Annotated in this window: 48 protein-coding genes (2 of these 48 cut by a window edge); 27 read left to right on the forward strand and 21 right to left on the reverse strand. The window is 44.1% G+C overall.

What is annotated here, in order from left to right; all coding sequences use genetic code 11:
- On the forward strand, positions 1 to 560 hold the 3' portion of the coding sequence (locus tag QWY86_RS05275; protein ID WP_290239515.1) for a nucleotidyl transferase AbiEii/AbiGii toxin family protein. Its footprint begins 412 nt before the window's first position; only the last 560 of its 972 coding nucleotides appear in the window; the start codon falls outside the window, past its left edge; its stop codon occupies positions 558 to 560.
- Between the two features lie 714 nt (positions 561 to 1274).
- The gene (locus QWY86_RS05280; protein WP_290239517.1) at positions 1275 to 1508 is read left to right on the forward strand and encodes a hypothetical protein; all 234 of its coding nucleotides are present in this window, start codon (positions 1275 to 1277) and stop codon (positions 1506 to 1508) included.
- A gap of 112 nt (positions 1509 to 1620) precedes the next feature.
- On the opposite strand, the gene QWY86_RS05285 is transcribed toward QWY86_RS05280, so the two are convergent.
- From QWY86_RS05285 to QWY86_RS05295, 3 genes are all read right to left on the reverse strand, one after another.
- Positions 1621 to 2628, reverse strand: a complete 1008-nt coding sequence (locus QWY86_RS05285) for an LLM class flavin-dependent oxidoreductase (protein ID WP_290239519.1) — start codon at positions 2626 to 2628, stop codon at positions 1621 to 1623.
- 21 nt (positions 2629 to 2649) lie between these two features.
- Positions 2650 to 3678, reverse strand: coding sequence for a zinc-dependent alcohol dehydrogenase family protein (locus tag QWY86_RS05290; RefSeq protein ID WP_290239520.1), 1029 nt, complete (start codon positions 3676 to 3678; stop codon positions 2650 to 2652).
- Between the two features lie 97 nt (positions 3679 to 3775).
- The gene (locus QWY86_RS05295) at positions 3776 to 4312 is read right to left on the reverse strand and encodes a YfiT family bacillithiol transferase (RefSeq protein ID WP_290239522.1); all 537 of its coding nucleotides are present in this window, start codon (positions 4310 to 4312) and stop codon (positions 3776 to 3778) included.
- A gap of 180 nt (positions 4313 to 4492) precedes the next feature.
- Between QWY86_RS05295 and QWY86_RS05300 the strand changes: the two genes are divergently transcribed.
- Positions 4493 to 4882 (forward strand): winged helix-turn-helix transcriptional regulator, encoded by a 390-nt coding sequence (locus QWY86_RS05300; RefSeq protein ID WP_290239524.1) that lies wholly within the window; start codon positions 4493 to 4495, stop codon positions 4880 to 4882.
- 127 nt (positions 4883 to 5009) lie between these two features.
- Here the strand turns inward: QWY86_RS05300 and QWY86_RS05305 are convergent, their stop codons facing one another.
- Positions 5010 to 5801 carry a hypothetical protein gene (locus QWY86_RS05305; RefSeq protein WP_290239525.1) on the reverse strand — a complete coding sequence of 264 codons (792 nt, stop codon included), beginning with the start codon at positions 5799 to 5801 and terminating at the stop codon, positions 5010 to 5012.
- 371 nt (positions 5802 to 6172) lie between these two features.
- On the opposite strand from QWY86_RS05305, the gene QWY86_RS05310 reads away from it, so the two are divergent.
- Positions 6173 to 6547 (forward strand): recombinase family protein, encoded by a 375-nt coding sequence (locus QWY86_RS05310; protein ID WP_290239527.1) that lies wholly within the window; start codon positions 6173 to 6175, stop codon positions 6545 to 6547.
- A gap of 239 nt (positions 6548 to 6786) precedes the next feature.
- Positions 6787 to 8283: a recombinase family protein gene (locus tag QWY86_RS05315; RefSeq protein WP_290239529.1), complete on the forward strand. Its 1497-nt coding sequence runs from the start codon at positions 6787 to 6789 to the stop codon at positions 8281 to 8283.
- Positions 8284 to 8651: 368 nt separating this feature from the next.
- Here QWY86_RS05315 and QWY86_RS05320 read toward each other — a convergent pair whose 3' ends face one another.
- A complete protein-coding gene (locus QWY86_RS05320; RefSeq protein ID WP_290239530.1) occupies positions 8652 to 9158 on the reverse strand; it encodes a hypothetical protein in 507 nt (168 codons plus the stop codon).
- Between the two features lie 272 nt (positions 9159 to 9430).
- Here QWY86_RS05320 and QWY86_RS05325 point away from each other — a divergent pair, with 272 nt between their 5' ends.
- Together QWY86_RS05325 and QWY86_RS20085 are read left to right on the forward strand one after the other, a co-directional pair.
- Positions 9431 to 10966 (forward strand): IS1182 family transposase, encoded by a 1536-nt coding sequence (locus tag QWY86_RS05325; RefSeq protein ID WP_290239532.1) that lies wholly within the window; start codon positions 9431 to 9433, stop codon positions 10964 to 10966.
- A 318-nt stretch (positions 10967 to 11284) separates the two neighbouring features.
- Entirely contained in the window at positions 11285 to 11629 is a 345-nt protein-coding gene (locus QWY86_RS20085) for a GNAT family N-acetyltransferase (RefSeq protein ID WP_353958895.1), read from the forward strand.
- A 63-nt stretch (positions 11630 to 11692) separates the two neighbouring features.
- On the opposite strand, the gene QWY86_RS05335 is transcribed toward QWY86_RS20085, so the two are convergent.
- Both QWY86_RS05335 and QWY86_RS05340 read right to left on the reverse strand, forming a co-directional pair.
- A complete protein-coding gene (locus QWY86_RS05335; protein ID WP_290239536.1) occupies positions 11693 to 12205 on the reverse strand; it encodes a PIN domain-containing protein in 513 nt (170 codons plus the stop codon).
- Positions 12202 to 13263 (reverse strand): helix-turn-helix domain-containing protein, encoded by a 1062-nt coding sequence (locus tag QWY86_RS05340; RefSeq protein WP_290239537.1) that lies wholly within the window; start codon positions 13261 to 13263, stop codon positions 12202 to 12204. Before QWY86_RS05340 ends, QWY86_RS05335 begins: the two co-directional genes overlap by 4 nt.
- 216 nt (positions 13264 to 13479) lie before the next feature.
- On the opposite strand from QWY86_RS05340, the gene QWY86_RS05345 reads away from it, so the two are divergent.
- The 5 genes from QWY86_RS05345 (at position 13480) to QWY86_RS05365 (ending at position 17759) form a co-directional block, all read left to right on the forward strand.
- Positions 13480 to 14451: a CBASS oligonucleotide cyclase gene (locus QWY86_RS05345; RefSeq protein WP_290239539.1), complete on the forward strand. Its 972-nt coding sequence runs from the start codon at positions 13480 to 13482 to the stop codon at positions 14449 to 14451.
- A complete protein-coding gene (locus tag QWY86_RS05350) occupies positions 14451 to 14966 on the forward strand; it encodes an HORMA-1 domain-containing protein (protein ID WP_290239541.1) in 516 nt (171 codons plus the stop codon). The genes QWY86_RS05345 and QWY86_RS05350 overlap by 1 nt, the downstream gene beginning before the upstream one ends.
- 12 nt (positions 14967 to 14978) lie before the next feature.
- Entirely contained in the window at positions 14979 to 15860 is an 882-nt protein-coding gene (locus tag QWY86_RS05355; RefSeq protein ID WP_290239542.1) for an ATP-binding protein, read from the forward strand.
- 1 nt (position 15861) lies between these two features.
- Complete coding sequence (locus QWY86_RS05360) at positions 15862 to 16710, forward strand: SMODS-associated NUDIX domain-containing protein (RefSeq protein ID WP_290239544.1); 849 nt, start codon at positions 15862 to 15864, stop codon at positions 16708 to 16710.
- Positions 16711 to 17168: 458 nt separating this feature from the next.
- Positions 17169 to 17759 carry a hypothetical protein gene (locus QWY86_RS05365; RefSeq protein ID WP_290239546.1) on the forward strand — a complete coding sequence of 197 codons (591 nt, stop codon included), beginning with the start codon at positions 17169 to 17171 and terminating at the stop codon, positions 17757 to 17759.
- A gap of 81 nt (positions 17760 to 17840) precedes the next feature.
- On the opposite strand, the gene QWY86_RS05370 is transcribed toward QWY86_RS05365, so the two are convergent.
- The 8 genes from QWY86_RS05370 to QWY86_RS05405 form a co-directional block, all read right to left on the reverse strand.
- A complete protein-coding gene (locus tag QWY86_RS05370) occupies positions 17841 to 18119 on the reverse strand; it encodes a hypothetical protein (RefSeq protein WP_290239548.1) in 279 nt (92 codons plus the stop codon).
- 37 nt (positions 18120 to 18156) lie between these two features.
- Positions 18157 to 18528 (reverse strand): hypothetical protein, encoded by a 372-nt coding sequence (locus QWY86_RS05375; protein WP_290239550.1) that lies wholly within the window; start codon positions 18526 to 18528, stop codon positions 18157 to 18159.
- A 217-nt stretch (positions 18529 to 18745) separates the two neighbouring features.
- Complete coding sequence (locus QWY86_RS05380; RefSeq protein ID WP_290239553.1) at positions 18746 to 20233, reverse strand: restriction endonuclease; 1488 nt, start codon at positions 20231 to 20233, stop codon at positions 18746 to 18748.
- Between the two features lie 110 nt (positions 20234 to 20343).
- Positions 20344 to 20874 carry a hypothetical protein gene (locus QWY86_RS05385; protein ID WP_290239554.1) on the reverse strand — a complete coding sequence of 177 codons (531 nt, stop codon included), beginning with the start codon at positions 20872 to 20874 and terminating at the stop codon, positions 20344 to 20346.
- Positions 20823 to 21113, reverse strand: a complete 291-nt coding sequence (locus QWY86_RS05390; RefSeq protein ID WP_290239555.1) for a hypothetical protein — start codon at positions 21111 to 21113, stop codon at positions 20823 to 20825. Before QWY86_RS05390 ends, QWY86_RS05385 begins: the two co-directional genes overlap by 52 nt.
- Before the next feature lie 23 nt (positions 21114 to 21136).
- Positions 21137 to 22141 (reverse strand): hypothetical protein, encoded by a 1005-nt coding sequence (locus tag QWY86_RS05395; RefSeq protein WP_290239556.1) that lies wholly within the window; start codon positions 22139 to 22141, stop codon positions 21137 to 21139.
- A 122-nt stretch (positions 22142 to 22263) separates the two neighbouring features.
- A complete protein-coding gene (locus tag QWY86_RS05400; RefSeq protein WP_290239557.1) occupies positions 22264 to 23046 on the reverse strand; it encodes a DNA-deoxyinosine glycosylase in 783 nt (260 codons plus the stop codon).
- A gap of 129 nt (positions 23047 to 23175) precedes the next feature.
- Positions 23176 to 24087, reverse strand: a complete 912-nt coding sequence (locus QWY86_RS05405) for a DUF6615 family protein (RefSeq protein ID WP_290239558.1) — start codon at positions 24085 to 24087, stop codon at positions 23176 to 23178.
- Between the two features lie 280 nt (positions 24088 to 24367).
- On the opposite strand from QWY86_RS05405, the gene QWY86_RS05410 reads away from it, so the two are divergent.
- From QWY86_RS05410 to QWY86_RS05440, 7 genes are all read left to right on the forward strand, one after another.
- On the forward strand, positions 24368 to 26767 hold the full coding sequence (locus tag QWY86_RS05410) for a DNA/RNA helicase domain-containing protein (protein WP_290239560.1): 2400 nt from the start codon (positions 24368 to 24370) through the stop codon (positions 26765 to 26767).
- A gap of 70 nt (positions 26768 to 26837) precedes the next feature.
- Positions 26838 to 28235: an ATP-binding domain-containing protein gene (locus QWY86_RS05415; RefSeq protein ID WP_290239562.1), complete on the forward strand. Its 1398-nt coding sequence runs from the start codon at positions 26838 to 26840 to the stop codon at positions 28233 to 28235.
- 2 nt (positions 28236 to 28237) lie between these two features.
- Positions 28238 to 30103 carry a hypothetical protein gene (locus QWY86_RS05420; protein WP_290239565.1) on the forward strand — a complete coding sequence of 622 codons (1866 nt, stop codon included), beginning with the start codon at positions 28238 to 28240 and terminating at the stop codon, positions 30101 to 30103.
- A gap of 313 nt (positions 30104 to 30416) precedes the next feature.
- Positions 30417 to 31565, forward strand: a complete 1149-nt coding sequence (locus QWY86_RS05425) for a cysteine desulfurase family protein (RefSeq protein WP_290239566.1) — start codon at positions 30417 to 30419, stop codon at positions 31563 to 31565.
- 42 nt (positions 31566 to 31607) lie between these two features.
- Positions 31608 to 32486, forward strand: a complete 879-nt coding sequence (locus QWY86_RS05430; protein ID WP_290239568.1) for a DUF4007 family protein — start codon at positions 31608 to 31610, stop codon at positions 32484 to 32486.
- Positions 32461 to 35694 carry a hypothetical protein gene (locus tag QWY86_RS05435; RefSeq protein WP_290239570.1) on the forward strand — a complete coding sequence of 1078 codons (3234 nt, stop codon included), beginning with the start codon at positions 32461 to 32463 and terminating at the stop codon, positions 35692 to 35694. The genes QWY86_RS05430 and QWY86_RS05435 overlap by 26 nt, the downstream gene beginning before the upstream one ends.
- Before the next feature lie 2 nt (positions 35695 to 35696).
- The gene (locus tag QWY86_RS05440; protein ID WP_290239572.1) at positions 35697 to 36812 is read left to right on the forward strand and encodes an adenine nucleotide alpha hydrolase family protein; all 1116 of its coding nucleotides are present in this window, start codon (positions 35697 to 35699) and stop codon (positions 36810 to 36812) included.
- A gap of 16 nt (positions 36813 to 36828) precedes the next feature.
- On the opposite strand, the gene QWY86_RS05445 is transcribed toward QWY86_RS05440, so the two are convergent.
- Genes QWY86_RS05445 through dptF form a run of 4 tightly spaced genes read right to left on the reverse strand, consistent with a single transcriptional unit; the run spans position 36829 to position 46219 of the window.
- The gene (locus tag QWY86_RS05445) at positions 36829 to 37650 is read right to left on the reverse strand and encodes a hypothetical protein (RefSeq protein WP_290239573.1); all 822 of its coding nucleotides are present in this window, start codon (positions 37648 to 37650) and stop codon (positions 36829 to 36831) included.
- A 48-nt stretch (positions 37651 to 37698) separates the two neighbouring features.
- Complete coding sequence (locus QWY86_RS05450) at positions 37699 to 43050, reverse strand: helicase HerA domain-containing protein (protein WP_290239575.1); 5352 nt, start codon at positions 43048 to 43050, stop codon at positions 37699 to 37701.
- Positions 43051 to 43055: 5 nt separating this feature from the next.
- Positions 43056 to 44507: a DNA phosphorothioation-dependent restriction protein DptG gene (gene dptG, locus QWY86_RS05455; RefSeq protein WP_290239577.1), complete on the reverse strand. Its 1452-nt coding sequence runs from the start codon at positions 44505 to 44507 to the stop codon at positions 43056 to 43058.
- 2 nt (positions 44508 to 44509) lie between these two features.
- Positions 44510 to 46219 (reverse strand): DNA phosphorothioation-dependent restriction protein DptF, encoded by a 1710-nt coding sequence (dptF, locus tag QWY86_RS05460; protein ID WP_290239579.1) that lies wholly within the window; start codon positions 46217 to 46219, stop codon positions 44510 to 44512.
- 966 nt (positions 46220 to 47185) lie between these two features.
- On the opposite strand from dptF, the gene QWY86_RS05465 reads away from it, so the two are divergent.
- The 7 genes from QWY86_RS05465 (at position 47186) to QWY86_RS05495 (ending at position 54804) form a co-directional block, all read left to right on the forward strand.
- On the forward strand, positions 47186 to 48253 hold the full coding sequence (locus QWY86_RS05465) for a hypothetical protein (RefSeq protein ID WP_290239581.1): 1068 nt from the start codon (positions 47186 to 47188) through the stop codon (positions 48251 to 48253).
- Positions 48250 to 49467, forward strand: a complete 1218-nt coding sequence (locus tag QWY86_RS05470) for a hypothetical protein (protein ID WP_290239582.1) — start codon at positions 48250 to 48252, stop codon at positions 49465 to 49467. The genes QWY86_RS05465 and QWY86_RS05470 overlap by 4 nt, the downstream gene beginning before the upstream one ends.
- A 2-nt stretch (positions 49468 to 49469) precedes the next feature.
- Positions 49470 to 51698: a hypothetical protein gene (locus QWY86_RS05475; protein WP_290239584.1), complete on the forward strand. Its 2229-nt coding sequence runs from the start codon at positions 49470 to 49472 to the stop codon at positions 51696 to 51698.
- 3 nt (positions 51699 to 51701) lie between these two features.
- Positions 51702 to 52382: a hypothetical protein gene (locus tag QWY86_RS05480; RefSeq protein ID WP_290239585.1), complete on the forward strand. Its 681-nt coding sequence runs from the start codon at positions 51702 to 51704 to the stop codon at positions 52380 to 52382.
- A gap of 950 nt (positions 52383 to 53332) precedes the next feature.
- Positions 53333 to 53617, forward strand: a complete 285-nt coding sequence (locus QWY86_RS05485) for a hypothetical protein (RefSeq protein WP_290239587.1) — start codon at positions 53333 to 53335, stop codon at positions 53615 to 53617.
- A 39-nt stretch (positions 53618 to 53656) separates the two neighbouring features.
- Positions 53657 to 53932: a hypothetical protein gene (locus QWY86_RS05490; protein WP_290239589.1), complete on the forward strand. Its 276-nt coding sequence runs from the start codon at positions 53657 to 53659 to the stop codon at positions 53930 to 53932.
- A 233-nt stretch (positions 53933 to 54165) separates the two neighbouring features.
- Positions 54166 to 54804 (forward strand): S41 family peptidase, encoded by a 639-nt coding sequence (locus QWY86_RS05495; RefSeq protein WP_290239591.1) that lies wholly within the window; start codon positions 54166 to 54168, stop codon positions 54802 to 54804.
- A gap of 163 nt (positions 54805 to 54967) precedes the next feature.
- Here the strand turns inward: QWY86_RS05495 and QWY86_RS05500 are convergent, their stop codons facing one another.
- Positions 54968 to 56086 (reverse strand): recombinase family protein, encoded by a 1119-nt coding sequence (locus QWY86_RS05500; RefSeq protein WP_290239592.1) that lies wholly within the window; start codon positions 56084 to 56086, stop codon positions 54968 to 54970.
- Positions 56087 to 56170: 84 nt separating this feature from the next.
- A complete protein-coding gene (locus QWY86_RS05505; protein WP_290239594.1) occupies positions 56171 to 56629 on the reverse strand; it encodes a recombinase family protein in 459 nt (152 codons plus the stop codon).
- Between the two features lie 133 nt (positions 56630 to 56762).
- Between QWY86_RS05505 and QWY86_RS05510 the strand changes: the two genes are divergently transcribed.
- On the forward strand, positions 56763 to 57671 hold the start of the coding sequence (locus QWY86_RS05510) for an AAA family ATPase (RefSeq protein WP_290239596.1). Its footprint extends 1983 nt past the window's final position; only the first 909 of its 2892 coding nucleotides appear in the window; its start codon is at positions 56763 to 56765; its stop codon lies beyond the right edge, outside the window.

A 57671-nucleotide genomic window follows, 5' to 3' on the forward strand; every position in this document is an offset into this window, starting at 1 on the left:
GTATTCGGTTGAAATACAATGGCTATTTTGGTTCTGTGCCAGGAATTAAGGATGGCATATTGCTTGAGGTCGGCTTTGCAAAGGTTACCCCTAACCAAAATGTTGATATTAGTTCATGGATGTACGATAGAGCATTGGAAGCTGGTCTTGATGTGCTTGACAATAGGGCTTTAAATATCGCGTGCTACCATCCCGGCTATACATTAGTGGAAAAACTCCAGACAATCGTAACCAAGTTCCGTGGAGAACAAACTGTGGGTCGTGGTGGGCCAAAGGTCAATTTTATGCGGCAATATTATGATGTCTGTAAGCTTTTAAAGAGAGATGATATCCAGCAGTTTATTTTAACAAGAGAATATCAGGACCATAAATCGCACTGGTTCCCGGAGGTCGATCTTGATACTCCATTAGTGGAAAAGCAGGCTTTCCTTTTAACTGACGAGAAAATAAGGGAAGATTTTAGGAACCGATATAGCGGAACATCAGGACTTTATTACTTAGGGCAGCCTGATTTCGATGAAATACTAACGCTTATTCAAGCGAACCTATTAAAATTATAGTTATAACTTTTTTTGAAATAAAAGGCTAAAATCTCTTAGTTAATTGGGCCATCATTTGTTCGGAATAATCATATAACATTTAATTAAAAATCATTTCATATCAGATATTACATTTTACATGATCCCTTTGAAGCCTGTGTAGGATGCTCCTAATCACATCAGTAGTATCAATACAAGAAAAGTCGGTTGGAAAAAATATCTTTCCGCGCTCACCCCTAATCACCTTGTTAACTACCTCATTGTATGGTAATTAACTCATGTTAAAATGAATTATTTTGTCACAAATTCATGAAATATTTGTGACACTTTATAATATTTTTTTTTGCCCAATAAACAAAAATAAAATGATGTAAAGCGATAACTCATAGCCCATCGATGACGGGCAAAATGTCCCCTAGCAAGGTTACACTATAAATTATATTTTAATGATTTTGCCAGACTAAGATGAATAAGGAATCTAAATAACATTGCTTCAATCTTCAAACCCTATAACTGCTACATAGCTAACAATCTATCTAAAAAGCTTCATAACTTTCACACCATCATCCTCTTTATTCCCTTCCAGAAGTTTCTCCTTTAATGCAGACATCTCTGTACTAGTTTAAAAAAGCATAAAAAGTAATACTATTAGTATTATAAGTTACCATTCAGTCTGACCTAATTGTCCACACTAGAGGAAGGATTGTCGATGGAGATAATTTCATTGCTATTGAAATGAAAAAATCCACTAGACCAGAAGAGGAAAAAATAGCTGATAGGGAAAGGCTGGTTGCGATGACTTTGAAAAGTTATGATGGTGTCTGGTCTTCTGGTGATGGCACGCAACCAGAGCATGTTTGTAATTACAAGTTGGGCGTTTTTATAATTTTAAATCTCAAAGCAGAAAGCTATATACTGGAGTTTTACCAACTTGGAGAACTAACAGAAATAACGGAAGCCGAATTCTGAAAAACTTTAGTCGTTAATCTACCTGATTCTACATCGTTAAAAAACTCGGCAGCTAAGTGAACTGTATGAGTACATCAATTATTGAAAGCTAGGTGGGCAAGAACATTATCTTCTAGTTATCGTTGATCTCCCTCATTACTTGGGCGAATAACCTGGTTGATCTGGTGCGGTCTTCAGACCTGAAAATATTTGTTGAAACCATCAGTTCATCTGCCGCAGTGGCTTCCAGAAAGCGTTGTATCGCTCCTTTAACTGTTGCCTTACTGCCTACAAACGAATATTTTAGGGTTTGCTGCACGGTCGGATGATGAAACATTCCTATCAAATCATCATCCATATCTACCGGGGGCTGCAAGGGTCTGGATGCACCGGAAAATATGCCATAGAACATCTTTATCAGAGAGGTGAACAGTATTTGCGCTTCCGCATCGGTATCTGCAATGATGACGTTGACACCTGCAATGGTGTATGGTCGGTTCAAAACGCTGGATGGCTGAAACTCCCTTTTATAAATATCCAATGCATGATACAATTGTGCGGGTGCAAAATGGCTACCAAAGACATATGGAAGTCCTCTGGCAGCCGCCAGATGGGCACTGTCCGTACTGGAACCCAGAATATACAGTGGTACGTCAACACCTTCAGCGATAGCGACCCTTACTTTGGCAGAGCTATTCTCCAAGTCAAAATATTGTTCAATCTTATTGATTTCCTCCGGAAACGAACGTGCCGCCTGCATAAAATCTGAACGGATAGCCATTGCAGTTGCCGTATCGGTTCCGGTAGCCCTGCCCAAACCCAGATCTATACGGCCAGGGTATAATTGTGCCAAAGTACCAAACTGTTCGGCAACGATCAGAGGCGAATGGTTGGGAAGCATAATGCCACCAGATCCGACTCTGATATGTTCAGTATTGCCCGCAACATAACCGATGAGAACGGAAGTAGCATTGCTGGCAACGGTATCTGTATTGTGATGCTCGGCAAACCAAAATCTTGTATAACCGCATTCGTCGGCCGCTTTGGCCAGTTCAAGCGAATTGTTCAAGGTTTGTTTGAAACCAATACCCTCTGATACAGATGCTATCTCTAATATCGAATATTTGATATGATTTTTCATTTTTTAAAAGGGTAATGGGTTTTATACCTCAATTACCACTTTGCCCGTCACATTACCACTTTGTAAGCGGTCATAGGCTTTTTGGTAGTCATCAAAGGCAAAAACACTATCAATCACAGGTTTCATTTGTACGCTTGCCATTGCTGACAACAATGCTTCAAAATCACTGCGGGAACCCATAGTTGTAGCACCCAGTTGTATGCCACGTGTCATAATTTCCAAAGGCGATACGCCTCCACCCATACCGCTGGCAAATCCTACCAACGCCACATTGCCACCGGCTCTGGTACTGGCAACCGATTTGTTGATCGTTTTTTCGCCTGCCACTTCTACCACTTTATCTACACCTAAACCATTGGTTAATTTTAAAATTTCTTTGTCCCAATCAGGATTTTTACCGTAGGCGACAACCGTTTCTGCACCCAATTCTTTTAATAGTTGGGCTTTGTCATCATCATCACGGCTGGCAATAGCCAAAACCCTTGCACCACTTAATTTGGCTAACTGCAAAGCAAACACCGACACACCACCTGCACCTTGTACCAATACGGTCTGGCCTGCTATTAATGTGCCATGTTGGTGAATGGCATTCCAGGCCGTTACCGCACCACAGGCCAGCGTCGCAGCTTCTACATAACTTAAATAATGAGGCAATTGCACCAGCGACATTTCGTGCAACACAATGTATTCGGCGAGCCAACCATCCATATTAAACCCGATGCTAGCAACATAATATTCAGGTTTCAGCACTTTGCCATCCACCCAGTTTGCCCAGCAGTTTGCCGACACCCGTGAGCCAACTGTTACACGGGTTACATTTTCTCCCACTGCCACCACTTCGCCAGCACCGTCTGATAACGGCACAACTGAATTGACTACTCCAGGATAGTTCCCACTTAAGGCCGCATGGTCACGAAAGTTTAAGGATGCAGCTTTGACTTTTATCAAAACTTCATTTTTACCTATCGTGGGAATGGCTTGTTTGGTTTGGATTAACTGCGTTAGGTTACCATTTTTGGTTAAACGGATGGTTGTCTGAAAATCTGACATTGAAATATATGTTATTAAGGTCTTAGATAAGATGTTTTTTATGTAAAATTATGACTATCAGCTAAATTGAGATGTCATCCTATTCTTGAAATCAGAATTACCATTCCATTCGGTCTTTCAGGCTTTTTATGTGAGCAAAATGGTGTTGGCTATGCCACGCAAATATTGCTAAGAATTGGGGAAGTGACATTTGTCTGCCTGCATCAGGATAAAAAAATGTGAGATTAAGTAGTTCCCCAGACAGCGATTTTAGGTCTAAGACCCAACTTTCATGCACATCATAAATTGTTTTTAGAGCAGTTTGAACAACACTATTGTTGCTTCCAACAAAATCTGCCAACTTCTTTTCATTGTGAGGCTTAACAACTATTTTGTTTTCTTGCAATCCTTGTTTAAACCTGCCATAAGCTCTCGAATGAGCATCTGCAACGTGGGTTATAACCTGCTGAACAGTCCAACCATTTGTCCGATATTGCGTTGCGAACTTTTCATCATCAAAATTTTCAACAGTTTTAATCAATTCGGCAGAAAGATTTTCAAGTATTCTAATGTAGCTCTGTACATCTTCTTTAGATATTTTGGCAGGCATTTCAAATCGTCCAACCGGATATTTCAATAATTCTAAATCGTTCATTTTGAAATCATATTTTTAGACTACAAAGGTATTTTAAAAACACTATCCTTTTGATAGTACTTACCTGTAGGATAGTAAACTTATATGAAAATGGACCAATCTAGAACTTCACGTTTTGGCTGATCTAATATTTATGCTTTCTTTTGTATAGTTGTTTACAAATAGATAGCGTTCGTTTATATGGAAGATATTGTAGGAAAACAAAAAAAGAAGCCAATCTACCGTGATTGTGCAGAAACGATTATACCGTTACGCGATGCATTGGATGTGTTCAGCGGAAAATGGAAAATACCCATATTGTTTTCGATGATGTCGGGAAATGAACGATATACCGACATTCAGAGCAGTATGCCGTGTATATCACCAAAGGTTTTGGTCAAGGAACTGAAAGACCTTGAGGAGCATCAATTGATCAAACGGGTAATTATTGACGATTATCCAGTTAAGATTTTGTATAAACTTGAGCCTTACGCCCAAACCGTTATCCCAATTATAGAAACGCTCAAAGCTTGGGGCCTAAATCATAGAAATCAACTATTTCGATCAAAAGTTGGGGTCGCAGAATTGTGATATCTTTACAAGTCGTTTACAGACGAATATAATTCTTTTTTATGAAGTCAAGGATTATCTTTTGACCAAACTAAGGCATACCAAAAACTCGACAGCTAAGTGAGCTACCGAGTTACACTTAAGTTTGTTAATCAATATTTTCTGCTTCATTATCAGCTTGAGCTGCCAACTGGATAACATAACCAACCAAGAAAGCATCAATTAACGATAATGCATAATCCTTGCTGATGGGTAACATATCTGGTCTTAAAAGTTGCTCGTCAATATATTTCTCAGCATCCCATAACTTTCGGGTTTGCTCGGGATGTTCGGGCTCAATGCGCTTAAAAATACGCTCGAACGACCACTCGGCTTCTTTAATAAATTCTTCTCTGTAGTCTTCACTTATAGGGAGCGAAGTGATTTGTTCGGTAGATTCGTTAGATTCGCTCGACACTGGTTCATCATTTTCCCATTCAATTTCATCTTCATCGTCTCTTGTCAGTCGGTAATCTTCGTAATAAACGTCTTCTTGCCATTTTAAAAATCCTTCATTAAAGATTTGTACTTTAAAATCATCATCAAGCTTTGCGTTATTCTCGGTTTCAATATTTGTGAGATATTGATCCCAGTCGCGCACTTCACACTTGTCCATGTTAGTGTACAATAGCACTGATAATTCAACTTTGGCTGGTGATGCCTTTAATAGGTCAGTCCATTTTTCCAGTCCGCATAATTTCGCAATCACATGCTGCGCATTCCCTAATTTGAACTTTTCTTCATTAATATTCAAGTCATCAATAAGCAGGTCAATCTTGAAAAATTTTGGATCGTACTGGTAAACGTTACGCCGCAGTTTGTGATCAAATGAAGAAGTTTGGGTTTTGAAATCTTTGTGAAGATTTTTTGCTTGGAGTTTTAGATACTCAATAGGTGTCATAACACATTCCTGTTTAGACCCACTTTATTATCCTATGTATTTGCGTTCGTAATCTTGGTTGGATAATAAGCAGGCAGGTTTGCATTATTAAACAATTAATTGGCTGAATATTTCTTTGCACGAACGGGCTAGCTTGCCAAAAGCATATACAATGATAAATATAAATCTCTTTCTTGTCAATAGGTGAGAATATTTTTTCAATATCAAAGTATAGTCTGACTGCATAATTGTGTCAAAGAAACCGTTTTAATATATATAGATTTTATCTAAATCAGTAGATTTAAACCATAGAAAAATATGATTTTTTGAGCCTTGTTTTAGTCATAAAAAATCATTAAATTACTGAATTACAATTTATTAATATTTTTCAAATGCAAGCTATAGCGTACATAAGGACAGCAACGGATGATGAGGGTTATCATTTGGAAGCTGGTAGCTTTCCGCAGGATAAGACCATTGAAAATTACTGTTATGTCAATAATATAGAACTCATAAAGTGTTTCCATGACGTTGGGGTAAGCGGCTCTGATTTTGAAAGAAAAGAATGGTTGGAATTAGAGAAATTCCTTACCCTCAATTCGGTAGATTTATTGATCGTGACCGACTATGACAGGATTGGAAGGGATATTCCAATAGTTCATGAGAAGATGGCTGAAATCGAACAAAAATGCAAAGTACAGATATTGGCATTGCGGAAACCGATTATTCCAAGTTCGGAAGAAATCGAGCAACTTTTCAGACCCTAGCCTCATTTCTCAGTGGTATATACCACAATGGGGCAAATAAAGTAAACCAATCTTTTAATTATTGTACCAAAACAAGGTACAATGAAAACGAGGTTGAATGAAAAAAGGAACATTACCCCAAGACAGGCCGTTGAGATACTCAAAAAGAAAGGGGTGGAAGTATCAGAAGAAAAAGCTAGCAAGATACTCGATACGATGTATTTTCTAGCTGGGCTGATTGTAGAACAGAATTTTAAAAAGTGAAGATAGCAGATTTATATATTAGGGTAAGTACCGATGAACAGGCGGACAAGGGATATTCACAAAGGAATCAAAACGAAGTGCTGACTAGATATTGCGAGATCAATGGCATTACTGTACGTAGACGGATATATGAAGACCATTCGGCAAAGACTTTTAACCGCCCACAATGGCAGAAACTGTTGACCGACCTTAGAAACTCCAAAAAAGACAGGCCAGACCTTATTCTCTTTACAAAATGGGACAGGTTCAGCAGAAATGCGCCTGATGCCTACCAGATGATTGCCACTCTAAAGGGTTTTGGTATTGAACCGCAGGCGATGGAACAGCCTTTGGATATGTCCGTGCCAGAGAACAAGATGATGCTAGCCATTTACCTTACTGCGCCCGAAATCGAAAACGACCGTAGGGCGTTAAATATATTTTATGGAATGAGGCGGGCAAAAAAGGAAGGGCGTTGGATGGCAACTGCACCAATAGGATATGCGAATAAAACAAGGGAAAACGGAACCAAATATATAGCGCCCAAAGAACCCGAAGCATCAATCTTGAAATGGGCTTTTACAGAACTTGCAAAGGGAAAATATACCGTTTCGCAAATTTACTTTCAAGCGAAGGAGGCGGGGCTTGGATGTTCCTTGAACAGGTTTTTTGTGGCTATTAGAAATCCGGTCTACTGCGGAATTCTTATCATTCCAAAGTTTAAGGAAGAGGAGCAATATTTTGTAAAGGCTACGCACGAGCCTATCATATCGGAATCTCTATTCTATGAGGTACAGGATAGGTTGGATGGGAAAACAAAATCAATCAAGGCGAAAGTTGTCGCTCCCGACAAATTGCCATTGAGAGGTTTTATTGACTGCTCACGATGCACCAGAACATTATGTGGAAGCGCATCAAAGTGTCGTAAAGCCCATTACCATTATTATCATTGCAGTTCAAAATGTGGATGCAGGTACAAGGCTGACGAAGTGAATATCTCTTTCCTAAAAGAACTTACGAGTTATGTTATCAATCCCGATTATGCCGAACTTTTTAAAGAAGTCATCAAGGATAAGTATTTCGACCTTGCGGGTGATAGAGGAAAAGACAGAAATAATTATATCAAACAGATTACCGATGAACATAACAGGATTACCAAGGCTCGGGAGTTATTGCTGATTGGAGATATGGATGGTGTCGATTTCAAGGCTATAAAATCAGAGTCCGAACAGAGGATTTTGGTACTTGAGGCCAAACTGGAAACTTTGAGAAATGCTGCCTTTATTGATTACAATGCTGTAAAAATACTGTTGGATGATGCAATAGTCACCTTGACCAAGATAAATACAATATTATGTAAATCAGATGTTTCCGAACAAAGAAAGCTGATTGGTTCGATGTTCCCCGAAAAATTCACTTTTGAGACCCTACAACATCGAACCGCTAAAATTGGAGAAACCTACGAAGATATATACTTGACAAACAGATATTTAGAGGGTAAAAAAACGGGGTAAAAGAAACTAAATTTCAATTACCCCGTATGGTGGTCCCGCTGGGATTCGAACATAGTCCGAATGCGTGCGTTTAATCAATATTCATGGGGCTTTAGGTTCGATACTCACCTAGCGACTCACCGCTTTTTTGTGTCTTTTTATTGCAAATGCTATACTGTAAAAGTAACTTTTTATTTTTGAATTTTGAAGCAATATCTTAATGTTTATCTAAAAAAGATTTCTACGATTTATAGGATTAAGTAATTAAAAATTCATTTTTCTGTAGTTTACAATGTTCCCTGCTGAATAATTTTCATCAGTTGAATATTGTAGTCAATTTTTGCAAGGGTTCGAGCCCCATCATCCACCCCAGAGCGGTCAAAGGCTTTTCAAGAAGTTTTTGGTCGCATTTTTTTTGCTCGTAACTCTTTGTTCTTCAGGTAAATAAGTTTGGCCACTCTGTTGACTTTCAGGGTTCGACATCTCCCTTCAGAAAAAGTCAACTTTTCTGGGAAAAAAGTGCCAATTAAGAGCCTTTTTGCATCAATATTACATATCTCAAAAAGTTTATCAAGTTCGCAAAGTAGCCTTACAGCTTTCTCAGCAAGGTTTTTGACCTGATTTGGTGTTGATTTCTGTACGTTCAGGTATCTTAAGTGACACTCCAAGCTTACAACTGTCGAACCCACCTCTTCTTTGACCTTCCGATGCTCCGCCGGAGTGATCTCTCCATCCAGCATCAATTCCCTTGCACGCTCGATTTTTTGGTTCGATTTGGCTATTTTTTCACGTATCTGAAAAACATATCTTTTGTTTTCGGCAACCTGGTCATTATAGGCATCGACGATGCTCTTGACAAAAAGCTGTGGATACCCCGGTCTGGGGATATACTGCATGAGCTCATAAAGGAAAGCCGCGTTGACATCCAGTGCGCGGTGGCGGACGCTGCTTCAATACTGAAAGGAACTCAAAGATAATCCTGTTTTTTAATACCAGAATTTCAGTTAATATTTAATGATTATAAAGAGCCTGTATCATAAATAACATGATCAGGCTCTTTTCTTTTGTTTTCTTTTTCCATTGATTATCAAATTTTTAGTTTTTTCGCTTTTTTATTTGATTTAAATGTCTGATTTCCATATATTTAAGCAACAAAAGAAAGCTAAACATGTCAGGCAAAAAACCTGTTTTCAAACCCTATGACCAAAACCAGCTCATGGCTTTTCCGCCCACCTTTGATGAGCTGATACCCGAAGACCATACGGTTCGGATAGTAAACAAGGTCATCGATGCAATCAATGTTGAGCCGCTCCTGGAGTCTTATCATATCCGGGGAGCCTCCAACTATCATCCAATATTATTACTTAAAGTACTGGTTTACGGTTATGTTACCAATACCTATTCGAGCCGCAAACTCGCTGAAGCCTGCAGGGAACGTGTACCTTTCATGTGGCTGAGTTCGATGAGCAAACCTGATCACAATACCATAAACCGTTTTCGTGGTGTCAGGCTTAAACACGCCTTGAGAGCGGTATTCGAGGAAGTAGTAAAATACCTTGCCGATGAAGGCCTTCTTAGCATAGAAGAGGTTTATACCGATGGTACCAAGATTGAAGCGAGTGCCAATAAATACACTTTTGTCTGGAAGAAAGCCATTCAGACCAATAAAGCAAAGATGCAAAAACAGCTTGCTGAAATCTGGGACTATGCGCAGAGTGTTGCAACCGTTGAAGACATCCTCCCTGAGCCGCCTACAGCAAAAACAGTTAGCAGCGAAAGCGTAAAAAAAGCTGTAGAGAAAATCAATGAAGTGCTTGGTGGTAAAGATAACATAGATAAAAAGATCAGGGGAAAAGTAAACTACGTTACCAAAAACTACCCTGTTGCTATCCAGAAATACGAGGAACAGGAAGCCATCCTGGGTGAGCGCAACAGCTACAGCAAGACCGATACGGATGCCACCTTTATGCGCTTAAAGGAAGACCACATGCTTAACGGCCAGTTAAAGCCTGCCTACAATGTCCAGATATCCACCTCAAACCAGTTTATTGTAAACTATACCATTCACCCAAATCCAACTGACACCCTTACCTTAAAAACACATATTGAACAACATGAGAAAAGCTTTGGGAAAGCACCCGAAGTCCTTACCGCTGATGCAGGCTATGGTTCTCAGGAAAACTATGAACTACTTGAGAGAAAAGAAATAAAAGCTTATGTAAAATATAACATGTTCGATAAGGAACAGGATAAAAATTACGATAGCAAACGACCATTTTCAGTAAGCAACCTTTATTACAATGAACAGCAGGATGCTTATATCTGCCCGATGGGACAGCCGATGGAGTATAAAGGGGATGCCAAAAGGACTACAGCAAGTGGTTTTGAACAGATCATGAGAAAATACGAGGCAAAAAACTGCATGCGCTGCCCACTTAATGGAGCCTGCCACAAGTCAGCAGGAAACAGAATTGTCGAGGTAAACACAGGACTAAGAACGCTTAAACAAAAAGCATTTGAAATGCTTAACAGCGAGGAAGGGATAAGGCACCGTAAGAAACGGTGTTACGATGTCGAACCGGTCTTCGCGAATATCAAACAGAACCATCGGTTCCGCCGCTTCATGCTTCGTGGAAAGGAAAAAGTAGAAATAGAATGGGGTTTATTGGCAATTGCACAGAACTTAAGGAAAAAAGCAGCCTAAAAAGGCTGTTTTCATTTTTTAAACTCAGGTAGTTAACTTAAATCCCACTTCTAACGGTCAGCATATGACCACCACCAAGAACATAAAAAAAGAGGGTAATCATCTTTTTTTAAAAATGATACACCCTCTTTAATTTCCAAAGCGATGAACATCGAAAAACTATTTTCCATCCGCGCCTATGATGGCCAACGGGAACTGAAACTTGCGTTAGAGCAATTCCTGGAAATCATTAAATCCCAGTCCAGCTTCCAGACCAGACTATTCTAGGACCAGGAACAGATCATCAAAAAACTCACCAGCGGCACCTGCATTTTCATCATGCTCGGCAACGAAATCTGCGGGCTCGTGGATTACCATGTACAGCCGCTGCCCTGGAATAGCATTTCCCATCCCAAAAACCACAACAGCAAAACCGTCTTCATCAGCGATTTCATCATCCATCCCCGCTTCCGCAGGATAGGACTGGCTACCATGCTCCTGGGCATAGTGAAAAACTATTCCAGGTACCTGGGCAAAATGACCATCCGCACCGCCATCAGTCGCGAAGACCCGGTCTTGCTCCAGTTTTTTGAGACCATGGGTTTCGTTCCTGGCGGCATTCCCTGGCGTACAGACGAGCATATATACGAATTTAGATTATGTGGGAGATTGCGGAAAGATTGAGGCTAGTCCGAACAGCCCATCAAAGAATCCCTGCGACCGTCCTAGCTTAGCATCCAGATAACCTTATTCTATTGCCCATTTCTCGATTCGAAGCCGCATTTCCTTCTGCAGTTCAGGGCTATGCTGGTATATGATGTCAGAAGACATCAGCGATTGTAGCTTCTTGATTGCAATTCCGGGCGAAATGATACCCGCCTCCACCAGGCGGTCGAATATCCAGAGCATACCATGGTATTCAATGCTGTTTTTCTTGCTAAAATTCCGGACCATCTTATCACTGCTCAACACCATAGCCTGCTGTTTTTCGGCAATAAAGAGCACCGTTTTATCCGCATTGGAAAGCCCGCGCGGATAAGGTTGCGCTTGCATGAATAGCCTATCGGATTCACTTATAGAATGCACAAAAAGCTTTCCAACAGATTGGAAAGCTTTTAAGACACGTTGCTGTTCAGCATAGAGTTCATTGATCACATCCACGGATGTGTGTATTTCCAGATCGAGCTTAAAAAAGCCCTCATTGAGCTCTAGATCATAAAGCTCAATAAAAATACAGGCATCCGTGACCGCTAACTTCATACCACAGCAAGGACATTGGATTTAAACTCCGCGAGTTTCATATTATATAAGGCGGCAGCCTTGGTCACCGAAATCAATTCCTCCCCGAGTGCCCTAAACAGTAGCTGTTCAAAACGATTTGACTTTTCGGCAGAACTGAAATCAAAGGGTTCGTCCACCTGCCAGTTCATCTGCTTGATGTAAGTAAAAAACTCATCGCAGTAACGGTTGGAGATAATCCCGGTCGCCCGTGCGCGCATCACCGTAGCTTGGATAGATATTCCGTACTCTTGCTTCAATACACCCAGTTCCTGGATCAAAAGCTTGTTCCTCTTTACCCCGAGCTCTTTTCTGATCAACTCTGTAGGGAAAAGCATGGCCCCGGCAAAATGGTTGCACAGCGTTTCCTTTCTCTTCAGCGGCATATCTGGGGAGAGCGACATGAGTAAATGCCCAAGTTCGTGCATCACCGTAAAGCGCTTGCGGTCATCTTTTTTAACCCTGCTGATATTCACCGCAATCACCGGAACCTTTCCGTTGACCAAGGTCTGCATCCCGTCAAAGCCCAGGTCCGCCTCGAATTCCACCACCTTGATGTGATTATCTTCCAGCAACTCTACGGTATTGGAAATTGGGTCCATGCCCAGCTTCCAGCTTATGCGCACCTGGTCGGCAGCTTCTTCGGCCTGGGCGGGGGTATCGACAACACCGAAATTGGCCAACGGGTTTTTAAACTCATAAGCCAGGCCGATGATCTTCTCAAGCTCCAGATAGCGCGACAAAAAATCCTTGGTCTGTTCGATGATCCGGTTTTCCTCCTTCGCCGGCAGTTTATCAAGCTTACGAAATTCGATTTCACCCAACTTCACTTCCACATCTGTAAAGAAAAAGTCAGGGCGCACATTGAGCACATCGCATAAATAACCGATCATCTCACTATTGGGTACCACTTCCCCCTTCTCATACTTATGTAAGGCTTGCCGGCTGATCCGATTATCGAGTTCATCGGCAAGTTCCTGAAGGGAGAGTCCACTGAGCAACCGGGCAGAGCGGAATCTTTCAGAGAATAGAGTGTTCATAGGAGTTCTGGACGTTTTGGGTTACAAACATATATTTTTTTTGACTAAATGTCAACTGCAGTTTTTCCATAGTACGGGCATTAATCGTGCCATCAGCTGGATTTAATATAAATGTAATCAAAAATTTGAAATTATTTAGTTGACAAATGTATTTAAAAATTATATATTTGTCAACCACAACTTCACAACTAAAACACGCCGGAGGAGGGCGGAGAGATGAAACTAGATAATAAGGCACTGAGCAATTTCGTGAGCAGGATTAAGCTGAGGCGAGAAAACATGGCCGCATACCGCGAACAGCTGACCAATCTTCGCGATAAGCTCAAAAAAAAGATAGAGGAAGATGAACGCAATGCCATCAAGGTAACCAAGTTTATCATCGCAGGATCCTATAAAAAGCATACCATCCTTCGCCGCACGGGTGACCATCCGATCGACATTGACCTCATCCTATACGTTGCGGGAGATTCGGCCCTCAAAAAAGACCTGAAAAAGCTACACGACTTCGTGTATGACTACCTCCAAAGCATTTACCCGGGAAAGGACATCGACCGTGATGTCGATATGGAAGGTAATACCAAATCCATCAAGATCAAGTTCGTCGGCTCCGGCCTAGAGGTAGACATCGTTCCGGTGGTACCGCTGGATAGCCCTGAAGGTTACGTCTTCCAGCCTGAAAGGGGCGGTGGCGGCACCTATACCACCAGCATAGAAGGACAGCTCGCCTTCGCCAAGGCACGTTACCAGGCCAACCGTAACTACAACAAGATTGTGCGTATACTCAAATGGTGGCGCAACCACCAGGAGCTTAAGCCCGAACTGAGTTCGTTTGCCATCGAACTTATCGTGGCCCACCTGGACATCAGCGAAGGTGTGGAGGAGAATATAGAAGAGGCCGTTATCCGTTTTTTTCGCTTCGTTAGCGATCCAGGCTTTCCTGTTATCCAGTTTAGCGGAGCGATCAACTCCGTGCCCGGTTTCCAGACACCCGTCTTCATTGCCGAGCCTACCAACAATGAGAACAATTCAGCCAGGAAGACCACTATACTGTCCTGGACAGATACAGTTGAAAAGGCCAATGACGCCTTTGAGTCTCTAAACTATGCCGTCAGCCGCAACAATACCGGCGATACCATCGCAGAATGGAAAAGAATATTTGGTCCAACCTTTAACATAGAAGAACTATAATGATGAGCAGCACACAAACCAGAACCCTCACCTATACCGTAATCGATATCCGCAAGACCTTTGAGGGATTTGATGCAGACCTGAGAATGATCGCCCGCCGCACAGGCAAATGGGACACCGTCCAAGTGGATAACGTGGTCCACGATATCCTAAAGCTCGCCGAGGCCAAATACCTCTCCGCAGTCAACATAGTCCTACTCCAGGAATCCGATGGTTCAGTTGTCCGCGCTTCGAAATACACCGTTAACGAAGATGGCAAAACGCAGTCCACCCAGCGCCCCGGTGAGAACGACTGGACCAATATCGCCTACACCAGCCTCGCCATCCTGACCGAGTATAACCTCAACTGGCTAGCACTTGGCAGCCAGGGCCAGCAGGATTTCCAGGTGGGGAACCAGTTCAAAATCAACTGGAGCCTTTCGCAAATCGATACCACTTTCAGCCACCTCAGCAGCCAGAGCGGCCAGCTTTATGCCAGCAGCGGCTATGAACTCCAGAAAAAGAACTACAGATAAACCCCAGGCCCTATGTCCATCTTCGATAGCACCATAGAGCTGCCACAGGCAGCCATACAACAAAAAGCCAAAAGCCTCATCGGTTTCCAGGCCAGGTTCAACCGCATCCATACCAATCTAAAACTGCTGCTCGACCAGCAGGGCATTCGTGAATGGAGCCAAAAATTCCACAAGGCCGAAATTCCGGCCATCGCCAACCTGGAGGATAAATACCCTTTGGTCATCCTGGCCGGCGACGCTGGAACGGGAAAGACCGCCTCAGCGATGGCCATCGCCGACGAAATGCTCCGCGAATTGAAAAAAGAGGGCTACTTCCTTAAACTCAGTACCCGGGTGAGGGGGGAAGGCCTGCACGGGGAAATGGGAAAACTGGTCAACGATGCCTTCGCTGAACTCAAAAACCTGGCCGGGAAAAACAGGATCGCCTTCCTGCTCATCGATGAGGCCGATGCCATCGCCACCACCCGTTCCACTGCCCAGATGCACCAGGAGGAGAAGTCCGCAGTCAACACCCTCATTCAAAAGATAGACGACATCCGTGAGCTCAAAGGCAGGGCCATCATCCTGATGTCCACCAACCGCCTGCATTTCATCGATGAGGCTATCGTGCGCAGGGCCGCCGTGGTCCTACACTTCGACCGTCCAGATGAAAAAGAGCGCAGACTACTCTTCGAGCAAGATCTGGAGGGCTTAAAGCTAAAAGCCAGCGAGCTCGACACCCTCTCCCAGCTCAGCGGGCCGGAAGCCAACAACGGACTTGGATTCTCCTTCTCGGACCTACGCCTGAAAGTCATCCCCGAGGCTATTGCCAGGTGCTACCCGGAAAAGGCCTTGAATTTCGAAGACCTCGCCGAAACCATCCAACTCATCCAGCCCAGCCCTAAAATCATATAATATGAAAAAATCACTCATCAAGGGTGCCGTCTTCATCAGCGGCGTCGCTTTTATCAGCTTCATCCTGCTCGAAAAGGACCTTACCAATCCCTGGTGGTCACTCATCCTGGGCCTGCTGGTCAACATCCTTTCCGCACCGCTCTACTTTGTCATCATAGAAGGTATATACAGCATCGGCCGGTTCAAGATGTTCTTCCTGACCAAAATCTGGTACCGTAACCAGGAGGTGAGGCTCTCCATATCCTACCTGTTCCGCATACAGGTGAAGGGCAAATACCTGCTGGTCAAAAACCGCAAGGGCAACTACTACCAACTTGTTGGCGGCGCCTACAAAGCTCTCCCTTCGGCAAAACCCTTATTCGCCAGATACAAAATCACCCCAGACCGACGCTTCCAGACCACCGGCGGCATCAGCAAGAGCGACCTGCGCTTTATGGCTCCGGGAAAATACGTCATCAACATGATCGACTGGTTCCATTCCCAAAAAGACCGGGAGACCAGCCAATGGCGGGAATTCTGCGAGGAATTGCTCACCACCAACATTCTGGACAAAAACCTGTTTCGCTACATCGATTATAGCTACGCCACCACACTGATGACCCCATTAAAAAAGGCCATGGGCTTCGATTACCAGGAAATCCTCATTTACGAAATCTTCGACCTCATCCCCAATGCCCAGCAGGAAGCCTACCTGGAAAACCTGCTACAGCTTGGCGATACCGATGAAATCAAATGGGCCGACCCGGTCATCATTAACACCCTGGGCTTCGATGAGCGCAACCACCACACCCCATACCAGATCGGTGCCCATACCAAATGGGCCGTAAAAGAAAAGTGGAGTGCAGAATAGCAACAATCCAGCCCGTACCGAAAAAGCGCAATTTTGCAACCAGCAAGCACAAATTCCCGGTCCGTCCAAAGAGACCGGGCTTTCGATGATGAGGCGAATGACCAAGGTCACCTTTGACAAAAATCCGTTACCGCAAAACCTGTTGCCAGACATTTACCCGGGATTGATGAACCCATTTCCGTCCCTGGTGCTTCTTCAGACCCAATACCGCTCCCAACATCAAAAATGGCCGGCCCCGAAACCGCATCCTCTTGAATAAAGAAGCGTATTGACTGCTTCTGATCCCACAGTCTTCAAGGTTATCCTTCGGCAATTTATTATTTAAAAAACACCATTAACTATCTATAAAAACTGGCCTGAAGATAATTATAACCGATATTTGCCTCAAACAAAAACAACGAAAATGATTTCAAGAGTGCCTGATGAACTGTTAGACATCATCAGAGATTTTATTATCAGTGCCTGCAGGTCAGGCGAAACAGGATGCCATAATCGGCGCCTTTCTTGCCAATTTCGAAACTGGACGGCATGTTGAACGCATAAAAAACCAACTTTGGCAATGGAACGTTGATTATTTCAAATTCCGTGGCAGGGGTAAGGGCGCTTTCGAGAGCGTCCACGGATCCGACGGCATTTTTCAGATCATCGTTAAAGACAAATTCAACAATACGATCTTTCAGAAAGGACTGCTGTTTCAGGCAAAAAAAGTGAACGGAAGTTTTTCGGATCTCAAACCGCAGGTTAGAAAAATGGAAACCCTGTCACCCTTGTCAAGTGTCGCATTTATTTACGGTCCAAATGGTTTCAAAGCAACCAAGGGCACTGATATACTGCATAACGACATTACCCAGAAAAACAGCTTCCTTTTTGAACACGATATTGCCACCATACTCGCAGAGGATTTTATTAACTGTACGATCGGGAAAATTGACCTAACATTCGATGCGGAACAGGGAAAGCTTTTTTTGGTCGACACGTTCGGACAGAAAAAACGTATTATAGGGCTCCAGCGGCCATCTGACGATGTAGAGATAAAATCCAGCAAATAGGATAGCCTTTTTGCGCAAGCAGATATACTACAGAATCCTGTTCAGAGAACAGGATTCTGTAGTATAAAACAACTTCATTAATTAAAGCGACAGCTCGTTCTCCTGCGATTTGCCTTTATCCTTGTCCCTATTCTTTCCCTTCTCCTGACCCGCTGCCTGCTCCATCGAAACCTCCACCTTCAGCTCCTCACGCTTCACCGGTTTCCCAGAAAGCTCGTAAAAGTTCAGGTTCGTATACCTCGGTACCGCCTCTACCCGTAAAGTCTTATCACCGCCATCGGGCAATTTTACGCTCACGATCGGATTGTTCCCGTTCTGCAGATCGACAATCAGTTTTTCCGCTTTTTCCCTGGATCCCATATCCGAAATATTGTACAGGGCAAGTTCCTTTTTCAGATCAAATCCATAACCTTCGAGTTTTGCCTGGCCTCAAGGACAGCAAGATGTTTTTGTCTACAAAAATACATCTTGCTGCACGCCAGACGCGGGCAAAATAGGATTTGGATAGGCACTGGTCACCAGTGTCTACGCAGCAGAAATCGATAAATTTTAGGAGTATTGCTCCTTGCGATTGAGCTGTACCTTTCCCAATTCGTTCAACTGTAACCATCGGGCCAAGCAAACCAAGGAGCTGGTTTCTGGCCGTAAAGCTGGCTTCTTTCAACTTGAGAAAAGCAAAGCAGTTCCACTCTCGGCCGCTGATTTCGGGCACTTTTTCCTTGGCTGATTTACCGGGACGTACAAAAAATAGCATCTTGTGTTTTTTCATAAGCAGGATCTATTGCCCAAAGTTCCACTATGGACAAATTACTTTTGCACTACTAGATACAAAAGGAACCTGCGTTTTAACGGGCGTATTGGCGGTCATCCTAAAAAGGCGCATTGGACTTTCGCAGCCGAAGAAAATCGGTATGTACCGGTATATCGAATTGTAGCAATGTTGACCAGAAGAATTTTAGGAAAGGCAATGAATTCCCAGACTTTTCTCAAAGGCTATTTTCCCGGTCCACAAATTTAACCTTTGAAGTTGCCTTCAATACCTTTGGATACAGGGAGATTAACTCCTGGTTTTTATTCAACCTGTATTCAATTTCCTCCCTATTCCACCACTCAGTCCAGATGCCCTTTTTCTTAAGATCCTCCAGCTTTGCCGTAAGCGGTTCCGTGATCTGGGTGCTCACGGCGAGGAAGTACCCCTTTGCATCATGTGTTTCCACCGTATCCCTGATGTCCTGGACTTTTGATTTGCTTACGGAGCTGCCGCTTGCTTTGCACTGTCCGACCACCATAATCGCAGCGTTGATGTCGGTTTGCCGGGTACTGGCCTCTGAGCCTGTAATCCGCCACTCAATAATCAAATCCCTTCCCCGATCGCCCTGGTTAATCGGTGCCGGAATCCTGATATTGACAACATTTGGCTCCCGCTCCAGTAAGGCCTTCACCATCTTTTCGAACTGCTCCGGACAGGGGTTTTCAGCCCAGTCGAAAACAGGTATCGGAAAAAGTACCTCTGATTCTGCATTGTGGCGCGTGCGAAGCTTTTCCCTATGTTTTTTAAACTCATGTATACCGCAAAGCCTCCCAAGTGCAATGATATAGCTTCCATAGCTCGTGATAATCATATTCTCGAGGGGAAAGAGCCTTGGAAGGGTTTTGACTTTTTTACCCGAGAGCTTTTCGATGATTTTCTTAAATTCCACACTGGCTTTCGAGCTGATATAATTGGCCAGCTCCCCGTCCTTGATTAAAGTGCCACTTATCCCTTTCACAGTTTTGTAGGACCGCTTGGAATTGTCTTTGTACGATTTGAAAAACCTGGCCATTTCCCTGGATTTGATGATGGTCACCTCATGGTCAATGTCGTAAATGTAATGCCAGTTCGGTCGCGACCGGTTTCCATAATTGGAGATCGATGGCGGTTTGAATATATTATTGATCGCGTCTTCCATTTCGGAAGGTAGGTTATACTCCCGGTGATTATCAATCCCTTCGCGTTTGAGGCATTCTGCACAGGGACAGCTGGCATAGTGCCAGAACCAATTCCTCCAGGCGCCCATCAGGTAGCACAACATCGAAATCTTATCCTGCTTGTCCTGTTCAGATGCAGCACCTAGATAACCTGGTGTTTGCAAGGGGACAATATAGCGCCCACCTACCTCATTGTCGCAAACTGCATGGGGAATATCAAAAAGCTGGCACGAGATTCCATCCCCGAGGATGCGGATGAAAGCCGCAAACATCAGGCTGATGATCACGTGAACATCAGTCCGGTCCCCATGGTGAACAACATCATAGGTTCTCACCATAAAGTAGAAGGAGAGATTTTTTTCCTCTAAGCGGATCACCGCATTCAAACCGGTAGCCTCATCCGTTCGGATGCTGAAGGCGTTTTCGTCTTTTATGCTGTACGAAAGACCGAAGGCATAACAGGCATCAGTCAAGAATTCTTCTATCGTCTTTTTCTTTTCAGGCATGGGCACTCTGGGGGAATGGTTATACCCCTAAATATATAAAATTTACGGGCATAAACCTCGATTGAGAATCAAAGCGGAAGTTTGAAATCGTTCGAGTCATCCGCAGTCCCTTATTTCATCAGATCGCGAATCGCCTGCAGGTCAAAATCAAGTTTAGCCCCTTCAGGCAGTTTTGCATTTTGCTCATCCATCAATGCCTGTATTTTGGTAAGGTAATCTTCCACTCGCCTGCGCGTACCGGAATTAAAATCAAGGAAATGCTGGTGTTGCAGCTGGGTAAGTTTAGAAGTGAGCTGGAATATGCGTTTGAATAAGGACATAAATGCAATGCTCATCTTGCCATCTTGCTCACCATCAAGGGCGTTCACCGTCTTGTGCCAGGCCTTGAAGTCCTTGTCGATATGTCCGCCGACCTTATTGCGGATGTCCATCACGGTGGTCTTAATTTTAAATCTCCTGACAAATTCCCTTTCCTCTAGGTTAACCTGATCAAATTCAGGTACCAAGTCCGGATAGTGCTCACAGATAAGCTTTCTCAAAAACTGCTTATGGCCGCTGTAAGTTTGGTGCGCCTCATAGATGCAAAGGTTCAGCTGGCGATTGAAGAACAGGTGCTGGAGCTTGATCTTGCAGAGGTACATCTGGAAATAATAAGGGATAAGTCCGCGGATGCAATCACAAAAAGCGCCTGGAGCTGGTACAGCGTCTTCACGATCGAAAAATCCTGGCCGGTATTGGCAACTTTCTCCATCAGTTCATATCTGTCTATTTCCAGGACCCATCCGTGGATCTGGTCCAATTGCACGGCATAGCCCTCACAGAACTCCAGGCTGGATTCATATAGCGTTTTGCCGGTTTGGATAATCACTTGCGCGTCCATATCATCAACTTAAATATTCCATGCTATCCTACAGGCACGATCTGGGTTTTACCTCCCAAGGCCACTGGCGCTTTACTGGACAATATCTTATAGACCTCTTGGCCCGACATTCTGGTGTTTTTTTCCGTGCGGCCTTTACTGCCATGGTACAGGTCCACTTCAATGCCATAGGCAAGCTTGATGTGCGGAACAATGGTATCCCGAAGGATGGTCTTTGCCTTCAGCAAAGTGTTATCCTTTCGGTCAATGAGGACCACTTTTTTGCCTGCCTCAATACGCAGCCCATACCGGTCCATCGCCAGGATCTCGGCATGGTCAGTGCAGTCCCAATGTATATTGGCAGTGGCTTTTTTCTGGCGAGGTTTCTTTTCGACCGTGTTTTCCTCCTGCACATAAGGATAATGGCCCAAATCAATTTGCGGCAAGCCGGTGACCACATCCCATCGCTCTACCAGTTGGTGCAAGCGCGGTACGCCCGTGCCAACATTTGCCCCGGTCGGACTGTGAAGTCGTTTGCAGTTGATTTTCAGTGCAGCCGCCCGTTGCTCTATCTTGCGCATCTCCACCGAAAAAATTGATCTGCTTTTGCCTGATAGTAAGGTGAAAAAGACCTGCTTGGGTTTTTTGCGTCCTAAGAAAGCCTCAATCTCAGAAGTATTCCAGACGATCTCATCGAAGTGTTCCAGATCCGTATCCAGCACAGAATAAATTCTCCGGCGGTGCTCCGGACTTGCCCAATCTGCATCCTCAATATTAAGAATCAGGTCCGTAAAACCGATTTTGTGGCGTTTACAAAAACTAACCATCGCCTGTTGGTCATCCCGGGCATAGCTGTAGGGCCTACCCTCAAAGAAAATACTCACTGCGTCCCAAAAGTAGGCACTTCGGCCATAGAAGTAGGCGGCATTAACCAAATCGGGACGGTCCCATAACGGATTAAATGTCCCAATGAACAGATAGTCGATTTCCCAGTCCGGAAAAAGCTGGCCATCAATATGTAAACCAAGGTATCGGTGGGGGCAGGGCATAGCGTCATTTTTGGATTTACTTAATTATAGTAAAATAATTCAGAAGAAAAAAATCTTTTTCAAAATAGCCATTCGCTTCCCCAACCTATAAATCACGGCCCACATTTCGATGAAGTAAGGCTTCAGACCATTCCTAGGGCGGATCTCCACTGGTTTAACAATTGTTCCAGATTCCAGGAGGCGTTGGCTGGGCTGGTGCTCGGCAAGGTCACATACCTGATGTTTGCCCTGCGCTTAAAATATTTGTCATACAGTACCTGCGCTTTATTTCCGTTAAAAGCAATGAGCGAAATACTGGATTGCCGGTCCATAAAGCTTTCCAGGTCATTCACCTGTTCCTCCCGAATCGCACTATCCAAACTGCCTTTGCGCTCAGAACTGTGCACCACGTCCCAAAGCCCGATGCCCAGAGCAAATAGTGCACTTTTCTTAGACGCATAATCCGTTAATTCCGCCCGCAGGCTTAAGCCCGCGACCACTTTCCAGAAGCGGTTGCGCGCATGTCCATAATATTCCATTTTTCGTAGAGACTCATCACCGGGCAAGGTGCCCAGTATCAAAATCTGAATCCGCTCATCAAAGAGTGGCGCAAAGGAAGCTTTGACCACTGAAGTCGGCACAGGCAAATGGGATGTTTCAATCTTTGGTTTAGCGGATACCTTTCTGCGGAGATTGATCGACACGGCCTCACTAACAACATCGATTAGCATCGGCTTTACGGACCGGTTAACCGTGAACATAAGCGGATAATTCCTGACCCTTGCACAAATTTGGGCAACTGAAATGACAGTGCCGTCTGCTTTTCGGTACCATTTATTAGCGTTTAATGCTTCGCTGATCTTGCCGGCCTCCATAGGCTGCCCGGCCTGCCGTATAAGTTTCTCAATGGCTTCGTGTAATTTCATCCGTAAATTTTTTATGGTTTAGCGCAGCTAAAAAATAATGCGCCAAATACCCAAACCGCGTCTGGTCCGCTTGCCATCGAATACACTCAAAGTTACTGCGTATCACCTGAGCTTTTATCCCTTCATCTGTTAATAATGACGATTCCTTAGATCCAGTTCCAGCTGAAATCTTGGGTTAAAGCCAAAGGATGGAATAGCTACCGTATCATTTGGCTCATTTGATCCCTGCCGGCTAGTGGATAGGGGCCGAGGTTGGATAAATTCCATGACCCGGTTTTCATCCTCCATTTTCAACCATTCCCCGTCTATTCTCAAAGCAGAGCGAGGCGCTTTTGTAAGCGCGTAATCCGGCGGTAAACCTGAAGCCTCCAAAATCAATTCGTCATCAAGACCCGAAAAAATACAAGCCAGATCAGAAAGCGGGAAAGCATGTTTAAAATGGAGTTGGCTATACCTGACCTTATCACTCAGGTCCTTACCTGAGGCGTCTGGGAAAAGGTCTTTCATCTTTTGGGCACCCACCACGGTGCAACCTGGGCCTTTAGATCTTGGGTGTTTTTTTCGTACATAGTTGTACATCAGGTACATCGGAATGTAACCCCTTTTTTTTGCATAGTCCAACAGGATATTCACCTGTGAATCCGCCTTGGGACCTTTGCCCACCATGTGCTTGAACTGCGGATAGGTACCGTCATCCAGGTGGGTTCCCTTTTTAACATCTCCCAGGTTATGGTAGATGATCTTGGCCTGCAGCGCATAAGTGTAGACCTCGCTTTTGCTCGATAGGATGCGCAGTAGCAAGTCGTGGCCATTCGCCTTCTCGTTTCTAGACTCAAAAAGGGTGTATCCAATATGGCCAAATCGATGTTTGAGCAGCCGGAGCTCATAAACGATATTTTGGGTAACCGTAGTCTCCATGATCCGAAGACCAGGGGTTTCCCTGGTAAAGCCAATACGTGCCCAGGTATCCTGTTCGACTGCCCTCAGCAGCTCACACGGCCCCACAGCTTCGAGGCCCCTTAGGTAGTGTTCAATACTCATGATCTAGGCGATTTGATTTTCATTATTCCAATTGCGAAATCCTAACGGCAAAAAAATATCAACCCATTATAAAACCCATACTCACCGATACAATCGCTTCGCTAATATAAACTGTCGAGCTTAGGAAAACAACACCTAAAATTCGGGTACAGGAGCAGGCCATTAAGCGGAGAACAGTGTTTTTCGCAATAATCCCAAGAGGAAAAGCTGGCAGCAGCATCAGGCTCCGGACCATTTTGCCGAAACTGAACTTTTTTCTAACTTGCTGGAAACTTAACGTATGCTCAACATTATCGATATTAATACCAGTGCCGCCAACCTCGGTCTTGTTGAAACCCTCAAAGCGGACCTGCGCTCCAGGCTTTCACCAACCGTTAATAAGGGCACAGTGGTCATCATCAGTAAATTCCCGGCAGTGGGCAACATGCTCTCCGGTGTCGACTACCTCATACTGCTCAGCATTCCCAAAGCCACCGGCAATTATTTGAGCGTAAAAATAAATAAGACCCATAAATACATACACAATGCAGTCCTGCTGATCAAAACCCTGCAGGATGACCACATCGACGCAGCCGATGACGCCGCCTTATATGCACCGGATTCAGAGTTCGACTATAACGAGACACTCAGCCAAAATGCATACGATTTACGGGACTTTTGTTTACCAAAGGAGGACATCTGGCCTGTAGCCATTTATCAGGTGACAGCAGCCAATGCACCCAGTTTCTTCAACAGCAAACTTTTGCTCAACCATCCGCTGACCGCCAAATATCTGGTTTGGGCAATGGCCCACCAAGCCCATGAAAAGACGCCAGCTTATGGCCTGAACTCCTTTAGCCGGGACAGCGAAGCACTACAGAGCGAGGGAAACCTTATTGATTTTTGCAAGAACCTGTTGGATCGCGCCAATTCAGGCGTAAATTATGGGATACTGACCAAGAAGAAGATCGACCAGCTAAACAGGACGAACAAGGTTACCGACGAAATCCTGAATAACCTAGGCACGTCCCTCTCGATCATCAGTGGAAAAGCGGGTACCGGTAAAACCCTCGCGCTCACCCGTGTCTTAAGCAAGTACCAACAAGAGCGGCACAATGTCAGGTTTTTGACCTATAATAACCTGCTGGTTTTCGATATCCGCCAATTGCTGCGCAACTTCCCCGGCTCGGACACCAAACTATCGGCGATGAGCGTGCACTCCTTTTTCTACAAACAGTCCCACACCCTGGGCATCCCTTTACTCTTGGGCCAGGACCGTGTGGAACAATTGTTGCAAGTCTGTGAACAGCGTATTTCAAAACTGGTACCTGCATACCAGTCCCTACTTGATTCGAAACATCAGGGCATTGACCAGCTTTTACAAGCCGCTGGCGCGCTGCGCCTGCCAAAATCTGATTATGAAGAACTCGGACTCTTTGCCAGGTTTGCCAGGGGAAAAGGCTGGCCGGGATTCGCAGAAATTCAGAAACATTACCTGGAGTTCAAGCGGAGCATACTCGAAAAGAACATTGGACGGGAAATATTCTTGCAGGATTATTACAAGGTACTCGAACTGCTGTACCTGGCCGTCACCAATACAGAGAAGTTTTACCGGGATATGGGCATCAAAAACCGCTACGACCTGCTGTCGAGCTTGTATGATACCGACAAGTACACCCATCCCGCAGAAGTGGAAGCCAAAACGGAAGATCCAGGCGAGACACCAACCATACCGCTTGGCAATTTGCTCCAGCGCGTGAATAAGGTAGAGCGTCAGGTTGGCTGGGCAAAGCTGATGCTGGTCGACGAGAGCCAGGATTTCCACCTGTACGAAAAAGAATTACTGTTTGCACTTCGAAGGCCCGAAAACATGGCGATCTCCACAGGCGGAAAGGAGCAGCTCATCCGCCACAACAAACTGCTTGACTGGAGCCTTTCGATGAACAGAAAGATACCCCACCAACGCTTCCCGCTCCGCAACCGGACCTTCCGCCAAAAGGCCAATATCGTTTCCCTGGTCAATGCCCTGGGCGCTCACTTTGGAATACCCCTCTCACTGGAAAGCGTAGATGAAAGCCAGGGACTCGGAAAGATCATTATCGACACCAGGCCCAAGACATCCTTTATTGCAGCGGAGATCGCGCTAGAGCTCCGGGACAATGGCCGCATCAACGGCTGCTCGGCTTATGAGAGCCTGATGTTCCTGGTGCCCTCCAGGGGATACACCGACAAACACCAGGATGAGGGATTTTCCATCAGCGAAAATGACGTGGTGTCTAGCGTCCAGCAAAGCACTTCCAGGAAATTTAAGTACAGGAATGAATTGCTTGCCCTGGATATCCTGAGCTGGGACGGTGTATCGGAAAACAAAGGTGCCCTGAAAATCCCACAGCAGACCGAAACCAGGGTAATACATTACGAATCCTGCAGGGGCCTGGAGGCCTGGTCATGTGCACTGCTGTCCCTGGATTCCTATTTCAACCATAAAAGGGAAGCCGAAGAAGCCGCCAAGCACCTGGCTGATGATCTGTTTTTATCTGAAGATGAGCGTAAGGATAAATATGCGGCCATTTGGTGTCTGATGGCTTTTACCCGGCCAATGGACACTTTGTACATCCAACTCGATTCACCGATCTCCAGGTTTTCCAGACTGCTGCTTGGACTGGCCGCCGGTGCGCCGGGAATAACCGTGCTGGAATAGGCCAGAAAAAATTTCCAAGATTTAAAATTTTGACTAATTTAAGCCCGTCAAAAATTAAAACTCTCTATACATGCGTTTACAAAACTGGTTCATTTCCAACCTGGATGACTCCCAAAGACAAATTATTGTCCAGGATCCCAATAAAAACCTAATCGTCCAGGGCTCCGCAGGCAGCGGCAAAACCAACCTGGCCATCCACCGTGCACAACAGGCATCGACCTTTGGTTCCTATGTGATTTTGGTGTACACCATCGCACTGAAGAAAATGGTCCAATATGGCCTTAAAAAACTTCACCTGGACAAAGACCGCGTCGTGTACGAGTGGTCATGGGACCACCGGGGCATCGAGGTCTCCGGAGATGTATTTTGCCTCAAAGGAAGCAACAGTTATGGTTTGGAAGAAGACCTGCTCATTGTCTTTGATACCGAGCTGGCCACCAAGCGATACTTTCTGTCCATTAGCATTTACCAGCAAGCGACCGACCAAGGCCGCTTTAAAGGGCGTAGAGTAGAGAAAATAGCCGAACCACTGGAAATCAGTATAGACTTCGGCGACTGGGTGGAAAACCGTTTCTATTATACGTTCCTGAGGCGGTCCAGGTGGTTTAGAGAAGTGCAGTTGCCGGAACTGGATTTCCAGCCCACCGGTGATAGCTTCGTATTCATCCCAACCGCTTTCATTTTCAAAAAGAAGGCTCCTGTCGATTACATGATCATCGACGAGGCACAGGATTTCTCCATTTCGGATTTCCAAGGGAAATTCCTGCCCGATGTAAACAAGAGCCTCACTCTGTTTGGCGATACCCAGCAAAAGATTTATCCCAATCGCGGGGTTTCCCTGGATGACCTGCAGGCTACCCTCCAATATCCCAGATACCTATTGTCCTTTAACTACCGATTGCCTAAAGCCATTGCCAAGGTTGCCCAAATGATCTCCAATCCTCCCCAGGACCTGATGAGCAACAACCGGAAAAACCAGGGCAACAGTGACTACCCCAATTTTGATAAACCGGTAATTAGAAAGTTTGACAGCAGGGAAAGAGAGCTCGACTACATCCTGGCCACCATCGATATGGAAGGTCTGGACGATATTGCGATATTGCTGCCGGAAAACGACGATGTGATCTTCGTTCACAAATATCTGGAGCGAAAAAATATCGGCGCCCAGGTACGCTATAACCAAGACATACCGGAAAACAGGATGTCGGGAACCTATCCGTTCTTCAGGACTGTCGATACCCTACAGTTTGAAAACAACGATCTGCCCTGCCTATTGACCTATCACAGCTCAAAAGGAACCGAATTCGAGAACGTATTTGTCCCATTTGCTAACCAGGACGAGGTCAAATCCCGCAGTGCGTTCTTTGTCGCGGTCTCCCGGGCCAGTGGCAGGGTATTCATCACCTATTCCAACCGCAAAACAGAATTTTTGAAGGACGTGGATCCAAATCATATTAACCAGGGATAAAAATGACTGACCAAGAAAAAATGGAATATTGGCTACCGATCTCCCTGTGGAATTTAAATGAGCTTTTTACCACAGAGAGTATAGCTCCCTATGCCCTTTATCAACTTCGTGGTTTTGGAAACCCATCATCGCGGCAGAAGGAACCCAGCGAGCAGGAGTATTACCTTACCCTGTATAGACAGGCACCCTCAAGTGGTCCGGCACTGAAAATTCATCCAAGCCGCCTTGATCCCCAGATGCTTGAAAATGCAGACGGCTACAGTCGCTATTTCCAAACGATCTACCTCAAAAGGGGATATGTTGCCTTTTACTTCGATAACGAGGAACAGGTTCAAATGCTCCACGTAAATTCAAGGATGTTGTTGGAAGTCAAAGCGATAGAAAAATACCGCTTCAAGGGGGCGTTGAGTTTCGAACCCTTTCAGGTCTATCCGCAAAAAATGATCCGGACCGAATCCCTGAGGGCTAGTGGCAGCAACAATCCCCCTTCCGATCTATGGCGAGGGCCGGGTTTTGATCGTGCCCTTAACCAGATCAAGGGACTTATTTTCAGCCTGTACCGTGGGATTCTTTCCCAGCCTGGCCCTAAGGCTATGGAATTGGAAAACCTATTGCGGAACTGGCGAAATGCAATTGGGACCGCAAGGACCAATATCGCAATGAGCAGCAGCTACAACGCAGACTGGGCAATGCCGATCAACGAGCTTGGGGCGGGAATAAGGGAACTTTACCTTGGCGACAGCAGCGGTAAGCTTGAAACCTTGGATATCTTGAAACTCCGCATGGCGGAAATCGACAAATTATACCTGCAAAAAGCTCAGGAACTGGAGCGCCAGCATGCCCCCGTCTACCAACAGGCCTACCAGGACTGTATCGCGGAGGTTGAACAGGCTCGGCGGAATTTAGTTTCCTTTGAAGATTCAGCCGGCATCAGCGAACTCAAAATTGAACTCCGGGAGATCAAGGATGCAGAAAAGCAGAACGGCCGTGCGAAAGGAAAAACCCGAAGCTATTTTCCAAAATCCAGTTGGGAGGGCCGGCGGAAGATCGCGCTGAATGAAAGCATTGCCTCTTTTTCCCAGGACCTCGGATACACCAGCCTTAAGTCCAGGCTAGCCGGCCTGGAAGAGCAGCTGAAAGGATTCAGCTTTGGTGGCAGCGAATTTGATTCCACCATCGATGATCAGTTTAGCCGCGTCGCAGGTGTAGTCAGTGACCTTTTGGACCATACCAAAGACCGCGCACAAGCTAAGCGGAGACTAAACCGCTCCCCCAGCTTATCGGGCTTAAAAGTGAATATCGGATTACTCATTTCCTACCAGGCCAGCAACCTGCTGGAGAAAGCAGTAGTGCCAAAATTTATCGAACAACTGCCTGGCGATTTGCATTTGGGTTCAACTGACCAAAAACTTTTGCAATTTGCCCTAAATGCCGCTTTAGCCACCGCCCAGCAGAACCAGGGGCATATCTCTAACGCCCAGGTCCAGCATTTTACCGAAGTACTGGGCATGAGCCTATTGGCAGAAAGTAAGGTCAGCGGCGAAAACTTCAGTGCTGAACTCGAATATCTGCGGGATTACCTCAAATACAAAAACGGAAAGGTGGACCGGTTCGATTTTCCCTCCGAGGGACTGCTGCTGCGAAACATCTTCACCTTTATGTTGCGACCAAGCGGGTTTGAATCCCAGGAAAAGCTCACCAGTGAAAGGAATATCTCGCCCGGTTACTATGCGAGCGTGCTTTGGGCCAGCATCAGGGGATTCGCTGACCTGCCCAAGACCTTTACCGAAGTGGTATACAACAGCGACCAGGACGAACATTTTTCGTCGCTCGACAGTGCGCTGGAAGTGTCGACGGGAATAAGCTAAAAGTCTATGGCCTTAAAGCATTTCAACACCAATGGTCCGAAGTACTCGCATAAAATACTCACACAAAAATATTAAGTCCCCGAACAAAGTGCTGGCCAAAGGGCCCAATGCCGGCGCTGAAGTTTTCATCCACAGGGAGATAGCTGAAATGTGGAAAATTTTGCCCGGCAAAATCTTTCAAAAATGATTAGCTTGTGGGCAAGCGGCTTCCGCATTTAATTGTTTTTTCAATGTTTTATTTGCCTACCACCTAGGGAAGGTAAGACCTTGTTTACTATATTTGCAGCCCGATTTACAAGACCCAGGACCGATCATGCAGGAAACCATCTATTTCGATAACAATGCCACTACGCCTCTCGACGGGCGGGTATTGGCCGAGATGATGCCTTATTTGACCGGGCTCTATGGGAATGCGGCCAGCACCCATATTCTGGGAAGAAAGTCCAGGCGCGCGGAAGAAAAAGCAAGGGAGCAGGTCGGAGAACTACTCAACTCGAACCCAGAGGATATTTACTTTACCGCTGGCGCTACCGAATCTATAAATATCGCACTGCGCGGCAGCCTGTCCCGGTCGGCACATCCAGCGCCACACATCATTACCGTTGAAACGGAACACCCTGCAGTCATGGATACCTGCAGGTTTTTAGAGCGAAGTGGCGTGGAGGTGAGTTATTTGCCGGTTGATGGAAATGGACTGATCGAGTTGGCGCAGCTTAAAGGCCACTTCAGGGCGGGCACTTATATGGTATGCGTGATGTGGGCCAATAACGAAACTGGCGTTATCCAGCCGATTGCGGAGATTGCGGCAATTGCCCATGAACATGGCGCGATTTTCATGACGGATGCCACCCAAGCGGTAGGAAGGATGGAAATTGATGTAATCGAGAACGATATCGATATCCTGGCCCTATCAGCCCATAAGTTTTATGGACCTAAGGGAATAGGGGCCCTGTATCTTCGTCCCGGACTTAAACTATCCCCGCTGGTATACGGAGGTGGGCAGGAGCGGGGACTGCGAAGCGGGACGCTGAACATACCGGGCATCGTTGGTATCGGTGCCGCTGCGGCCTTGGCGCAGGCCAGCCTGGAAATTGATGAAAGGCATATTGCCCCATTGAAGGAGAAACTGGAATCCGGAATTTTAGCCTTAAGGGGTACCCGGGTTAACGGACAGGGAGCGGAGCGGCTTTACAATACCACGAACATCTGTTTTGAAGGTTTTGACAATGAAGCGCTGCTGCTCAACCTAGCCAATATTTGCCTGTCCAACGGTTCCGCCTGCCATTCGATGGTGATGGAGCCTTCACATGTGCTCAAGGCCATGGGCCTAAGCCAAGAAGATGCCAACGCTTCTCTGCGTTTTAGCCTTGGCCGCAACAATACGATGCAAGAGGTGGATAGGGCAATAATCGAAATTACAGCAACCTTGGAAAACTTGAAAAAAGCTTTTCAGGATAATTAATAACAAGAATTAACGGCCTAAAGGCCATAACCATATCAATACATGAAGTTCTCCTTTTCAGGACATGAAACCTTTGCCTGCAAAAACTACTGGCTAAAAAAGGGCCTAGATTACATCAGGCAGACCGGCAAAAGCTTCGGCGATGATAACGCCGTGGTGGCGCTTGGCGTGGGCAAAAACATGGTCAACTCCATCCGGTTTTGGTTGAGGGCCTTCAGTTTGATCGACGAGGCGGAAAAGCCGACGGAATTTGCTGATTTCATTTTTGGACAGGACGGTACCGACCTTTATCTGGAAGATACGATCAGCCTTTGGCTGCTTCATTACCAGTTGATTAAAGGCCAGAAAGCATCGATATACAGCCTGGTTTTCGATCATTTCCGTCGGGAGCGGCAAGACTTTACCAAGGCGCACCTCAAAAGGTTCCTGCAACGCAAGATCCAGGAAAATAAGGAAAACTTTAGCGAGAATACTTTGGATAGCGATATCAAGACCTTCTTAAACAATTACCTATCGGCAAATCCACTCGATATTGAGGAGGGATACATCAATGTGCTTCAGGAGCTAGGCCTGATCAGCCACTTTACCCAGCTCGATGACCATAACCACAAAATCGACTGGTACCGTTTCGATTCCAGTCCAAAAATGGACCTGCCCATTGAAGCTATGCTTTTTATTGTCATGGATAACCCCGATTATGGAAACAGCATCAGTCTTTCGGCATTGGCCAATGATGAGGGCAGCCTGGGAAGCGTATTCCTGCTCACCGAGATCGCGCTTCGGGATAAACTCAGCCGCATCGATAAAGCCTATGGGGTATTTAGTGAAACAGCGGGGAATCCTGTCCTCCAATTGAAAGAGGAAGGGAACAAGTGGGAAATTTTAAAAAGATATTATGAAGGCAGCAGCGCAGCAGTATAGTTATTCACCATCGGTTAACATCATTCGTGATAAAGGCAAAAAACTGCGTTATATTAATACCTATAACGGCCAGCGCGCCTTTGAACAGATCATCAACCTGGCACCGGCCGGTGCCAGGGCTTTTACCCTGATTGGTGCCTACGGATCTGGTAAATCATCATTTCTGTGGGCTTTAGCCGAAACCGCATCCGGGGCTGCTCACTTTGAAAACTACCATTACCTGCTTCAGGGTTATAAAAATACTGCATTTTTAGATCTGGTCGGTGATTTTAGTTCCATAACTAACTCCTTTGCCCAAAGCTTAAACTGTGAAGTTAAAGAAGTACTGAGCGCCCTTATCGCCAAGGCAGATGGGCTTAAGAAAAAAAATACGGCCCTGGTTATACGCATTGATGAGTTCGGGAAATTCCTGGAGTTTGCCGCCAAAACCAGTCCTGAGCGTGAATTTTATTTTCTGCAGCAGCTAGCTGAAGTCGCTAACGATCAACAAAGGAACATCATATTACTGACTACCCTGCATCAGGATTTTGCTGCCTATGCTTACCATTTGAGCGAAAGACAAAGAAACGAATGGTTAAAGGTAAAGGGACGTTTCAAGGAAATTACCTTTAACGAGCCTGCAGAGCAGCTGCTCATTTTGGCGGCTAACCGAATGGCTGTGATAGATTTTCCGGTAGAGACATCCATGTTGGAGGATTTGCTGGAAACCGTGCAGGAAGCAAACGCATTTCCCTTGAGCGACTACTTCAACATAGAAGTCGCCGGGAAGCTTAGCCCCATCGAAATACTTGCGGGGAGTGTGCTTACCCTTTCCCTGCAGCGTTATGCCCAAAACGAGCGTTCGCTATTCTCTTTTATCGAGAGCCATGATTTCCGGGGTCTGGAAAGCTTTATAGCCAGTCCCGATGCGGTACTCTACAACCTGGTCCATGTACACGATTACCTCATTTACCACTATTATAACCAGCTGACCACAAAAGAAAATGTGGATTACCGCGCATGGCGGCTGATCAGGGAAAACCTGGAAAGCATTGAAGGGCATTTGGACGGCATCCAGTTAAAAGAGGCTAGCCAGCTCATCAAGATAATTGGCCTGTTAAACCTCTTTGGCAAGGGCTCGATCAACATTGACGATAAATTCTTAGTGGGTTATGGCCAAATCGTGCTCGCTCAGCAGCAGACCACTGAAGTCCTCAGGATTTTAAGCCAAAAGAAACTGATCCGTTTCCGCGAGCACAGCAACAAATACGTGCTTTTCGAAGGTACTGACGTCGACATCGAATACGCCATCGATGAGGCAGGGAACCTCATTGGCCATGTAGCCAATGTAAGCACCTTGCTCAACCAATATTTCACTTTCCCGGTCATGGCGGCCAAAAAGTTCCAGATCGATTATGGTACGCCGCGTTACTTTGAAATTATCGTCAGCGATGAGCCCATCTCGCAGGTCCCAACAGGGGAACGGGACGGTTTCATTAACCTGATATTTTCGGGCGCGATAGGAAGGGACGAGGTTAAAAAACACTCCCAGGATAACCAGGAGGCGATTCTTTACGTCTATTTTAACAATACCCAGCGGATCCGTGAGGAAATCACCCAGATTGAAAAAGTAAAGCAGGCCCGTTCCAAATATAACGATGACCGAAATGCCCGTCATGAATTTGACCAGATCATCGGCCACCACCAAAACATACTGCGCTACCTGGTGCTGGATAGTTTCTACACCGCAGATAAAGCGTATGTATCATTTTACTTTAGGGGAGCGGAAGTCACCAAAATACGCAACCGCCGTTCATTGAACCATTTCCTGAGCGAAATTGCCGAAACCGTTTATTCATCAACGCCGCATTTCTTGAGCGAGATGCTGAACAAGTCCAGGGTAAGTACGGCGATGCTCTCGGCAAGGAAGAACCTGATCAACAAACTGATTGAAAATACGAGTGAAAAGGACCTGGGCTTTAGTCCAAAACTATACCCGCCAGAGAAAACCATTTATTTATCACTCATACAGGATAAGGGTTTTCATAGGGAAATCGACGGCATATGGCAGCTTAGTGAACCCACAGATGAGAGTTTTGCCCCAGTTTGGGCCACTTTCGAGGATTTTTTGAATAATGCCAAACATGCCAGGCTTTCGCTCCAGGAACTGGTCGATAACCTGCTGACAAGGCCGTTGAAGCTCAAACGGGGCCTGGTCGATTTCCTGCTTCCGGTATTTCTACTGGTTAGGCAAAGCGATTTTGCACTCTTCAACCAGGATGGTTTTATTCCGAAAATCAGTGCTGACCTTTTAGACCTGATCGTGAAGAAACCGTCTGATTATGCCATTAAAAGTTTCTCGTCTGCCGGAATCAATTTATCGGTTTTTAACAAGTATAGGGCCCTGCTGAACCAGAAAGAAGAAAGCAGAACCTCGAATAGTGGCTTTATCGAAACAATAAGACCATTTTTAGCTTTTTATGACAGCCTGCCTGAATACTCCCAGCAGACCAACAAAATTTCAAGAGAGGCCATCGCCTTGCGCCATTCTATTGCCGAATCAACCGACCCGGAGAAAACCTTTTTCGAGGATTTTCCAAATGCGATCGGTTATTCACTAAAGGAACTGGATGATGACCAGCAAAAGTTAGAAACCTATTTTAGTGCCTTAAGGGCTGCGATTTCTGATATCAGAAGCAGTTACCAGAACCTAATTGGCAGGTTTGAGGGATTTATCTTAGCGGAAATTGTAGGCGATAAAGACCTGGATTTCGAGCAATGGAAACAAAAAATCCAGAAGCGATTTAAAAATATCAAAGGCTATATCGTGCCTGCGCACTTAAAAGTATTCCTGCAGCGCATCCACTCCAATATCGATGACCGCAATACCTGGTTAAGCTCATTGGCCCATGCAGTCACCGGCTCCCAACTGGAGGAATTCACCGACCAGCAGGAACTGCTGCTGTTTAACAAATTCAAGGAGTGGGTACACGAGCTCGACAATTTCACCGATATGCAGCCTGGCGGAGAAGACACTTCCCTGCAAGACTCCGTACGCGTAGAGATCACCACCTTGGAGAAAGGCGTGCTAAAGCAAGTCTTGAGGGTACCCAAATCCAAAGAGAAGGAAATCGAAAAAGTGCAGAAACGCATGCACAAAGAATTGACCGAGGATAAAAATTTGAATATCTTTATCCTGACTAAAATGTTGAACGAATTGATAAAATAGCCATGGCGAAAAAGGTGAGGCATGTATTGGGGATTTCCGGCGGGAAAGATAGCGCGGCATTGGCGATATACATGAAGGATAACTATCCTGAACTGGATATCGAATACTACACGGCCGATACGGGGAAGGAGTTAAAGGAAACCTACCAGTTGATCAATAACCTGGAAGTTTACCTGGGAAAAAAAATCATCAAACTTAGGGCTTTCGATAAAAGCCCTGAGGCTCCCTTCGACCATAAACTCAAAAGCTTGGGCGGTTTTTTGCCCAATACGCTCAACCGCTGGTGCACCAAAAGCTTAAAGCTTGACGTATTTGAAAAATTTGTAGGCACCGACCCTGTTATATCCTATGTTGGTATCCGCGGGGACGAATTGCGTGAGGGTTATATCTCCACAAAAGAAACCATACAATCCATTTTTCCGTTTCGCCAGAACATCTGGAGTGAGGAGATTATCAAATTCGTCTTAGACAACAAAAAAATCACGGCCCTTGAAAACTTGGCCAAAGCGCATATCAAAGGGGATAAATTAGATCGGTTTATCGAAATCCTGCGCTTTCCGGTAAGTGAACTCTACACCAGGGAAGCTAAACTCAAGCAATTGCTTGAATTAAGCACCAAGGATTTTAACGCCGTGGCATATGCCTTGTTGAAATTATCCAGCTATCCCGTAGCACTTGAAAGCCATTTTCCACTGATCGAAAACGAAGAAATCCTCAAGCTCGATGATATCTTTGCCTTGCTGACCAAATCCGGGGTAGGTATTCCAGCCTATTACAAGGATATCGAATTTGAAGTAAACGGCCAGCGCGCCACATACAATAGAAGCCGTTCAGGCTGCTACTTCTGTTTCTTCCAGCAAAAGATCGAGTGGATCTGGCTTTATGAACAGCACCCTGAACTTTTCGCTGAAGCCATGGAATATGAAAGATCGGATTTCAAATGGAATATGGAGGAATCCCTTGCTGAACTGATTCGGCCAGAAAGGGTAGAGGCAATCAAACTGGATTACATCAAACGCAAGCATCGCACCGAAAAAAACAAAAAAAGCCCGAAACTCAGGGATATCCTCGGTTCAGCGGATGATGTGGATCTGGCCTGTGCAAGCTGTTTCATTTAGCTTGCCAGGAACAGCTTTATGAATCTATCTTTTTGTTGGCCAAACGGTATTCGGAAATTTCCTGGAAGGGGATATTTTTGTAATTGGCCAGGACCGAGGCAAAAGATCGGATCATCAGCCTTTCCAGCTCCAGACGTTGAAGCCTGGAAATCCACGGCGGCAGGCAGTCTATCCTGAAATGGTCCCAGTCCGGGATGTCCGCCCTAGGGGTCATAATCCTTTTGGTACTTTCGGATTCGCCAATATACAATAGCTTGCTTGTGGTATCGATCAAATAATAAATGATGTTGGTGTGTTCCAGAATTGATCCCAGTTCTGTTTTTGGACGCCAGTCTTGCTTGATGAACTTAAAGTCACCCTTTCCCAACAGCCTGTTTTCCATGTCGCGCAAAAGATGTGAATTGGTAAACTGTTTAAAAAGCTCCGGGAACATCGGCTTCTGGGTGTAATGGGCATAGCAGTGGAAAGTCTTTGTTTTTTTATCAAATTCCAAATCTAAAAATTCCCAAAAGGGGATGTCTTGCTCCACGTCGCTAGAATAACCGCCGGCATTTTTGCGCAGTTTTTTTTCCAGTGTACGCATATAGCTCATCACAAAAATATCTTTCAGCGCTGCCGCAAAGTCTTTGGTGAAAAATAGCTTATAGTCAGTGTCATTTCCATATTTGGCTGTACAGAGTACAAAGCCGGGAAATTCCCGGCCATTGAATGATAGGCTTACACTGGCTACCGGATTTCTTTTGGAAGAATTTTCGCCAAATACTTTTGCCAAGTCCCACATTTCCTCCACCCAGCCCGGTATAGGTGTATCCAGCTTGGTAAAAAGCGAAGTATCCACTTTCTTGCGCCAAAGGGGAAACCTGACTTTAGATCTTTCGGTCCTCATCTATTCTTCCTCATCCTTCACCAGTTCCCAGAATGCCCTATCCTTGATTTTGACTGGTTCCCCACTTCCAAAATAGACCATCGAGTGGTGAATCTCCAGCTCCTTGATCTCTCCAGCCAGTTCATCCCTGTCTTTTTTGTTTGGCAATTTGAATATCGTTGCTATCTCCTTATCCTTAATTTCACTTACCTTGTGCATGATCCAGGTTAGAATATAACTTGAATACTCATTCTCCGCCGTGGTAAAATGGTTCAAGAACTGGGTGGAGAGAATTGTACCCACACCGTACTCACGGCCCTCTTTTAGGATTTTTCTCAGGGACTCAAAATTCTTGCTCATAAAATTATCTGCCTCATCCACCAGGATCATCTTATTGATCTGCCTTAAACTGCCGTCAATTTCGCTAGATCCTGCAATTTGCATTTGCGCATAAAATTGGTCCAGGGTAATCGCCACGATCAAGTTCTGGATTTCAGCACTGTTTTTCTCCAGATTGATGATCGTTACCCCGTCGATCAAATCAAAAAGTGGCTTGGTCTTCCTTGGATTAGGCTCAAAAAATTCAAAATCATAAAGTTTTTTCAGTGCAGCAAACAAACTGTCCTTCGCCACTTTATCCCGGTCCATGTAAATCTCCACCATATCCTTCATCGTTGGTGCAGGTTTATCCCAGGTATTAGGATCTCCTTTAAGAATTCCAGCGTTGGTATAAGCTTCCATGATGGCCTCAGAAAGGGCCAAGTCCTGCTTATTTCCCAAACCAAATGCTTTTTTGATAGTATCCTGGAAAGTACTTGCGGTGTGAAGCGGAAGCAATTTCTTTGGATGCTTACCAACCGATAACGAAAAAGGGTTAAATGGCAATTGGTGCAAATCATAGACTTTCGCGCCAGTTGCCTGAACGAAATCTTCCTTTACATAGTCCCCCTTATAATCGAAAATTAAAATCCCAATTTTCTTTCCGCCAACATTATCATCACTATTGCGAATCAGCTGGGTAATCAGCGATTTGGTGAACTGTGTCTTTCCCGTACCCATCGTACCGATTATACCGGTATTGGTATGGGAAACCTTATTGGCACTTGTTGGAAACCATTCCACCAAATCGCCGTCCAAAGTTCGGTTACCAAAAACCACGCTCAAGGGTTTTTTAACAGTCACAGGTTCAGAATCTGGTATCTCATCTATACTTTCATGACTTAACTCCAGGGCCATAAGCGCAGGGTTTTCCTCCAGATTTTCTTCATTCACTAAAATTTCTGCAAGCGATCCTAGATCTTGGCCGTCCTCATCTTCCGCTGATATGACAACCTGTTGAGGTTCTTCCCGATGGCTTTCCTGATAATCTTCAACCAAATTATAGAAAACTGGTTTTTCGTACCTGATTGCCAAGGTTCCATCTTCATTATCGGCAAAAGCTGAACGATCCTGGTAGCGTTCTTTGAGCTTGTCAATACTTAATAACAGGTCATTAAGCCCGTCTGCCTCATAAAGGGAAATGTTGAGCTGGGCGCCATCCAATTGAATCGACCGGCTAGCCGTGCTATTTTTCCTGAATGAAATAACCCCATAAACTCCAATATAATCCCTTAAGCTGCCGATGACAAAGTCATCATTGAGCATTTTGCCGCGCCACTTTTCAATCTCTTCCCATTTCGACCTGTAACCTGGCCAGATATCATAAAGCGAGAGTTTTTGGGCAGCATTGATGGTCAACTTCGCAAAACTGTTTCGATACATCTTTCCTTTTAGGCCGGGCTGGGAGAGGGTCTCAATCAGTAAATTAAAGGTGTTTTTACCCTGTTTGCCCGCCTTTTCAATCACGCCCGTACTGGCGATACCGGTTTTAACCTCAATTGGATAAAAATATAGGTGTAACGCCCCATCGATCTCCTGCATCCCCACCATCAGCAGGTCGTCGGAGTGTTGGCCCTTCTGGTTTAAATTTGCAAGGGCAAAAATACCTACTTTGGTTTTCAGCTTGGAAGCTCCGGTTACCCTTAAGATTTCCTCCAGTGATAAGGCAACCCAGGTGACATCAGGGTGGTCAAGAATCGCGAAGGCCTCTTTCACTGCCGAAAGAATACTGATCTTTTCTTTATTGACATTATCCGTTTGACTTTGGGAGCCTAATTTTAATAGCCAGTAGCCATTCAGGGCATTGTAGATATTGATAATGGAGCGCTCACTACCGTCAATGTGCTCTACCTTATCTTTTAAGTACTGGTTCAATATCGTTTCGTAATGCTCGTATTTGGTGGTAATGGTTATCGAATCATAACTACTTGAATTGCTGAACTGATCCGCATAATGAATGATCGCTACCTCTGATCCCTTCTTAAAAAAATTAAGGTCCACTCCGGGATTGATGAAGGTTACCCACTGTGAGGCTTCATAAATCTTATTGAGGCTTTGTTTGACATTATTGTTGATCAGGGATGCGAAAACGTGGCCCGATTTATAAATATTAGAAGTTTGATGGATTTGGGCGAGGTAATTCAACTTCTTGACCAGTTCTACCAAAACGTTACCTGCATTATCCGGAAGATACTTAGTGCCAAAGCTCGTTTTATAATCACCGTGCAAATAAACCGATGGAACCTCTGCGCTAAGTCCATTTAGGGATAGGCCAGTAGGAACTTCCCCGCTGTTGTTGTCGGCACGGCTGATCTCATTCTCATTGAACTGATGAAAACTTAAATGGGCATAATCCAGTTCAACCCCCTCAATACCTTTTCGGCTTTTGATAAAGAACTGTGCTTTTTGATGGAATAGTTTAAGGAAATCCTCAATTTCCATCGTTCCTTTCAGGCTCTTTAAGTCAATCCCGAATTTTTCCTTAATGATGCCGGCATCATCAAACCGGGAGAACTGCTCAAAGCAGGTGAAAAACCCATCCGCACCATAGATATTGACCGCTAGGGGGTAGACTAAATTTGGATTTTTTGCAGCAGAAAGAAGCGATTTGGTCAGTGTCGAAAAATACTGCAAGAGCCCTTTCATCGCTTCGCGTCCATCACCGACATTGATCAGATTGATCCTGATCGGCGAGTCACTGTCTATAAAATAAAAAGAGAAATGTCCGATAAACTCCTGGATTTTGGTCGAGATCACCTCGGCAACATTTTTTCGGTTAACCGTTTGTCCCTGCACACTCGCATTAACAAAAAATAACCATTCAGGTGAATGCTCCTGGTCCGTAGCGATAAAAAAGTCCCGGTCCCCGCTGCCATTTTTGATAAAAGGCAACAAGCCATTTGCACTGACCATTTTAAGCATCTCCCGGTTATCGGCAGCAAGGAAAGGCTGGTCCAGGATTTTAGATGCCTCCAATTGATAACAAACCATTAAGGGGTGGAGCGGCGTAATTTTTAGCGACTTTAGTTTATCCAGCTCGCTCACAGTTCCCAGTTTAAGCAGCGAGCGGTAGACCGGATCAAGCGCCTCATTATCCCGCACCCGGTTTAGGTGCGCCAGATAAAGGTCGACATAGGTCTGGTAAATTGCCTTTAACTCCATACCGATATAAGCCGTACTCGGTAATACAGGCTTTCCCAGTAAAGCTTGGTTCCGGTAATAATCTATGATGAGCTGGTAGGCATTCGTTAAATCTTCCGGGAGATGTTCTTCCGATTCACTTAATACTCCACTCATCTCCTCCATGCAAACCGGGAAGCCGCAATCGATAAGCTGCTTCTCCAAAAATAGGCTGCCCCTGATTTCCCCTGTAGGGATATAGGAGATATTAGCTTGTTCGAGCACAATAGTATCTTCATTTTTAATGGTATAAAAGAAAGATTCACCAAGCTCATTTTTCTTGCGCCATAACTCTTTCCCCACAATTACAGGGCGTTTGATCTCACCAATCAAAAATGAAAAAGGCAACAAGGCATGGCCGAATCTCAGGTTGAAATCCAGGCGGCCACTTTCAATAGCCTCTGTGTTTTGGATACGCAGGCCCAGGGATTCCCCACTGGTCAATTTATAAGAACCACCTTGTTCCAGCTCAATAGTTTCCTCCTCTTCAGCCAATGGATTTAATTTGAGTTCCCCTTCATACGGAGCAATCAGTCTAAAGCTCTTGTCCTTGGCGATACTGACCTTATAGCTTGCTGATATAGGGCTTAAGATGCTTTCCTGAAAGGGAACCACCAGGATGTTAAATTTTATTTTGTTGGTTTTCTTGTCGATTTCCTCCTCATAAGCCAGCTCAAAAGCATAAAAGCGTTCCGGGTCGAACAGCGAAATCTCAACGGAGGCAGTCCTAGTTGCCGAGTCTGTACTTACCGTGAAACCCTCGGAGAAAAATTCGGCTTTGGGTGTCCGCTTGAATTTAAGGTTTAGCTGCAGGTTTTCCGCTTTATCCCTGTTGAAAACAATGAGACTAAACGTCTTGGATTTAGATTTGGAACCAGCTTTGGCCTCGTCGCGGTCCCAGATCTTAAGCGTCTCGGTACTAAGATGCTTATCATGAACCAAATATTCGTTATAGGCCGTATTTTGCCTGCCCTCGATTGAACTCTCAATCGCATCATAATTTGTTTTATCCCAAGTTTCCCTTTTGGCCAGGGCATTTTGGCCTTTGGCATCGAAATTCCGTTCCAGATAGCCTTTCAAGGTGCCCAGGTCATCTTGCTTGGATAACTCTTTGAAGATTTTGGCATTGCGGCGCACCCGGAGTTTCACATCCAGATTGGATAGGTTACTATCCTGGATCTCCTTATCGTAAAAGACGCCCAATTCAATATAATTTTCCCTCTTCAGGTTTTTTTGCAATAATATGCTCAAGTATTTTGACAGGTCAAACACATTGGAATTTTCGATCTCAAAGTCGCTGAACTCCAAGTTAAGCAGTTCGGTTAAAAAATATTTTTGGGTCTGATTAAATTCCGTTTGCTTTTTAAATTCATCAATGATATTGAGCGAAATCGTGGCATAGTTCAACGGCATACCCATCGCAGTTAAATCAATACCGCCCTTGTTAATACTATCTAAATCCGAATAATGGACAAATAACAGCGCACTATCCGATTCAAAGCCGGGAACCTTTTGAAAGTTGTTGCGCAGGCCGGTCAAAAAATCACCATCGCTGAATGTTGCAACGATTAGCTTAATGCCTTTGATCTCAATGTAATAGGTTGAATAATCGTGATACGAATATTCCCCAAGACGAATATTTTCGTCATCATAAAGGCCTACGGTCAATTTAAGATAGTTGTACAACGCAGCGACATTTCCCTTATTCTCAAATTTAATCTGATATTTTGTTCCGTTATTGATCTCGCCACCTATGAAGAAATCAAGTAGTCGTTGGGACAGGTAGAAATATATTTTATTTTCTAAGGTTTCCATAGGTCTTATTTATAAAGTCTTTTAACGAACTGGGCATCACCGCTGTCACTCTTTTTTTCCAATAGGTTGATCTTCTCAAAAAACGCAATAGCCTCTTTTTTTGAAATATTATCGAAAAGGATATCCCTTTTTTCCAGGTCATGCCATAACTGACTGATCAGAATTTTATCCTTTCCACTGGAAATGATCGAAAGTTCCGTGAAGAGCAATAATGTATCCTTATCGATCTTCAAGCTGCCGCTTAGTGATCCCCTTGTCTTAAAAAAGTTAGTCCTGGCGAACTCGGTAAAATAACTGCTGAATGAATTGTATGCCGGCCGGGTTGTGTTGTTCTCAAACTGAAATTTCATAAGCGAGAATAATTCATGAATGAGTTTGAATGGTGCTTTTTTGCCCTCAAACCATTCTGGGACACAGTAATTAGACTCGAAGTCTGCTATTAGAATTCTTTTATTAAAGTTTTCCTTATATTCATCAACAAACTTCGTAAGGGTACGAATTAATTCCGCATCATCCCGATCATTTAATTGAGCGATAATTGGTGTCAGGTCATCATAGATAAAACAACTGCTAAGGCCATACTTGGGGTCGATGTCTATCGTATTTAACATTTCGATACAATTTGAATGGGCAAATAACGCAGCAGTCGTGTTTTTAAGCAGATGCCAGCCATTTTCAATTGCCAGTCGGGATTTCGACAATTTCTCCCATTCCAGGGAATAAAACAGCTTAAGCGGTTTGGCATCTAAGTCGAAAAAATTATTCAGCCTGTCGGAGAGCCTGATAATGTAGATGAAGTAATAATATTGTAGAAGACTGCCTAGCTTGCTGGAGAATAATTTGTCACTTTTAGCCAGCGCCGACAGGTCAACCTTAAATAATGCCAACACGTCCTTGGCAACATGCCCTTGATAATAGTTTTCGTCTTCTTGAGTAACCTGCTCATCCTCAGAAAGGCTAGCTAACTGATCAAGCACCAAGCTATGCAAAACATTTGACTGGTCGTCCTGCGAAATTTTATCTTTCAGAATCTTAATCACTTCATGATCGATGAGCAAATTTGCAATGAAGGATTCGATCGTAATATTCTGTTGGCTGGTATTGTTGGCCGTCAAAAAGGGGAGTACCCTATGGCTAAACAATAGGATGCTGCCTTTATCATCAAAAAATAACGATGAAATAATATCGGCCAGTTTTTGAGGTTCTTCGCTCGATACAATTGCATTGACATCCTTTATCATCGTTGCTTTAGAAACAGCCTTGGATTGGCTGGTAGCTAGGCAATTCCGGCAAAAACGACCCGTCACTCCCCTGAAATTTTTTAAGTCCGGCAGAATTTTAGGCAGATTTTCAACCGTTGAGGTATATGGGAATAATCGAATGGTCTTTCCGCTACTGTGTGTAAAATCGTCCTTGAAAGCCGCCTTATATCGGCTTTGGTTTCTTGTAAATCCCATAACTATTTTTTAATAAATTGATAACCACTCCAATCCTTTTTAAGCTCGAATTTTTCATGGTAATTGCCATTGATTTCCTCAAAATACATTTGATTGCTATTCTTCGAGGCCGCAAGTGTAACCGTCTCCACGAATTTATGGAAGTCTACGTGGTCCTCCCGGTCAGATTGCGTAGGACAATAGCCTGTAATCACTTTACTGATCAAGAGGTAGAGGTTGAAATCAATGGTGAATTTTTTTTCCTCCTGCGAAACTTTGATTGTCAGGGGGAAAGAGGTGTTGAATTCCAACAGCCTGTTGTCCACTTTTTTTCCGGTCAAGGTATCTACTTCAGCGGAAAGTGTCAACTGCTGCGAAATCTTATAAACCAATTGGTGCTGGCCAATAGGCAGGTTGATATGGTCACTATCTGCCTGGCCGTTCCAATGTTGTATGGCCATGATTACCTCCTTATACAAAGGCACTAAATCCCTTTCGCTGGAAGTATGATAGGCAAAGAGGTATTGGCAATACTTTTCAAAGGTTTCCAGGTTATCCTTAAATTTATCGATTTGGTTAAGGTAAAACGCCCTGACAAATGTTTTTACCAGTGCCCTTCTTTGCTCCATGGTCTGGATCTGTTCAAAATTGCCGCTGAAAACCAATCCCTTTTCTTTAAGGAATCCCTCTTGGTCGCTAGCGGCATTCAACTTAAAGATATCTTCGTCCAAAACCTTGCTCCTGAGCTTCACCGGGTCAATCTTTGCCAGTGCAGTGAATATCGCTGAGCGTCCCTGGGAATTAAACAGTTTGGAATAAATCGAATTTTCGACCTGGAAGCTATATTTATGGTAATCCTTTTTGGATCTGATCTCCTGTTCGGAAAGTTGTTGGTAGGCGTAGGGAACGATCAGGTCCTTGATGAAATCCAGCAGGTCCCGAACCGATATGATGAGCTTGAATTTGACGATGATGTAAATGAGCGTTTTTATCAACCCAAACTGAAATTCTTCATTTTCAAGCTGTTTAAAATTATACCGCATGATGCAATCATTTTGGTAGGGGTGGTTCTGATAATATTCCCGCATGGCAATCCGGAAAGGATTTTCAGGATCTTTGCTGGTAATCCTGCCTAGTATATTCTTTATAAATTCAGACTCAGCGCCGCTTTTCGATAAAGTGAAGAGCTTAAAGTCCGCCAAATTGATAAATTGAAAGAAACTGTCTTCATGATAGAAATTCTCATAAGCCAGATTATCAAGTATGCCTTTTGTATTTACAAATTGCTCCAATTTTTTGAAGTTTTTTGTCTCGTTGAGAAACCTGGACAAAATCCCTAAGTTGACGGCCACAATGGCTACCCTGCCCTTCGTTGATCCTATGTTATCGTCATTAAAATCCGTTAGGAACAATTGCAGTTCCTGAACCCACGTGCGCGCAATTGAGTTGCTCTCCGTTGCATCATTGCGGACTGCGACTGAGGACATCTCCTGCGGAAATTTTTTAAACAATTTGGCCAGTAAATGCGATTTTCCGTCTCCGACATTCCCTGAAACCAAAATCAACCTGGGCTTGTTGCTCTGGATTGATGTTAATACAATATTTTCTAATAGTGCATCTGCTTCACGGTCAACATGCAAGTAATCCTTGAAGTCATCGATGCTGGCATGGTTGCCATCGATAACTGCTTCTTTTGAAGCGATACTTAACTTATCAAATATATATTTGAACATATAATCTAAAATTTCATTAAAAGATGATTTCCTCCCGACGCCTTATTTTTGCCGCGGCATAAATCTGCCCGTACCGAATGGATGAAGGCTTATATAAAATGGAAAAAGAGAGAGGGAGAGCGTGGTTCATGTTTAGTTTGGTTTATTCTTGGACGGATTCTGAGGGCATAAAGTCCTTGGGGCTACAATTAAACTCCTGCGCGATTTTGTTAAGCTGGTCAAAGGAATACATACTAGCGGAGCGAACACTTTCAATTTGTCCGATGTATCCATCCGTAACTTCCAGCACCATAGCGATATAGGGCTGAGATTTTTTATGCTGATTACGGATTCTCTTCACATTCTCCACAATGGCAAGCTCAAAGTTTGATTTCATTCCCATAGTAGTGCAAAAAGCATAAAATTTCAGTTTTTTGTTCTTAGTATGGACTAAGAATTGAAAAAAATGTTATAAGGTGCAGTCATACCCCAACCCTTGAAATTTAACAGAATTCTAACTAGCTGTATCCGCAAGCGGTAATCTTAACAACCAGGCATCTTTTACGCCCCAGATAGAGTCACCTCAAAATCTCTAAGCGAAATATTAAAAATACCAAAAACTAGGTATTGTGAGCCGTTTGTAAATGGCTATATTAGAGTTAGATATGTGATGATGTTCCCAGCGGCTTACCAAGGCTGCAAGCGGTGATTTAACCAAACAAACCAAACAAGCGCTCATGGATACCATTATTAAAACCGCCATTTCCGATCTTAGACATTTACATCGGGGCTCAGCTGCTTTCCGCAGGGTTAACCAGCACTTAAAGGCAGTTTTTACCCAAATTTAGGCAGACAACTCACGTGTTCGATAATGCTGCTATAGATGTTAGCCTAGGGCTGATATTTATATTTTTGCTGTACAGTTTATTGGCAACTATTCTGCAAGAAATGGTTTCACAATGGTTTTCTCTTCGTAGCAGAAACCTGATGAAAACCATCAGGGGGATGTTGGACGGTAAAAAACCAAGGAATTCCTTTTCGTTGGTAAACATACCCTGGGATTGGTTAACCGGACTTAGTCATTATTTTAGTCCGATGTCCGAAGGCTCGTTGATGAAAGCTTTTTACGACGACCCTTTGATCAACACTCTCGGCGAAAACCGAAGCAACGCACGTCCTTCCTACATAAGTCCCAAGGATTTTTCACAAGTAATGATTAATATATTAAGGGGAGAGGGCTTTGATCATACAGCAAATCCGATGAATAGAATTCGAGAAAATCTAGTTAACGGAAAAATGGGCAGTGTAGTCCTTTCGCCAAGTACAATTAAGTATCTCAAACAGCTCTATATCAACTCAAACGGCGATATTAATAAATTTCAGATTTTCTTGGAGACTTGGTTCAATTCTGTTATGGATCGGAGCATCGGATGGTATAAGAAACAGACACAAAAAATCCTTTTCTGTCTCGGTTTCGCTTTGGCTGTCATATTCAATATCGATTCGATTGCAATCAGTAAAATTCTGATCAACAGCAAAACAGCTCGCGAGCAGTTAGCAGATTTTGCCACCTCCAGGGCTTCGGTGTATGGGGGAATGGTAGAAGGTAACGTTGCTAGCCAGCAAGAAGAAAATGCTTCGAAAAATGATACCATAACCCAAAAGGAAATTATGGCACTTAAAACAGATGCCAAAGCGGTAAACCTCATACTAGGCCTAGGTTACGATTTTGATAAGGTCAAAAACAGTTGCAAGCAAGGCATCCTTGATACCCTTGCTAAGTTTTCCAAAGCAAAAAAATTAGATCAGAGAACAATTCAAATGCTCCAGAAACAGTCGTCGGGGTGTTCCATCATAGTTCAATTGCCGCAAGAAAGTAAACCAATGATTAGATTTTTGGGATGGCTCATAACAGGACTGGCCATCTCGCTCGGCGCAGCATTCTGGTTTGACTTACTCAATAAGTTCATCAACCTGAGGGCAGCAGGAGTGAAAGAGGCGGCTTCGAATCCACCGTCAAATCCTTCGGAGGAAATTATATCTAGAGTAGGATGAAAGTAACCGTTTGCAAATACCTCAACGCCCGTAAAAGCGCACAGATAGCTGCTGAATGTCCCTTATACAGAAAGCCGGGCGATACCTTGGAAATCTCTCATGTTTTGACAGGCACCATGATTGAAGGTAACGCGATCTGGTATCGATGTTCCGAAGATGGCAATTTCTACTGGAGCGGCGGAATCATGCAGACAGTGGAATTGCTCCAGCCAGCGATTCCGGTATCATCGTTTACTCAGGAACAGCAATTGGACATTTACATTACTGCGGCAAACGAACTTAGTGCGGATTTTGCAGCCAGGGGAGGTAAGGGATTTAAAGGACTTGCAGTTGGCTATAAAAGTCTGAATGAGATTTTCACAGATGAACTTTCCCTTGTTTTTTATGTGTCAGAAAAAGACGATAATACAATGTGGCCGATCCCGGAAAAAATCAACCACCGGGGTATTGCACTGACCACCGACGTAAGGAAAATGCGGGATATCATATTGCATGAAGCAACCGATGCCATAGAGGCGGACGAGGGACCGAATTACACGATGGGCGGTAGCCTTTCAGAGATGATTGGTGGGGTTGCCCAAGGCTTTGGCTCGCGGGCAAGCTTGGTGACAAGGCGCGATAAATATGGTGAACAACTCTTACTGCTTGCCTGCTTCCACGTGGCCTGTAACGCGCTATTTAAAAGCGGGATATTTACGCTAGATAATCAAAATCGCAAGGTGAGCTTTCCATCCCCCTTGAGGACAAAGCAAGAGGTTTCCAGCTTGCTGAGTGGAACTGTTGTGGAGGGTGGTTACGGTCCTGGTTATGATTATGCATTGATAGATATAGGACAGGCGAAACTTTCAAATAGACTACCTGACAAAGTAAATTTCGCGGGGTATTATACAATGCAAGAGCTAAAGACCAAATTCAATAAAGATAAAGTGCTAAGAAAATACGGTGCCAAGACACTGGATTCGGTAGGAACTTTTAGAACATTGCATACCACCGGGCGGGACCTAGGTAAAGGCATTGTGATGTCGGGCTTAATTGAAACAAGTTGCATGTCAGACAAAGGTGATTCCGGTGCCCCTGTAATTGACCCCGAAAATAATTTTCTAGTGGGTTATATTATCGCAGGCATAACCAAGGGAAAGGAAATTGAAAGGTGCTCTTTTATTCTGCCCTTCGCCGCGCTTGAATTTAAATTTTCCATAAAACCCCATACATAAAAATGAATAACGCTAAAGCCAAATCTAAAATCATCTTTTTTCTGATACTAGCACTTTTTCTGGGTGCGTTAAACGCAGACGCTCAGAAAGCTGCCACCATAAATCTCAACTGGGGAGAGGCAACTGCCCCTGTAAAGCGTGAGGTTTCAGAAAACCAGCCAGTCAACATTAAGTTTGATAAATTAACTTCTATCAGTGAACGTAAACAATTTTTGGATAAAAGTACTCTTCAAATAACGGACAAGGCTAGTAATGTCAAGTCTATAACGTTGAAAGGAAAAACTGGGGTTTTGGAGTCTACTAACTCATTTTCGTTAACGGATCTTACTGGCAAGCTTTCAGCAGGCGATCAAGTTTCTTTTACCGTAAACTATGGAAATGTAACTCCTTTTTTGATTGCTATAACCGTCAAGGAAGAAAAGGCAGAGTCAATAACTAATGCAATGTCTACTGCGCAAGTCGACTCAAAGATCGGCCAGGTTCGAGCTGATTTTGAAGGCAAAATTTCTAGAACTAATGCGAACTTAAATGACTTGTCACAGCGTGTTGGCGCTATCGGGAACCTACCATTAACCAATAAAGAAAAAAAACAGCAGGCTAAACTGTTGGCGGCGATGCGAGCAGACAGATTAAATAATGCAGATTATCAAGACTGCCCGGCCTGCGAAGATAGGGACGGGGATCTGATCTACGATTTCAAATGTAAACTCTTAGTCCAGGCAAGACTTGTTGTCGGAAATGAGGGAAAGGGACAAATCGACTACTATGTAGTAAATGATCTCAGGGACATAAAAGCCAAAGACCGCCGTTTACTGCGTTTCAAAATCGCTGGGATAAACAGGTATTTATATGATGTAGAGGTTACAGTGGATGATATTACCTTTAAATCAGACACACCGGCATTGTGGAGCAGCTATTTTGGCGGGACAGGTAATTTGGCGGGGGTCCTTGCCGATAAACTCAAAACAGTAGATGAACATCAAGTTGGTGGAGAAGATGAAAATGAGGATCCAAGTGGTTTGATCAACGAACTTCAAATATTTGAGGACGATTATAATAAATTGTTAGAATATCAGCTTAAAGCTTACCTGTTATGTCCAACGGCAAAATGTTGCGGCGAAGCCCTGCCTACTGAGGATTTCAGTTACTACTCCAAACAGCTTACCAATATAAACTATAAATTACTTCAGCTGGAACTCACAACCCTTAAAGGAGTTCCTGGTGGTGTAGAACTCAATGAAAAAATTACCGCCAAACAGGCTACCTATGATAAAATGGAAACGGCATGTGCGCTGACAGACAAGATTGAGGTATTGACAAAAGATATTTCAAAATTAAAGGAATCAGAAAAGGATAAAATCGACAGTCTCAATAAAATTTTGACGCCGCTCAAAACTGAGCTCAGCAAGCTTGGACTCGCCTGTGATAAAGCCGCTAAGACAAAACTTTCTGAAGAGCTGCTTACGCTAAGAAATTCACTGCCCTTTAGACAGGCAATGGATAAAGTGAGGGGGGCGTTACCAACGATAGATGACCTAAGAAAACTTTACCTATTTGATAAAAATATTGCCAGAGAAAACTTCTTCTACCGCTTACCACCGATTTATCCTGAAGGCGAAAAATTAGCGTTGACGATTGATATCAATGCTAGGGATACCGACATTGCAACCAAAATGGGCTTCCTGCCGACCTATCACGATAAATTTAATTTGAATTTTTCTATTAGGAGCAAAACAACCTTTAGCTTTTCTTCCGGACCATTCGTGAATGTGTTTGCAAACAACAGCTTAAAATCTTATGACTGGATAAGCGTTCCTTCTTCCGGCAATTTAGTGGATGCTAATGCCAGTTATAGGTTGGTCGAAAATGGAAGCCCAGCCGTTCCCTATGGCCTTGGTGCTTTCGCTAACGTTGGGCGCCGGTTTGGTGGCGACTTCGGATTATCTCTTACTTTCGGGGTTGGCGCCTCTATAGAAGAAAAACCACTGCCTACCTTTATGCTCGGGCTGACGCCGTCCTTTGGAATAGATAACCGCATACTCATATCTTTCGGGATTGCCGCGTCTCAGTCACGTACAGTAAAAAGCGAGCTTTATGGCAGCAATTTATATGCTACCCAGCCTACTTTGGAATATAGAAAACAATTTCGTCCAGGTGCCTTTATATCTCTTTCGTACGCAATATTAAAGTCTGAAACGAACAAAAAATCATCCTCAAAATCAAAACAATAGACAATGGATCTGAAACATTACATTATACTGATCATCCTGGCTACAACTTTTGGTAGTTGCAAGAAAGATTTACCAGCGAGGATTGACCTAACTGGAGTTGCGAAAATTCAATCTATTTTGGTTCCAAATGAACCACCTAAGGTATTACCTGATCAAAAAATTGAACTAAATGATCTCAGTACGGGAAGTAAGTTTAATTTGTTAACAGATAAATTAGGGGTTTTCAGTTTTCCTGGACTTGAGGGTAGTGAGCAGTACAAATTGAGCTATCGGCAAGAATTTACTGATGCAAACCAATACAGGGCAGTTTACACAGGGGAACAGACTTTTACGGGTAGTTCCGCCGACCTCAATAGTTACACATTCATGGCCAATTTGGATACCAAAAATATGAAAGGGGTATTACTTAAAGTTACAGACAAGGGCTCCGGGGCTATTTCTGGGGCAAAGGTGATCTTTTATTCAAGTGAAGAACTGGCAAAATTAGACTCCGACCTTGTGGGATATGGGTCAATATGTACACTTACCTCGAACAACATAGGCTTGTCACTAGCCATGCAATTACCTCAAAAAGTCTATATTAAGGCAATGTTCAAAAGTGAAGACGGCAAAGTAAAACTGGTGAGTGAATTGCAGACGGTGACGGTCGACACTTTTAAGGAAATTTCAATCGTAATCAAATAATAATAGAAAAGATTTATAAGTAAACGTTTACTGTTAAGTTGTCTAATACACAACCTTGTAGAGAAGCTGCACAAATATCCTTGGTTGCGCTTACAGCAGTTCGGATTTAAAATAGGATTGCAGAGAAATAATTCGGTAGCCGTTTTAACCCAAAATCCCCTGTTGTAGCGCATGAGCGATCAATGCAGCAGTATTCAAGCATGAATGTCGTATTTCGATATTGCTGAGATGTGTAAGAGTAGTAACGATGCTCAGATGTAACTTCTTTTTTATTGGTAAACTGTTTAATCCTTAAGCATTAGTTGAAGGATTTCTAGTTCCCTTTTCGAATAGTGGGCTTCCAAGAATCGCTTTTACCAAAATAGACTCTGATATTCTTGAGTTGCTTATTTTCATATTTTGCCGAAATATGCAAATCCCTTGTTCATTCTAGTGAATTCTTTTTTTCCAAATCTGTTCTTTGAGCTTCCGCTCCAGTATCGATCAAGGGTTAATGCCACTGTGTTTCTTCATTGCTAAATCGATACGTAAAGAAAACAGATTCGTTTGCGTAAATTTAGTCACTGGAAAGTTCTTTGTGTCCTTCTCCGTTGCTGCAATCAATGCCGTGATTTTTCTCATACATTTATTATTTATATTTAAACATCCACTTCTTCAAGCCTATCCAAAAAAAGCATTAAGCAAAAATAAGCTCAGTCACCTATCATGAAGCGTCGAGCCCAGCGCCCTGCACTTATCAGCTTTAAACCACCTGGATATAATTTACATCATAGGCATAGCCATTTCCAAAAATATCCCGGATATTGGTGTTTTTAAGCAACCAGGTTTGTTAGTCTTCAGGGGAGCGGAGGCACCCACTTCATCAGACTGCTATGGCCAGTTTTGGCAAGAATTGAGAAAAAAGCAACGCCGAGCGAAAATAGTTGTCTATTGATAAAATAATTAAGAACATGTTAAAACCTGCCTGTATTTTCTTTTTCCTGTCAGTGATGTTCTTCAGCGGTCTAAGCGCAAACTGCCAGCAATATGCACCTTTCATCAGCGCCCTAAGGGATACCGCCAGCTTTAAGATCCTGCCGCCTTATACGAACGAAAGACCTCGCGGAAGTATTACGCATTCAGAGGCGGCCGAAGACATTGCCATGCTGAAATACATCATCGATAATGCCTTCGCCGGAAAAGACTATTGGCAGAGCAGGGGAGTAAAGTTTGATGCGCTATACGCCTCACTGTGAAAATTGGGCACAGGGAACCATCAGGTACCAACCGCAGAGATGGAAGAGACCATCTACCGCTGTTTTTCGCTGGTGAATGACGCCCACACCCATATCGTTGGATTTAAAGACCGGGAAATGGTCGAAAACCTAAGGCCTTACTATGCTCAGGTACTATTGGAAAAAAAGGGTAAAAGGTATCTAGTGGTGCAGTCTGCATCACCATCGCTCAGGGTGGGAAGCTGGTATCTGGGCCCGGAAAACCAGCTTTTTAGGACACTTTCCAAAAACAGCACCGCCCAGTACCTGCTTGGGCGGCAGTCCACAGCCCCCTGAAGTCCTTATCCTTCAGGTTCAACACCGGCATAAAAGCGCTTCCCCTGCATCCTTCAAGGATCGGGGAGATCCGTTACCGCTCCCAGCAGGGCGTATTTTCCCTGGATACTTCCGGCAAGGTGCCAGTCGTCCGGAGTTCCTCGTTTTCCTATTCAAGCGATCAGGATCAGCTCAGACGGTTCATTTCCAGCGCGGCGCTTGTCCGGGACAAGCCGGCATTTATCTGGAATATCATGGACAACAGGGGTGGGGACGGGTACTTTCCTTCCAGCTTCATTAAGGGCTTTAACGGAAGTTCGCACGAGCGGGCGACTACCCTCACCCTTTATTCCCCGGTGATCAACCAGTGCTACTGGCCGCAGCGGAACGGCTGGATCAAATGGGACGAAAAATCCATGAAGGGATTAAGGGACGATGCTTACCCGCTCGACAGCATTCCCCAGAGCAAGCGTGCAAAGATCAAGCGCATACGCGAAGACAAGACCAAGGTCCGCACGGCGCCCTTAAAAACCTGGGAGGTTGAGGCTGAGCAGCCCATGGAAACCAACAGCTATCCCGGTCAGACGATCCTGCTGGTTAACCACCTCACCAACTCGGCGGCCAACAACGCGGTGGCGATGGTCAAAACCCTGAAAAACGGCATCATAATCGGAGACAATACGGGCTCTGCTTATACCTTCGCGAACGTGAAGTACTATGCGCTCAAAAATTCCAAAATCAAATTATGGCTGCCAAGCGTACTGCTGATCAATCCGGACAATAAAATGGAACGCGGGTTTGAGCCCGATTACTGGCTGGACAGTGCAGATCCGGAAAGCGAGGTCAAAAAATGGCTTGAAAATCCAACCACCTATCAGTTTCAGATTCGATAGCGAGCAAGAAGTTATTTCGGATTGCAGGCATTGCTGAAAAATTTAAAAAGAGAAACACAACATTTAAATAAATTTCATTCGATTTAAAGTTTAACTACTAAGTAAGAAGAACTAAATCACTACTAGAGTAAATGAACTTCCCCAGTAGTGATTATAGATAAAATCAATAGTATACCTGATCAGCCAGGTCAGGCGACTGATTCGATTTTGGAATGCTGCGATCGAAAGTGATCATTTTGTCTCTTAGCAGGCCTAACCGCGTCAAATCGGTTAAAAAGTTTTCAGAAATAAGTATGTCATTTGACCCGTAACGGGGCAAGAGATTTTTAATAATCTTTTGCCCCTTTTTTTTGTCTTCTAATTTCTTGTTTATCAGGTAAATACGCTCGAACGTCTCGCTCAATAAAGCGGTTCGATGTTTTAGGGTTTCAAAATCGAATTTTTCAGGGAACATCGAACCAATCAGCCTTCTCTTATCATTAATCGCAGATTCCTTGAAAATCGGGAACAATCTGGTAAGCGTAAAAATGGCATCATCAAGGATTGGTTCTAGCTGTGCAATGGTGTATTTCTTTTTGCTAATTTCATCTAGTTTTGCTTCTGTCCTGACGATATTCTCTTCACACTCCAACTTCAATGTTTTATAATCGTTGCCATCAATGTCTCCAAGCAACAGTAATTCTCTTGCCCAGGTTAGCTTATTGTTGCTCTCGGTAAGCTGTTTGACCAATTGTGACTTATACTCCTTGTTCTCAAAGGTATCACTTGCATATTCATCCAAGATGACCATTTTGAATAGCTCCTCAGTCTTTACATTCAGGCTATGATCATTTAAAAAATGCGTAAACTCTTTATTGACCACTTCGGCTTTGTGCCTGCAACCACATTTAGAAGAGCAGTGATAATAATAATACTCAGTCCTTCCTTTTGAAGCGCTACCGCAAAGCGTGCGTTCGCACCTACTAGAAAGCATAAAGCCTTTCAAAGGAAGTTTTTCGTCAGAAAAAATCTTCGTTTTTATTGTTCTTTTCTTGCCGTCAAGTATATCCTGTAAATTGAAAAATAAAGAGCTAGAAATAATGGGTTCGTGCAGACCTTTTACCAACCGAGCCTCCTCGTCTTTATATTTTGGCACAAAGATGTCCCCGCAGTAAATCGGGTTTCTGATGCACCTGAGAAAATTATTTTTACTACAGACCAGGCCATTCTCCACTGCCTTATTGAATATCTGTTCGCTAGAGTATTTCCCCTTGGCGATTTCTTTGAATGCCCATTCCATCAATTGAGCCTGCTCACCATCGGGGGCGATATACTTTCTGCCGTTTTCCGAGGTGAGATTGACATAGCCTACAGGAGCGAGTCCAGGTCAACTACCTTCCTTTCTTGCCCTTCGCATGCCGTAAAAAGTGTTGAGCCCTCTTCTGTCGTTCTCGATTTTGGGAGCAGTTAGGTAAATAGCAAGCATCATTTTATTTTCAGGCACAGACATGTCGAGAGGCTGTTCGATGGCTTGAGATTCAACGCTAAATGATTTAAGCTTACTGATCATATTGTAGGCATCAGGAGCGTTACGGCTGAACCTGTCCGATTTGGTGAATAGCACCAAGCCGGTTTTGTTCTTTTGTTTACGGAGCATGGTAAGGTGCTTTTGCCATGCGGGTCTTTGGAACGTTTTTGCTGAGTGGTCTTCGTAAATTACCTTCCTTACGGTGATGTGTGCGGCTAGGCAGTATTTCTGTAATCGTTCCTCCTGGTCACGTTGAGAGTAGCCCTTGTCGGCCTGTTCATCGGTGCTCACCCGTATGTATAAATCGGCTATTTTCATCTCTTAAAGTTTTGATCGACAATCAATTTAGCTAAAAAATACATCAATTCCAGTACTTCTGCCCCATCATTTTTTTCTATATTTATGCCATTCTTCACTAAAGGTTATAGACGTAAAAAAATAAGCTATCACAATGCCAAACTTAGAGGGATTAGGTTTACAGAATTTCAGGACTTTCACTAGCAAGGAAGAGCTTGAATTTGCGCCCATTACATTGATCACGGGTACGAATAATGCAGGGAAAAGCACTGTTTTCAGGGCGATCCAGTTCCTGGTCCATAATTTTAAGGACGGGATTGTTTCAGAGTCCCTGGATTTCAAAACGATGCGCCATGAGCTCGGAAACCTCGAGCGTATCGTGAACCGCGTTTCCATGACTGCTTTTAAAAATTCGGATACCCCAAACCAGAGCATGCGGTCTAGGCTTTCTGACCTTCATAAAAAAAATGACGGAAATCCCATCGGACTGCCAATTTTTGAAGCGGAGGAGGATCTGGTGTTTGCCTTTCCGATCAAATTCGGAAATAGCCGGGAGATCAGTGCGAGCCTGGAGGTCAGGTACGGATTGATCCGCTCGGTACATAGTAGTGGGGTTCAGGGGGAGGTATCGGTTTCCCATGACATAAAAAGTGTTGCTGTTGTAAAGGATGGGGAATACCTGCACTGGACGAATATTATCGGGCTTAGACCGAATCATGAGGAAGCGGATGACTGGGAAATGTTTACCAGCCTGGACCTGAAGAAAATCATCCAACTGATCAGGGAGACTCCACTGGAGGCCGAAAATAAGTTTGAACCAAATGAAAAAACTGATGACTATTTTACCGTTGACCTGTTTAGCAGAATTAAAAAATATAAGAAAGCCTTTTTTGACCTTCCGTTCTTTAAAACCAAAAATGATGGCTACGAGAGCTTTACAGAAGAATTTATCGAAGGAAAAAGTTTGTTCTCCGATTATTCAGGACTGACAGCGGATGAAAAATCAAAACTATCGGAAATAGAACAAACGGTCCTGACCGAACTTTTTCAGGGGAAGGACAAT

Source organism: Pedobacter aquatilis (genome assembly GCF_030409415.1).
GTDB lineage: Bacteria > Bacteroidota > Bacteroidia > Sphingobacteriales > Sphingobacteriaceae > Pedobacter > Pedobacter aquatilis.

Bases quoted from the DNA above. Each gene is read 5' to 3' on its own strand.
- dptG (WP_290239577.1), bottom strand. From the start codon at position 44,507: ATGGGATTTACAAGAAACCAAAGCCGATATAAGGCGGCTTTCAAGGAC.
- QWY86_RS05485 (WP_290239587.1), top strand. From the start codon at position 53,333: ATGTTAAAACCTGCCTGTATTTTCTTTTTCCTGTCAGTGATGTTCTTC.
- QWY86_RS05420 (WP_290239565.1), top strand. From the start codon at position 28,238: ATGACTGACCAAGAAAAAATGGAATATTGGCTACCGATCTCCCTGTGG.
- QWY86_RS05505 (WP_290239594.1), bottom strand. From the start codon at position 56,629: ATGAAAATAGCCGATTTATACATACGGGTGAGCACCGATGAACAGGCC.
- QWY86_RS05310 (WP_290239527.1), top strand. From the start codon at position 6,173: ATGCAAGCTATAGCGTACATAAGGACAGCAACGGATGATGAGGGTTAT.
- QWY86_RS05305 (WP_290239525.1), bottom strand. From the start codon at position 5,801: ATGACACCTATTGAGTATCTAAAACTCCAAGCAAAAAATCTTCACAAA.
- QWY86_RS05470 (WP_290239582.1), top strand. From the start codon at position 48,250: ATGAAAGTAACCGTTTGCAAATACCTCAACGCCCGTAAAAGCGCACAG.
- QWY86_RS05320 (WP_290239530.1), bottom strand. From the start codon at position 9,158: ATGCAGTATATCCCCAGACCGGGGTATCCACAGCTTTTTGTCAAGAGC.
- QWY86_RS05355 (WP_290239542.1), top strand. From the start codon at position 14,979: ATGTCCATCTTCGATAGCACCATAGAGCTGCCACAGGCAGCCATACAA.
- QWY86_RS05450 (WP_290239575.1), bottom strand. From the start codon at position 43,050: ATGGAAACCTTAGAAAATAAAATATATTTCTACCTGTCCCAACGACTA.
- QWY86_RS05380 (WP_290239553.1), bottom strand. From the start codon at position 20,233: ATGCCTGAAAAGAAAAAGACGATAGAAGAATTCTTGACTGATGCCTGT.
- QWY86_RS05350 (WP_290239541.1), top strand. From the start codon at position 14,451: ATGATGAGCAGCACACAAACCAGAACCCTCACCTATACCGTAATCGAT.
- QWY86_RS05385 (WP_290239554.1), bottom strand. From the start codon at position 20,874: ATGTACCTCTGCAAGATCAAGCTCCAGCACCTGTTCTTCAATCGCCAG.
- QWY86_RS05325 (WP_290239532.1), top strand. From the start codon at position 9,431: ATGTCAGGCAAAAAACCTGTTTTCAAACCCTATGACCAAAACCAGCTC.
- QWY86_RS05480 (WP_290239585.1), top strand. From the start codon at position 51,702: ATGGATCTGAAACATTACATTATACTGATCATCCTGGCTACAACTTTT.
- QWY86_RS05415 (WP_290239562.1), top strand. From the start codon at position 26,838: ATGCGTTTACAAAACTGGTTCATTTCCAACCTGGATGACTCCCAAAGA.
- QWY86_RS05405 (WP_290239558.1), bottom strand. From the start codon at position 24,087: ATGAGTATTGAACACTACCTAAGGGGCCTCGAAGCTGTGGGGCCGTGT.
- QWY86_RS05425 (WP_290239566.1), top strand. From the start codon at position 30,417: ATGCAGGAAACCATCTATTTCGATAACAATGCCACTACGCCTCTCGAC.
- QWY86_RS05400 (WP_290239557.1), bottom strand. From the start codon at position 23,046: ATGAAATTACACGAAGCCATTGAGAAACTTATACGGCAGGCCGGGCAG.
- QWY86_RS05375 (WP_290239550.1), bottom strand. From the start codon at position 18,528: ATGAAAAAACACAAGATGCTATTTTTTGTACGTCCCGGTAAATCAGCC.
- QWY86_RS05300 (WP_290239524.1), top strand. From the start codon at position 4,493: ATGGAAGATATTGTAGGAAAACAAAAAAAGAAGCCAATCTACCGTGAT.
- QWY86_RS05390 (WP_290239555.1), bottom strand. From the start codon at position 21,113: ATGGACGCGCAAGTGATTATCCAAACCGGCAAAACGCTATATGAATCC.
- QWY86_RS20085 (WP_353958895.1), top strand. From the start codon at position 11,285: ATGCTCGGCAACGAAATCTGCGGGCTCGTGGATTACCATGTACAGCCG.
- QWY86_RS05475 (WP_290239584.1), top strand. From the start codon at position 49,470: ATGAATAACGCTAAAGCCAAATCTAAAATCATCTTTTTTCTGATACTA.
- QWY86_RS05410 (WP_290239560.1), top strand. From the start codon at position 24,368: ATGCTCAACATTATCGATATTAATACCAGTGCCGCCAACCTCGGTCTT.
- QWY86_RS05295 (WP_290239522.1), bottom strand. From the start codon at position 4,312: ATGAACGATTTAGAATTATTGAAATATCCGGTTGGACGATTTGAAATG.
- QWY86_RS05430 (WP_290239568.1), top strand. From the start codon at position 31,608: ATGAAGTTCTCCTTTTCAGGACATGAAACCTTTGCCTGCAAAAACTAC.
- QWY86_RS05495 (WP_290239591.1), top strand. From the start codon at position 54,166: ATGGACAACAGGGGTGGGGACGGGTACTTTCCTTCCAGCTTCATTAAG.
- QWY86_RS05465 (WP_290239581.1), top strand. From the start codon at position 47,186: ATGAAAACCATCAGGGGGATGTTGGACGGTAAAAAACCAAGGAATTCC.
- QWY86_RS05435 (WP_290239570.1), top strand. From the start codon at position 32,461: ATGAAGGCAGCAGCGCAGCAGTATAGTTATTCACCATCGGTTAACATC.
- QWY86_RS05280 (WP_290239517.1), top strand. From the start codon at position 1,275: ATGAAAAAATCCACTAGACCAGAAGAGGAAAAAATAGCTGATAGGGAA.
- QWY86_RS05440 (WP_290239572.1), top strand. From the start codon at position 35,697: ATGGCGAAAAAGGTGAGGCATGTATTGGGGATTTCCGGCGGGAAAGAT.
- QWY86_RS05285 (WP_290239519.1), bottom strand. From the start codon at position 2,628: ATGAAAAATCATATCAAATATTCGATATTAGAGATAGCATCTGTATCA.
- dptF (WP_290239579.1), bottom strand. From the start codon at position 46,219: ATGTTCAAATATATATTTGATAAGTTAAGTATCGCTTCAAAAGAAGCA.
- QWY86_RS05290 (WP_290239520.1), bottom strand. From the start codon at position 3,678: ATGTCAGATTTTCAGACAACCATCCGTTTAACCAAAAATGGTAACCTA.
- QWY86_RS05335 (WP_290239536.1), bottom strand. From the start codon at position 12,205: ATGAAGTTAGCGGTCACGGATGCCTGTATTTTTATTGAGCTTTATGAT.
- QWY86_RS05345 (WP_290239539.1), top strand. From the start codon at position 13,480: ATGAAACTAGATAATAAGGCACTGAGCAATTTCGTGAGCAGGATTAAG.
- QWY86_RS05340 (WP_290239537.1), bottom strand. From the start codon at position 13,263: ATGAACACTCTATTCTCTGAAAGATTCCGCTCTGCCCGGTTGCTCAGT.
- QWY86_RS05360 (WP_290239544.1), top strand. From the start codon at position 15,862: ATGAAAAAATCACTCATCAAGGGTGCCGTCTTCATCAGCGGCGTCGCT.
- QWY86_RS05490 (WP_290239589.1), top strand. From the start codon at position 53,657: ATGGAAGAGACCATCTACCGCTGTTTTTCGCTGGTGAATGACGCCCAC.
- QWY86_RS05370 (WP_290239548.1), bottom strand. From the start codon at position 18,119: ATGGGATCCAGGGAAAAAGCGGAAAAACTGATTGTCGATCTGCAGAAC.
- QWY86_RS05395 (WP_290239556.1), bottom strand. From the start codon at position 22,141: ATGCCCTGCCCCCACCGATACCTTGGTTTACATATTGATGGCCAGCTT.